Consider the following 56,592-nt stretch of genomic DNA (forward strand, 5'->3'; position numbering starts at 1 on the left):
GGCGGGAGCAGGAACTCCTGATCCCGCACGACTGGGCGATACGAACGAGCCATGCCCAAGTATTTCGCCCCAGCCGCAAAAACGGGCCGATCTCGCCCGGCGATTTGCAACAGCCACCTGCTTGAACCGGAACACCACACAGTGGGCGTACCCGGTCTGGAGCGGAACCAGCAGGGCCCTCGCGATCTGCGGCGCCGGCCGGGCCGAGCCGTGGGAACCTCGCGGGGTGCCGGCACGTCGCAAGGTCGTGAGTGGGACGTACGGCGCTCGGCCGGCCGGCAGTGGACGCCGTACGTCGGCGACGCCGGCGTCGGCCGTCCTCGCCCTGCTGGTCGCCTCGGTGCTCGCCGGTTGCGCGGGCCCCGAGCCGGGGACCGGCCCGGACCCCGACGGGCCAGCGCCCGACCCTGCCCCTGCTGCCTCTGCCCCTGCCGCCGCTGCCCCTCTCGATCCGGCACCCGCCGACGATGACGACCAGTCGGGCGGGATGGGCGTGCCCCAGCTCTCCGCCCCGGACGCCCCGGACGCCCCGGACGCCCCGCACCGGCCCCGACCCCTGACCGTCCGCCTGCAGGTGTCGGACCGCGGTTGCTTCCTGGGCACCGTCCCGGCGACGTCGGACCCGCTGCTGGTCGTCTGGCCCGAGGGCACGGCGATCGGCGCCTCCGGAGACGAGTACGTGCTGCCCTCGGGTGCCACCGCGACCGACGGGAGCCGCCTGTCTGCGCGCGGCGCCCTGATGCCCGTGCGCTCGCTGCCGTCGTACGCCGAGGACGGGTACTGGGCGATGGCCGTCGACTTCTGCACGCCCGACGCCGCCCGGGTGCTGTTCCTCACCGAGGTGCGGGTGCGATGAGCGAGACCCTTGCCGCCAGACTGGGGTCGTGGAGATCTGGGTGAACCCGGCCTGCTCGAAGTGCCGGGCCGCCACGGCGGCTCTGGACGAGGCGGGCGTGGCGTACACGGTCCGGCGCTACCTCGAGGAGCCGCCGACCCGCGGCGAGCTCGTGGCGGTGCTCGAGCGGCTGGGTCTGGAGCCCTGGGACGTCACCCGCACCGGGGAGCCCTCGGCCGCGAGAGTGGCCGACCTGCCCCGCACCCCCGAGGCTCGCGAGGACTGGCTCGCCGCCCTGGTCGCCGACCCGCGGCTGCTCCAGCGGCCGATCATCACCGCCGACGACGGTACGACGGTGGTCGGGCGCGATCCCGAGTCCCTGGCCCGGGTGCTCCCGCCGGGCTGACCCGGCCGGACCGGTGGCCGCACGAGGCCGGTCAGCCGACGTACCGGATGCCGATCATCAGCAGGGGCGTGTCGTCGCCGACCTCGCGGCCCTCCGAGGCCCAGAACCTGCGGTGCCCCTCGCGCCAGTGCTCGAGGTCGCGGTGTCCCTCCCCCTCCGACCGCGCGAACTCCCACGGCACCTCGCCGAAGGTCGTCCGCTCCACCGACGTCACCTCGACGACTCCGGCCGGGGTGCCGTCGTCGTGCAGCAGCACCAGTCGCTCGCCGACGTGCTCGAAGGCCTCGCCCTCCTGCTCATACTCCTCCACGAGCCCGGCCGTCGCCCGCTTGCGACCCTCGATCACCAGGCCGTTGAGGCGTGCCCGCATCTCCCCGGGGGAGCCGAGCTCGAGCGACCTCAGTCCGTCGACGCGGGGCCAGGTCACGACGACACCCCTACCCGGACGCCGAGCCCCACCAGCACGGCCACGACGAAGGCGATCAGCATCTCCACGACCTCATGGTCGGCACCGCGGCAGGGTCACGCCAGTCCTTTTGCCGAGGCGAAGGCTAGGCGTCTCCGGCCGGGCGCACGACGTGGAAGGGATCCATGTCGGCCGTCAAGACCCTCGAGGCGTGGCGGTAGGCGCCGGCAGGTCCAAGACGCGCGAGTGGCGCAGGCGCCAGACGAGGTACGCCGTGCCAAGGCGCGTGCGGCCGTAGCCCTCGAACGGGTCGAACCCGAGAGTCGCGTTCACGGTCTCAAGGCGCGACTGCATCGTGCTGTGGTGCACGCCGGCTTCGCGAGCGGCCTGCCGCAACGAGTGCGACCGGACCACCGAGGACAAGGTCTCCGCGCCCCACGGGTAGGCCATCACTGCGTCGACCAGCGCGACGTCGGGCTGGAAGGAGCCGTCCGGCGCGTCGGCGAGCAGCCCGATCAGTCCGCCGAAGTCGTCGGCCAGAACCGACCCGACCGCCGGCGGATCGCACAGCCGCAGCGCGACGAGAGCTGTGCGGAAGGAGTGGTGGAGGTCCTCCACCTCGGTGGCGACGCCGACCCCGCTGGGTACAGCGGCCACCTCGTGGGCACTGGCCGGAAGGACCAGCGCGTGGATGGCACCGAAACGCGTTGCAACGACGTCCTCGGGGCCCTGGGGGTGCTCGGGCCACACGGCGAAGAGGGGCGCACAGACCACTCGGTAGCGCGTCCCCGGACGCAGTCCGAGGGTGATCGCAGAAACGCAGCGTGCCTGCACGTCCACCTCGGCATCGAGCAGCAGGCTCAGGTCGCGCCGGTGGTCGCTCTCACGCCCGCGGCCGTGCCGCATGCGAACCGCCAGGGCGAGTCGCTCCAGCACGATGGCGTCGTTGGGCTGCCGCTCCCCGTTCCGCTCCAACCACACTGTCAGTCCGTCGCTCGCATCCTGCTGGAACGCCGGGTCCACCTCCGGTCGTACGTCGGCCGCGTGATGGCCGCGGGGATCGATGCGCACGGTCTTTGCCGGCGTCTCGGAGTGGAAGCCGGCGACGCAGCCAGCGAGCGATGCGGCAGCGGCAAGCAGCGCGCGCGTGTTGACGTTGCCGACCATGAGTTCGTCGAAGCAGGCGATGACGCGCAGCCCGAGGCTCGCGCTCGGGTCGAGCCGGGCAATGCGGCCGAGCAGCTCCTGCACGACGACCTCCTTCTGCGAGCGAGCGTAGTCCGGTGCTCAGTCGGCGATGATCCGCTCGACCCAGTCGTTCCTGGCCCGGATCATGGCGCGGCCGACGGAGGTATGGGCGGCAAAGATGTCGCATGCGTGGAAGGCCCCCGACCACACGTGCAGCTCCGCGTCACCGCCCGCACGCCAGATCCCGTCCGCGTAGGCGATCGCCTCGTCGCGAAAGATCTCGGCGGCACCCACGTCGATGAATGCCGGAGGCAGGCCCGAGAGGTCCCTTGCGCGGGCGGGGGCGGCGTACTCTGACACCGCCTCGGTGCCGCGGGCGTCGCCGAGCAGAGCAGTCCAGCCGGTCTCGTTGCTGACGCGGTCCCACACGCCGATGCCGTCGAACTGATGGGTCGAGGCCGTGGTGCCGCGGTCGTCGAGCATCGGGTAGTCGAGCACCTGACCCCGTAGCACCGGTCCGTCTCGGTCGCGGGCTGCGAGCGCGAGGCCTGCTGCGAGCCCACCTCCGGCGCTCGCTCCCGCGACCACGAGGCGGTCACGCCGCAAGCCCCAATCCCCTGCACGCGAGGCAGCGGCCTCGAGCGCGGCGTACATGTCGTCGAAGGGGTACGGGTGCGGGTGCTCAGGTGCCAGCCGATACTCCACCGTCACGAGGACCGCGCCGAAGTCGGACACCCAGTCGAGAACCAGGTCGATCCCGCTGAAGCGGTCGCCGAACATCAGCCCGCCCGAGTGCGCGTACACCACCCCCGGGCGCTCACCAGGCGCATCCTTGGGACGCAGCACCGACACGGCGACCTCGTGTCCGTCCGGAGCGACGACCACGTCGTCGGTGCAGACGATGCCCTTGGCGACGAGGAGGTCCTCGATGGGCGGGGCGGCGTACGACACGCGCATGAAGTCGATGAGGTCGGGCGTGATCGTCGGCGGGAACATGCCGCCGACCACCGCCAGGCCGGCCCGCAGCTCGGCGTCGAACGGCGGGCGCGCGACCGGCTGCACCTCGGCTGTCACAGGTCTCTCCACATCTTGCCCAATCAGGGAATCGCAGTTCGGGCGCCTCAGTAGATCGGCGGAATGGCCAGCCTGCCACCGCCATGTGGCGGTCGTCACTCCACCGACTCAGACGTCTTGTCGGTTCCCACTCGCCACGGGTTGCAAGACGGTGGTCGGCAGCCGGACGGAGGAACCGTCCCCGCACTCTGAGGAGCAGCCATGGCCACACACATCGACGGGTCCGGGATCGACCGCGTGCTTGCCGACGCCGTGTCGGACGGCGCAGTGCCGCACGTCGCCGCGATCGTCGCCGATCGCGACGGCGTCCTCTACGAGGGCGGGGCCGGGATCCGCATAGCCGGAGAGTCTGATGACCCGGTCGGCACCTCCACCCACTTCCGCATCATGTCGATGACCAAGATGGTCTGCACCGTCGCTGCGCTGCAGCAGAAGGAACGCGGCGAACTCGACTTCGACGCTCCGGTGGAGGAGTACGTCCCGGACTTCGCCGACGTCAAGGTGCTCGAGGGGTTCGACGGGGACGAGCCCATCCTGGTCGAGCCGCGCACGAAGGCGACGGTTCACCACCTCGTGACGCACACCTCTGGCCTGGGGTACTGGTTCTGGAACGACCAGCTCGTGAAGTACGAAGCGGCGACTGGCGTCCCGAACGTCGTACCCGGATCGATGGGCGCCTTCGGTGCACCCATGACGGCGCACCCCGGGGAGAAGTACGTGTACGGCATCAACACCGACTGGCTCGGCCGCGTCGTGGAGGCCGTCGCCGGCAAGAAGCTGGACGCAGTCATCGACGAGGGCATCGCGGGCCCGCTCGGCATGAGCAGCACCACGTTCCACCCGGACCAGACGCAGATGGACAACGCCGTCACCGTCCACGTGAAGGGCGAGGACGGCACATGGGCGTCGGCCGGCAACATCCTCAACCCCGAACCCGACTGGTGGGCGGGCGGCCATGGCCTCTTCTCCACCCCCCGCGACTACATCCGCTTCGAGCAGGCGCTCCTGCGAGGAGGCGAGCTCAACGGCGTGCGCATCCTGGACGAAGCCACGGTCGACGCCGCCTTCACCAACCAGATCGGCGACCTCGACTTCCCCGCCGAGATCCCCACCGCGGACCCGCCGATCACCGACACGATGTATGCCGGACCCGGCAACAAGTGGGGCTACGGACTCCTGCTCAACAGCCACGACATCCCTGGCCGCCGCCGCGCCGGCACCGGGTCGTGGGCGGGGCTCTTCAACACCCACTTCTTCATCGACCGCACGACCGGCATCTGCGCCTCGATCTACACCAACTCGCTGCCCTTCATCACGCGTCACGAGGCCTGGAAGCTCTACGGAGACTTTGAGGAAGCGGTGTACGCCGCGCTCTGATCGGGACGGTCAGGTGGCCGACCACGATCGATTCCAGCGCCCACCGCAGCCCGCGACGCGAGAGCTTGGCCCGCGGCTCGGCCGCCTTCGAGGTGGCCCTCGGCATCACGGAGGCGTCGCGGCGGATCCGGTAGACGGATCGACGAGGGTCAGCCCGGCTGCCCGCCCTCCTCCCGCTCGCGGCGGCGCTTCTCCTCGGCCTCGTACCTCGCGCGCGCCCGCTGCTCCTCGGCGCGTGCCCGGACCTGACGCAGGAACTCGGCGTCCTTGGCCGGGTCGGAGGCAATCATCCGGCCGGGCCGCTCGTACTCGGCGTACGGCGAGGACGCCGGAGGCACGGGCTTGGGGCGACCGACGAAGAGGTAGACCAGCGAGCCGACCAGCGGGAAGAGCAGGATCATCACGATCCACGCCCACTTCGGCAGGTTCCGCGGCTCGCGGGTGCCGATCACGTCGACCAGGCAGAAGACGGCCAGGGCGAAGGCCACGACGGCGGGCAGGTAGCGGATCACCTGCGCAGTCTCCCCGGCCCGGGCCGACCTGTCACGCGGTCGGGTGGCACCTGACATGCTGACCGCCGTGGACGAACGTGCCGACGAGGGCTACGAGCTGACCCGGCTGGCCAGTGCCGACAACTTCCGCGACGTGGCCGGCCCGGGCTACCTCACCGTCGACGGCGTCAGGTTGCGCCGCGGCGTGCTCTTCCGCTCCAACGAGCTCCAGCTGAGCGCCGTCGACGCCGGGGCGCTGCGCGACCTCGGGATCCGCGACGTGCTGGACCTGCGCGACCACCCGGAGGTGGAGGCGCACCCCGATGCCGAGGTGCCCGGGGCGGCCTGGACGCACGTGCGGGTCCCCGGCATCCCGATGGACGACGTCGCCACCCTGACCTCGCGCGAGGAGGGCCTGGCCACCATGAAGCGGGTCTACCGCGTCTTCGTCGAGGACGACGGCGCACGGGCCGCGTTCGGCGAGCTGCTCACCGTGCTCGCCGACGCCGAGCACCCCCAGCTCTTCCACTGCACCGCCGGCAAGGACCGCACGGGCTGGGCGAGCGCGCTGCTGCTGCGTGCCTGCGGGGTGCCGGAGGAGACCGTCGTCGAGGACTACCTGCTGACCAACCGCTTCGACGGCACCCGCGCGAAGTACCTCGCGATGGTCCGCGAGCACCTCGGCGAGGACAAGGTCGCGGTCTACGAGACGGTCATGGTCGCCGACACCGCCTACCTTGCCGAGGCCGACGCCGCCGTCGCCGAGCACTTCGGCGACCTCGAGGGCTACCTGTACGACGGCCTGCGGATCACCCGCGGCACCGTCGAGTCCCTGCGCGCCCGGCTGCGGGGCTGAGCCCGCAGCCCCGGGCGGCCCGGGCGTCCAGGAGGCCCGTCAGGGGGTGCGCCCGTGCGGGGCGTCGTGCGGGGTCTCGCGCGGATCCTCACGCGGAGTCTCGCGCGCGGGCCGCGGCTCGTCGGCCTCCCCGGTCCCGACACCGGCCTCCGCGCCGTCGACGTCCGAGGCCCGCAGCACCGTGGTGGGCGGCTGCTTGCGCAGCTCCTCCAGCCGCGGCGCCGGTTCCACGGCCGCCGCGTCGGTGTCGGTGAAGTGGACGTCGATGACCTCGTTGACCTTGTGACGCTGCGCGCGCACGTAGTAGGTGTACGCGCGGCGGTCGGCGGCGGTGAGTTCGACCTTGTCGGTGAACAGCGTCATCAGCGCGCGGGGGTAGAGCCGGCGCGCCAGCACGACGTTGATCTCCATCCCGATCACGCCCATCACCGCGGCGATGTAGAGCAGCCCCATGAGGCCGAGGACCAGCGCGAACGTGCCGTTCATGCCGCTGGTGCCACTCAGCACCGCGGTGACGTAGAGCGTCCCGACGAACTGCAGCGCCTGCAGCATGAGCGCGACGGAGAAGGCACCGGGCGCGGCCTGCATGAAGCGGAGCCGACGAGCCGCGGCCAGCCGGAACAGGTAGGTCAGCACCAGGCCCACGAGCGCGACCGAGACCAGTCGGATCAGCCAGCGCAGGTTGCCGCTCATGTCGCCGCCGAGGGCGTCGGTCTCCGAGCCGACCGCCGAGAGGATCGAGAGGCCGAGGATCGCCAGGCCGGCCGAGCCGAGGAGCACCAGGCTCTTGAAGCGCAGCACGATCGGGTTGGGCCGGGAGTTGCGCGGCACGGCCCAGGCGATGTTCTGCGCGTTCTGCAGCGCCTGGCCCAGGCCGAGGGAGCCGTAGAGCGCCGTCAGACCACCGACGACCACGGCCGTCGTGGAGCCGGTCAGGCCTTCGGGCCGGCCCAGCTCCTCGCCGATGATCGGGAACTGGCCCAGCGCGGAGCTGAGGACCGCCTCCTGCAGCTGCGGGTCGCCCTGCAGCAGGAAGCCGAGGATCGAGGTGGCCAGCAGCAGGAGCGGGAAGATCGCGATGAACCCGTAGTAGGTGATGATCGCGGCGAGGTAGGGACCCTGGTCGTCGACGTACTTGTAGAAGACCGCGATCGGCACCGACAGCACGCGACGGCGCCGCTGCACACCGTCGAGCGTCGTCGCGATCCGTCCCACGGGGGACGACGGTATCGGTAGGGACCCGGCTCAGGGCTCAGCGATACCCGGTTACCCGGGTGTCCGTGCACATACCGGCCACTGCAACACCACCGAAGGGCGGCGAGACCCGGGTACCGGGGTATCGCCGCACCCCCCAGCAGCCTCAGTAGGACTTGGGCAGCCCGAGGGAGTGCATCGAGACGAAGTTGAGGACCATCTCGCGGCTGACCGGGGCGATGCGACCGACCCGGGCTGCGACGAGGAGGGCGGCCATGCCGTACTCCTGCGAGATGCCGAAGCCGCCGTGCGTCTGCACCGCGCGGTCCGCGGTGTCGCACGCTGCCTCCGCAGCGGCGTACTTAGCCATGTTCGCGGCCTCGCCGGCGGCGAACTCGTCCCCCGCGTCGTAGAGCGCGGCGGCCTTCTGGGTCATGAGGCGTGCCATCTCGATCTCGATGTGGCTCTGCGCCAGGGGGTGCGCGATCGCCTGGTGACCGCCGATCGGGCCGTTGAAGACCTCACGCTCCTTGGCGTAGGCCACGGCTCGCTCCAGGGCGTAGCGAGCCAGGCCGGTGCTGAACGAGGCACCCATGATCCGCTCGGGGTTGAGGCCGGCGAACAGCTGGGCGAGCCCGCCGTTCTCGTCGCCCACCAAGGCATCCGCAGGCAGCCGGACGTCGTCGATGAAGACCTGGAACTGGCTCTCCGGGCTGACGATCTCCATCGGGATCGCGGTGTACTCGAAGCCGGGAGCGTCCGTTGGAACGACGAACAGGACCGGCTTGATCTTGCCGGTCTTGGCGTCCTCGGTGCGTGCGACGATCAGGACGTTGTCGGCCTCGTCGACCCCGGAGATCCAGATCTTGCGGCCGTTGAGGACCCACCCGTCGCCGTCCTTGCGGGCGGTGGTGGCGATGTTGTGGGTGTTGGTGCCGGCGTCGGGCTCGGTGATGGCGAAGACCATCGTGCTCGTGCCGTCGCAGATGCCGGGCAACCACTTCTGCTTCTGCGCCTCGGTGCCGTACCGGCTGATCACCGTCCCGCAGATGGCCGGCGAGACGACCATGAGCAGCAGGGGACAGCCGGCGGCTGCGAGCTCCTCGCACACAGCAGCCAGGTCGCCGATACCCCCACCCCCGCCGCCGTACTCTTCGGGGACGTTGATGCCGAGATAACCGGCCTTCCCGATTTCCAGCCACAGGTCCGTGGTCTTCTGGCCGGCACGCGCCTGACCGGTGAAGTAGTCGTGTCCGTACTTGCTCGCCAGACGCGCGACCTGCTTGCGCAGCTCCTGGCGCTCCTCGGACTCGGTGAACGTGCTCATGCCTGCTCCTCTGCTGCTTCGACCACTGCCATGACTTCTCCCGCGGCGACCTGCTGACCGGTCGTCACGCCGAGCTGGGTGACCACGCCGTCGGTCGGTGCGCTCACGGTGTGCTGCATCTTCATCGCCTCCAGCACGAGCACCGGGTCGCCCGCGGCGACCTGCTGCCCCTGCTCGACAAGGACCTTGACCACGCTGCCCGGCATCGGCGCCAGCAGCGAGCCGCTCGCGACCTGGTCGGCCGGGTCCACGAACCGCGGCACCCTGGTCAGGCGGACGTGCCCGCCCGGTCCGTCGACGTCGACGACCTCGCGCCCGGGCAGGCCGGTGACCGTGCAGGCGTACGTCGTCGCGACGCCGTCCCGCTCGAGCGTGACCGTCTCCGGGGCCGCGGCCAGGACGCGCACGTCCTCGGCCGTGTAGCCGTCGCGACCGCCCCACCACTCCGCGGTGACCTCGGTGTCACCGACCGTGAACGTGGTGCGCTGCGGCTGGCTCGGCACGTTGCGGAACCCGACCGGGATCCGCTGCTGGACCGCGCGCGCGACCCGGTGGGCCTCGGCGATCGCCAGCGCGGCCGCGAGCGGCGCGTCCCGGTCGGCCTCCCGAGCCGGCGGCGCCCAGTCGGTGAGGAACGCGGTGCTCACCTCGCCGCGCAGGAACGCGGGGTCGGTGAGGATCGCGACGAGCTGGTCGCGGTTGGTGGTCAGCCCGTGGATCCGGCTGCGGCGCAGGACGCCGGCGAGCTGGCGCGCGGCCTGCTCGCGGCTCGGTGCGTGCACCACGACCTTGGCCAGCATCGCGTCGTAGAAGGTCGAGACCTCGCTGCCGGAGACGAACCCGCGGTCCACCCGCACGCCCGGCTCGGAGCCGTCCGCGCCGGGGATCTCGAAGGTGGTGAGGAGGCCGGACTGCGGCTGGTAGTCCGCGGCCGGGTCCTCGGCGTAGAGCCGGACCTCGATCGCGTGCCCCTGCACGGGTCCGGCAGCCGAGGCCGGTGCGCCCTCGGCCGCCGCCAGCTGCTGGGCGACCAGGTCCACCGCGTGCACGAGCTCGGTGACCGGGTGCTCGACCTGCAGCCGGGTGTTCATCTCCAAGAAGAAGAACCGCTCCGTCTCCTCGTCGTAGAGGAACTCCACTGTGCCGGCGCCGCGGTAGTCGATCGCCTCGGCGGCCGCCCGGGCCGCCTCGTGCATGGCGGTGCGCACGTGGTCGGGCAGACCCGGGGCGGGCGCCTCCTCGACGACCTTCTGGTGCCGGCGCTGGATCGAGCAGTCGCGGTCGCCGTAGACGACCGAGCCGACGACCTGCACCTCGACGTGGCGGCCGCGCTCGACGTACGGCTCGACGAACACGGTGCCGTCACCGAAGGCGGAGGCCGCCTCCTCGCGTGCCTTCGCGATCTCCGTCTCGAGGTCGGCCAGCGACCGCACGACGCGCATGCCGCGGCCGCCGCCACCGGCGGAGGCCTTGACCAGCAGCGGCAGGTCGGCCTCGGTCGGCTGCTCGGGTGCCTCCAGGACGGGCACACCGGCGGCCTTCATCAGCTCCTTTGCGCCGATCTTGGAGCCCATCGCGGTGATCGAGGCCGGGTCGGGCCCGACCCAGGTCAGGCCGGCGTCGACGACGGCCTGGGCGAACTCCGCGTTCTCGGACAGGAAGCCGTAGCCGGGGTGGATCGCGTCGGCGCCGGCGCGGCGGGCCGCGTCGAGGACGCGGTCGACCCGCAGGTAGGTCTCGGCCGGCGTGCTGCCGGGCAGGCGTACGGCGACGTCGGCCTCGGCCACGTAGGGCAGGGCCGCGTCGGCGTCGGAGTGGATCGCCACCGTCTCGATGCCGAGGCTGCGGCAGGTCCGGAAGACCCGGCTGGCGATCTCGGCACGGTTGGCGACGAGCAGTCGCGAGATCTGTCGCTTCATGGGCGGAACACCCCGAATCGGTCGGTGCCGGCGATCGGCTTGTTGCGGATGACGGACAGGCAGATGCCCAGGACCGTTCGGGTGTCGCGCGGGTCGATGACGCCATCGTCGTACAGCATCCCGGAGAGGAAGTGCGGCAACGACTGCTCCTCGATCTGGGCCTCCACGACTTCCTTGATCGCCCTGAATCCCTCGGCGTCGAAGACCTCACCCTTGGACTCGGCTGACTGGCGGGCGACGATCTCGAGCACGCCGGCCAGCTGCGCCGGACCCATGACCGCCGACTTCGCCGAAGGCCAGGTGAAGAGGAAGCGTGGATCGTAGGCGCGGCCGTTCATGCCGTAGTTTCCGGCACCGTAGGAGGCACCCATGATCACCGTCAGGTGCGGCACGGTGGAGTTGGAGATCGCGTTGATCATCATCGCGCCGTGCTTGATGATCCCGCCCTGCTCGTACTCCTTGCCGACCATGTAGCCGGTGGTGTTGTGCAGGAACAGCAGCGGGGTGTCGGACTGGTTGGCCAGCTGCACGAACTGCGTGGCCTTCTGCGCCTCCTCGCTGAACAGCACGCCCTGGGCGTTGGCGAGGATGCCGACCGGCTGGCCGTGGATCGAGGCCCACCCGGTCACCAGCGAGGTGCCATAGAGCGGCTTGAACTCGTCGAAGGCCACGGCGTTGGTCGGGCTGACCCCGTCGACGATCCGCGCGATCACCTCGCGCGGGTCGAACGGCTCCTTGAGGTCGCTGGGGATCAGGTCGAGCAGCTCCTCGGGGTCGAGGTCGGGCTCGGCGTACGACGGGGCCGGGTCCTTGCGGGCCCGGTCGAGCCGCGCCACGATGCGCCGCCCGATCCGGATCGCGTCGAGCTCATCCTCGGCGAGGTAGTCAGCCAGTCCGGACGTCCGCGCGTGCATCTCGGCACCGCCGAGGCTCTCGTCGTCGGACTCCTCGCCCGTGGCCATCTTCACCAGCGGCGGACCGCCGAGGAAGACCTTGGCCCGCTCCTTGACCATCACCGTGTAGTCGCTCATGCCCGGCACGTAGGCACCGCCGGCGGTGGAGTTGCCGAAGACCAGCGCGACCGTCGGCTCCTTGCGCGCGCTGGCGCGCGTCAGGTCGCGGAACATGCGCCCACCCGGGATGAAGATCTCCTTCTGCGACGGCAGGTCCGCTCCGCCGGACTCGACCAGCGAGATCGTCGGCAGACCGTTCTCCTGGGCGATCTGGGAGGCCCGGAAGATCTTCTTCACCGTGATCGGGTTCGACGCACCCCCCTTCACCGAGGGGTCGTTGGCGCTGATCAGGCACTCGACCCCCTCGACGACACCGATGCCGGTGACCACGCTCGCGCCGACGGGGAAGTCCGTCCCCCAGGCTGCCAGGGGCGAGAGCTCGAGGAACGCCGAGCCCTCGTCGATCAGCAGCTCAATCCGTTCGCGGGGCAGCAGCTTGCCGCGCTTGTGGTGGCGGGCGACGCTGCGCTCACCGCCGCCGGCGACGGCCTTGGCCTGCTCGGCGTGGAGCGCCTCGATCTTGGCCAGCATGGCTTCGCGGCGCGTGGGCGTCTCAGCCACGGGTGCGTCGGTCACTTCTCGAGCACCGCCTTCATCTTCTCCATCGTGGTGCGCATACCCTTCTCGTTGGTCTTCCCGCGCGACCAGCCCAGCAGCAGCCAGTAGATCTTCATCGGGAGCTTGGTCTCGAGCCGGAAGTACTCGGTGACCTTCGAGCCGCCCGAGCCGTCGGGGGCGATCCGGTAGCCCCAGTTGTTGATGGTCACCTCGGGGGTCCCGACGGAGAACTCGAACACGCCCTCGGACGTGTCGGTCGGCGGCTCGCAGCGCGTGACCCTGCAGGCCGACCAGTACGTCGGGCCGACGCCGTTGCGCTTGACGTGGCCCTTGAACGTCGCGCCGACCTCGGGGCCGGTGCTGCCGCGGGTCCAGCGGGCCTCGAAGGTCTCGGGGGAGAACTCCCCGATCCGGGTCACGTCGCTGACCAGGTCCCACACCTCCTGCGGTGCGGCGGCGATGTCGACAGTGACCTGGCCGGTGGGGTGTCCGATGCTCATCGTGCCTCCTCCAGGGGTGACCGGCTCTGCCAACCGATCGGGGCCGGCGATCCTCACTGTTCGACCCTCTTGCGTGGGCTGTAACCGAACAGCTTCGCTGCGAGGTCGGCCAAGACCTCGCTGGCACCGCCGCCGATGGGCAGGATGCGGGAGTCGCGCGCATGTCGCTCGACCTCGGTGCCGTGCATGTAACCGGTGCCTCCGTGCAGCTGGACCGCCTCGTATGTGACCTTGGTGGCAGCATCGACCGCCGTCTGCTTGGCCAGGCAGGCCTGAGCCACGACGTTCTCGCCGGCGATGTGGCGACCGGCGACATCGCGCGCGTAGGCGCGTGCCACCTCGACCTCGCGTCGCATCTCGACCAGCTTGTGCCGGACCACCTGGTTGGCCACCAGCGGACGGCCGAAGGTGTGCCGGTCGTGGGCGTAGGCGACGGTGAGATCCAGCGCGCGAGCCGCGATCCCGTAGGCGTGCACGGCGAGCCCGATCCGCTCGACCACGAACTGCTCGGCGATCTGGTAGAACCCGGTGTTCTCGCGACCGACGAGGTTCTCGACGGGGACCCGCACGTCGACGTAGGCCAGCTCGGCGGTGTCCGAGCAGTGCCAGCCAGTCTTGCGAAGTGCCCGGTCAACGGTGAATCCGGGCGTGTCCTTCTCCACGACGAGCAGTGAGACCCCCGCATGCCCGGGGCCACCGGTACGCACCGCAGTCGTTACGAAGTCGGCCCTCACCCCGGAGGTGATGAAGGTCTTGGCGCCGTTGACCACGTAGTGGTCGCCGTCGCGCACGGCTGTGGTCCGGATTCCCGCGACATCGGACCCGCCGCCCGGCTCGGTCACCGCGAGGGAGCCGATCATCCGCCCCTCGAGTGTGGGTCGGACATACCGCTCCACCAAGCCCGCCCAGTCCGCACCCTCCTCCCGCTGCGCTGCCGCGACCATGTGTGGCAACGCGATCCCGTGGGTGAACAGCGACGCCAGCACGCCGCTGGAGCCGCCGGCGGTCAGCAGCCCCTCCTGGCAGTCGTTGGTGTCTTGCAGATCGCCCCCGGAACCGCCGAACTCCTCGGGGAATCCCACGCCAAGGATCCCTTGCTGGGCGGCACTGCGGTGGAGGTCGCGTGGCAGCATGCCCTCCTCCTCCCACGCATCGAGATGCGGGGCGATCTCTCGTCGAGTGAACTCCGCCCCGAGGGCGAAGACAGGCGAGTCGTTGACGATGGACGGGTTCACAGCAGCTCCTCCTGCACGTGCACGCTCCGGGCGCGCATCCACTCACCGAGGCCCTTGGCCTGCGGGTCGAACCGGGTTGAGGCCGCGACACCGTCGCCGAGCAGCCCCTTGATCACGATGTTCACGGCGCCGAGGTTCGGCAGCATGTGGACCTCGACGGCGTCCTCGCCCAGCGCCGCCGCCTCGGGCACGAGCTCGCGGACCTTGCGCGGGCTCATCAGCTTGGCCAGCCAGGTCACGCGGGCGTCGTACGACGGCGAGCCGTCATGGGCGACCCACAGCCCGACGTTGGCGTCGCCGCCCTTGTCGCCGGAGCGCGCGTGCACGAAGGTCCCGAGTGGCATCCGCCGCGTGAGGGTGTCGGCGGGCGCCGGGAACGGCGTGGGACGCAGCCCGGCGGTGTGGACGGCCTCGGCCGTCACCTCGGGGTCGGGCACGACCTCGCGGGTGCCGTCGGGCAGGACCACGACGTGCTCGACGGCGCTGCGCTCGACGTACGCCGGTCGGTAGACGCCGTACGGCGTGGGCTGGCTGGGCGGGGTGGTCATGGTGAAGCCGGGGTAGGACGCCAGGGCGTTCTCCACCAGCGGGCCGGTGAACCCCTTGCCGCACGGGCCGGGCTCGGGGTCCTTCACCGTGCAGCGCAGCAGCGTGGAGGCGGCCTCCTCGGTGTCGGCGTCGGCCTCGGGGAGGGTCACGCGGCTCCACTCGACGCTCTGCGCGGTGAGGCGCGGCGAGACCTGCTCGCGCACCCAGTCGGCCTTGGCCTCGACGTCGAGACCGGTGAGCACCAGCTCCATGGAGTTGCGCCAGCCGCCGAGCTCGTTGACGCAAACCTTGAGCTTCTCCGGCGGCGGCGACCCGACCGTGCCGGAGATGCCGACGCGGTCGGTGCCGAGCTGCTCGAGCCGGACGGTGTCGAGGTGGGTGGTGACGTCGGGGTTGAGGTAGCGCGTGGACTGGATCTCGTAGACCAGCTGCGCGGTGACGGTGTCGACGGTGACCGCGCCGCCGGTGCCCGCCTGCTTGGTGATGACGCTCGAGCCGTCGGCGTGCAGCTCCGCGACGGGGAAGCCGAGCGGCTTCGTGGGGTCCATGCCGGCCTTCATCAGCGCGCGGAAGCCGCTGAAGTTGCCGCCGGTGGCCTGGGTGCCGCACTCGATGACGTGCCCGGCGACGACCGCGCCCGCGAGGGCGTCGTGGTCGGCCGGGGTCCAGCCGAAGTGGGACGCGCCCGCGCCCACGACGAGCGCGGCGTCGGTGACCCGGCCGGTGACGACGACCTGGGCGCCGGTGTCGAGCGCGCGGGCGATGCCGAAGCCGCCGAGGTAGGCGTTGGCGGTCAGGGCGCCCGGGAATCCCAGCTCCTGCGCGCGGGCACGCAGGTCGTCACCCTCGACGTGGGCGACCGCGACATCGAGCCCGAGACCCTGTGCGAGCTCGCGGACCTTGTCGGCCAGGCCGGCGGGGTTGAGGCCGCCGGCGTTGGTGACGATCCGGATGCCCTTCTCGACCGCGTCGCCGAGGCAGTCCTCGAGCTGGCGCAGGTGGGTCCGGGCGTAGCCCAGGCCCGGGTCCTTCATCGTGTCCTTGCCGAGGATCAGCATGGTCAGCTCGGCGAGGTAGTCGCCGGTGATGACGTCGATCGGGCGGCCGTCCTCGAGGGCGCCGTCGACCAGCTCGCGCATGGCCGAGAGGCGATCGCCGTAGAAGCCGGAGCAGTTGCCGACGAGCAAGCTGCGGGCGGTTTCGGCGCTCATGCCTGCTTCTCCCGTCCGCCGCCGGCCGGGCCGGCGAAGGCCTGCGCGATGGTGAGCCAGTGCTCGGCGTCCTCGCCCATGGCGACCAGGTCGGTGTCGTCGCGGTGCACGCGCTGGGTGACCAGGCAGCAGAAGTCGTACGCCGAGCCGCTGACCCGCTGCCGGGCGTCCTCGGGGCCCCAGGTCCACACCGCGCCGCTGGGCGCGGTGAGCTCCACGCGGAACTCCTCGGCCGGCGGGGTCTGCTCGTGGACGGAGTAGGCGAAGTCGCGGGTGCGGATGCCCAGGTGCGCGACGTGCTTGATCCGGTCGGTCGGCAGCGGGCGGCCGCCCTCGGCCGCGGGGTTCGCGACCGCGTCGTAGACGTCGAGGGCGTGCGCCCACGTCTCCATGTAGCGCGCGGTGGCCATGCTGGCCGGCGACATCGGCGGGCCGAACCACGGCATCTTCGCGCCGGCCGGCACCGCCCGGAGGGCCTCGCCCAGCGCCGTACGGCCCTGGTCCCAGCGGGCCAGCAGCTCCGCGGTCGGCATTGCGGCCAGCTCCTCGGCGCCCGCGTCGACGAAGCCGTCGACGTCGGCCAGGGCGGCGGTGACGATCGCGTCCCACACTTGCTTGCCGTCGGGCCAGCGCTCGGGGTCGGTGGTGCGGGCGGCGGCGACGGCCTGCTCGTCGGTCCACGCCAGGTGCGCGACCTGGTGGGCGACGGTCCACCCGGGCGCGGGCGTGGGGGTGGACCAGGCGTCGGGCTCCAGCCCGGTCACCACGGCGCGCAGGGCGTCGCCCTCGGCGGTGAGGTCGGCCAGCAGGTCGTCGAGCAGGCTCATCAGGTCGTCTCCCTGGGGGTGGCGGGCGTGGCATGGGCGGAGGTGGCGCGGGTGGCTCGTGCGTCGGTCGCGTCGGAGGTCGGCCCGGGGGCGGCGTCGAGGGCCTGGTCGATCACCTGGGCCCAGCGGTCGAGGATCCGCTCGCGGCGGCGGCGGTCGTCGGTGATGGTGGTGGCCAGACCGAGGCCGCGGACCAGGTCGAGGGTGGCCTGCACCAGCTCGCGGACGCCGGGCACCGACTCGTCGGCGCCGAGCAGCTCGACGGTGAGGCGGTGCACCTCGCGGCCGACCTTCTGCTCCAGCGGCGCCACGGCCTCCATCAGGGCCGGGTCGGTGCGCGCGGCGACCCACAGCTCCAGCGCGGCGGTGAAGACCGGCGAGGTGAAGTGGTCGCCGAGCAGGGTCAGCACCGCCCGGGTCCCGCCACCGCTGGGCAGCGCCGCGGCGGCCGCCTCGAGCTCCGCACCGCGCACGGCGGTCAGGTGCTCGACCGCGGCCACGACCAGGTCGTTCTTGGTCGGGAAGTGGTGCAGCTGCGCTCCGCGGCTCACCCCCGCACGCTCGCTGACCAGCGTCGTGCTGGTGCCCGCGAACCCGCGCTCGACGAGCAGCTCGACCGTCGCCTCCAGGAGCCGGGCGCGCATGGCCCGGGAGCGCTCCTCCTGGGGCACCCGGGTCGTCGCTGCGGTCACCACGCGCTCATCCTGGGGGTCGGACTAACAAACAGTCAACCCTGTCTTTTTGTGCTGACGTGCGCGTTCAGTCGAGCCGGGCGGTCAGCGGCAGCCGGGACCGGGCCGTGAGGCCCACGAGGACGGCGGTGAGCAGAGGCAGCCCGACGACGACGCCGAGGACGAGCAGCCACGGCACGTCGAGGTAGTGGCTCGGTCCTGCCGGCGTGCCGGCCCCGAGGTCGACGGGACCGGTCAGCGGGTAGGTGATGGCCACCCCCGGCACGGCGCCGACCAGCGCCCCGAGCACCGCGCCGACCAGACCCACCACCAGGGCGTACGCCGCCGCCACCCCGCGCCGGGTGCGCGGTGCGGCCCCGACGGCCGACAGCGTGGCGAGGTCGGGGCGGGCGTCGGAGAGCGCGAGGAACGTGGCGGTCAGGGTGCCGCCGAGCATCAGGACGGCACCGAGGGAACCGAGGACCAGCTGCACGACCACCGTCTCGGCGCCCGGCTCGTAACCACGCTCGACGTAGGTGCTGGACCGCTGGCCGGCCATCCCCTGCACCACCTCGGAGACGTCCTGCTCGACGGCGCGCGACACCGGGCCCGCCAGCACCAGGCCGGCGTCGTGGACCGGGGCGGAGAGCCGCTCGGCGGTGCGGGTGGACAGCACGCCCTGGATCGGCGCGTAGTCGCCCTCGACCGGCACGAAGAACGTCGGCACCTCCACCACGCGGCGGGAGCCCTCCGGCCCCCGCACCCGCAGCACGACCGCCCCGCGACCCACTCCCTCCCTGACACTGTCGGCGCCGTCCCCGACGTCGGGCCCGAGGCCGTTGCCGGCTCCGAAGAAGGCCAGCGCGCCGCCCTCGCTGAGCACCTCGTCGGCCGCGGCGCGCTGCTCCTGGTCCAGACCCACGAGTACGTCGGGCACCTCGTCGGCCACGAGCACGCTGGCGTCCAGGGCGCCGCCCCACGAGGAGAGCACGACCTCCCCCGGTCGGTCGCCCGCGCCGGAGCCTGCTGAGCGGAACGAGACCTCCGTGTAGCGCCCGTGCTCGGGGTCGACCCCGACCAGACGCTGCGTGGCCAGGTCGGGCGCGACGTCGGCCAGGGCGGCTTCGATCTGCTCGTAGTCGGGGTTCCTGCGGTAGTCGACGACCAGGCCCGTGCCCTCGGGCAGGGTCGCGGTGTAGCTCTCGCGGTTCTCCGCCTCGTCGCTGCTGATCGCCACGCCCAGCGCTACGACCCCGGCGACGGTGGCGGCGACCGCGGCCACCGCCGGGACGGTGCGGGTGCGGTGCCGGGCGGCGTCGCGGGCCGCCAGCCGCAGGGAGAGCGGCAGGTGGCGGGAGGCCCGGGCGACCGCCGAAACCACTGCCGGGACGAGCAGGATCATCCCCAGCACGCAGACGATCGCCGAGGCAGCGATCGGGATCTCGCCGCCGCCCGCGGTGCCGCGCGAGGCGCCGTACGCCGCCCCGGCGACACCGAGGCCGAGCAGCGCGAGGCCGAGCAGGGGCGAGCGTCGCGAGGGCGCCGCATCCCCTCGCCGGCCGGCGAGCACCGCGACGACGTCCTGGCGGGAGGCCAGCCAGGCCGGGACCGCGGCGGCCAGCAGGGCGCTCAGCAGGCCGAAGGCGGCCACGCCGAGCAGGTGCCAGGGCTGGACGTCGAAGGGGCCGAAGCGCTGGTCGGTGATCCGTTCGGCGAACGGTACGGCGGCGGCGCCACCGAGCACGCCGAGCACCAGCCCGAGCAGGGCGGCCAGCATCCCGAGCACCACGCCCGAGGCGAGGACCACGCGTCGAGCCTGTCGCGGCGTGCCCCCTGCGGCCGCGACCAGCGCGAGCGTCCGGGACTGGCGGCGTGCGCCGACGGCGAAGGCCGGACCGGCCAGGAGCACCACCTCGAGCAGCACCATCACCACGACCAGCACGAGGCTGGCCACGAGCGGCCCGTCGAGCAGGTCCTGCCCGTAGCGGACCTCCGGCGCGAGCGCGGACTCCGGCGGGGGGTCGGCCAGCACGGCGCGCGAGGTCACGACGCCGCCGAGGTCGTTGAGGTCACGGACGTCGGCCCACGCGACCGGGTCGCCGCCGACCAGCCAGCTGGAGGGTTCACCCAGGTCGAAGGCCCCCGGGAGGCCGTAGGCCCGGGCGCGGCCCGTGGTCGAGCCGCTCTCGGCGGTGCCGACGATCTCCAGGCTGATCCCGCGGGAGAGCTCGAGCTGCTCGCCCGGCTCGCGTCCCAGGAGGTACCCGTTGACGACCACCTCGTCGGTGCTGGTCGGCCAGCGACCGCTCGTGAGCTCGACGAGGCCCGCGGTGAGCGGGTCGTCGAGGGAGGTCTCCAGCACCTCCGCGTCGCCGCTGCCCAGGGCCGTCGTGTAGCGGACCGAGCCCTCGGAGATCGGAGCAACCGGCCGCTGGCCGAGCAGGTCCTCGACCTCGGCCAGGGTCAGCGGCTCACCACCCCGACCCCCGCCCCAGCCCATGCCGTTCTCGGGGTCGGGCAGCTGGAAGACGACGGCGTCGCCGCTGGCGTCCGCGGCGTCGACCCGCGCCTCGGCCGCCCCGAGCCGCCGCTCCACCACCTCGAGGCCGGACACCTCCGCGGTGGCGTAGACGGTGTCGGCGATCGAGACCGCGGTGACCGGCAGGGCGATCATCACGAGCGTCAGCAGGCTGCGCCCGCGTGCGCGTCGGGCTTCGCGGGCGGCCAGGCGCAGCGCGAGCCGCCACCCGACCACCGCTGCCGAGAAGCGCCCGCTCATCCGAGCCGTCCGGCACCGAGCAGGTCCTCGACCGGCGCACTGCCGGACTCGTCGACGACCACGCCGTCGCGCAGGAAGACGACCCGGTCGGCCCAGGCCGCGTGCCGGGCCTCGTGGGTGACCAGGACGCCGGCGGCGCCTGCGTCGCACCGGGCGCGCAGCAGCCGCAGGATCTCCTCGCCGGTCTCGCTGTCGAGCGCCCCGGTCGGTTCGTCGGCCAGGACCAGCCGGCGCTCGCCCACGACGGCCCGCGCGATCGCGACGCGCTGCTGCTGACCGCCGGACATGTCGTCGGGGAAGCGGTCGGCCAGCGCGGCGATGCCGACCTCCTCCAGCGCCTGCATCGCCTCGCGCCTGGCACGCGAGGCACGGACGCCGTCGAGCTCCCGGGGCAGCGCGACGTTCTCAACCGCGGTGAGGGCCGGGATGAGGTTGAAGCCCTGGAAGACGTAGCCCACCGACGTACGCCGCATGCGCGCCCGCTCGGAGCGGTCCAGCGCGGTCAGGTCGACGCCCTCGACCTCGACGACGCCCGAGCTCGGCTCGTCGAGGCCGCCGGCGATGGTGAGCAGGGTGGACTTGCCCGAGCCCGAGGGGCCCATGACCGCGACGAGCTCGCCGGGGTGAGCGGCGAAGGTGACGCCGCGCAGGGCGTGCACCTGGGCCTCGCCCTCGCCGTGCACGCGGTGGACGTCGAGCAGCCGCAGGGCGGCGGTGCCGAGGTCGGCGCTCATCGGCCGGCCTCCTCGTCCGTGCTGCGGCGCGGCCGGCGGGCCAGCGCGGTCGGGGCGGGTCGGCGCAGCGGGCGGGTGCGGTCGCGCAGCCGCTCCGCGGAGTGCCGCAGCCAGCGGTCCTCGCTGCGGGTCAGCTGGGCGACGAGGGCCACGGGCAGGGCGCGGGGTCTCATCGGCGTGCTCCCTTCCGGCGGTCGACCGACGCGGAGGCCGGGGCCATCTCGGAGGTCGGAGCGGAGCGCGCGGCAGTGGTCGTCCCGGCGTCCTGCACGGCAGCGCGGCGCAGTCGGGTCTCGCAGTGGTCCAGCCAGCGGATCTCGGCCTCGGCGGCGAAGACCAGCGAGTCGAGCACCAGGCCCCAGGCCAGGTCGGCGCGCGCGGGGCTCGTCTCGGCACCGGCCTGGCGCTTGAGCCGGGTGTAGTCCTGCAGCGCGGTCATCGAGGCGCTGCGCTGGCGCTGGATCAGGGTGCCGACGTCGACGCCGGGCACGGTGACCGCGAGCGCCAGCTTGATCGCCAGCTCGTCGCGCGGCGGCTGGGTGCGGGCGACCGGCGTCGTGAACCAGGTCGCGACCTCCTCGTGACCGCTCTCGGTGAGCCGCCAGCGCTCGTGGCCGTCCTCGTCCTCGCCGGCGGCCTCGACCAGCCCGTCGCGCTCGAGCCGGGTCAGGGTCGTGTAGACCTGCCCGACGTTGAGCGGCCAGGTGCCGCCGGTACGGCTCTCGAACTCCTGCCGCAGCTGGTAGCCGTACATCGGCTCCTGCTCCAGCAGGGACAGCAGCGCGTGCTTGACCGACACGGTCGGCTCCTCCCGAGGTGCCGGGAGCACGGCGCCCATCGCAGTGCCTACCCGGTATGTACCGACCGTAGCCCCCTGCCTACCCGGTATGCAACCGCCACCGCCGAACCGTCAGTTCCGCACCGCCGAACCGTCAGTTCCGAACCCTTGAGACGTCAGTTCCGAACGCTCGCCTCCCGATGTCGTACGCCGCAGCGAGACTGTCCCCATGACCACGACCCTGATCACCGGCGCCAGCTCCGGCCTGGGCGCCGAGATGGCCCGCCAGCTCGCCGCCCGCGGCGAGGACCTCGCCCTCTGCGCCCGGCGCACCGATCGGCTGGAGGAGCTGCGCGCAGAGATCCTCGCCGCGCACCCCGAGCGCCGCGTCGCGGTGACCGCCCTCGACGTGACCGACCACGAGGCCGTGCACACGGTGGTGCACGCCCTGCGCGAGGAGCTCGGCGGCCTCGACCGCGTCGTCGTCAACGCCGGTCTCGGCAAGGGCGCGGCGATCGGCACCGGCCGCGCCGACGCCAACCGCGAGACCGCCGTCACCAACTTCCTCGGGGCCCTGGCGCAGACCGAGGCCGCGATGGAGGTCTTCCGCGCGCAGGGCCACGGGCACCTGGTGATGATCTCGTCGATGTCGGCGATGCGCGGGATGCCCAAGTCGCTGACGACGTACGCCGCCACGAAGGCCGGCGTCGCCCACCTCGCCGAGGGCATCCGCACCGAGCTGCACGGCACCCCGCTGCAGAAGAAGATCAAGGTGACGGTGCTCTACCCGGGCTACATCGCCTCGGAGATGAACGAGAAGGTCCAGCAGTCGACCCCCCTCATGGTCCCCACCGACAAGGGGGTGCGGGCGATGGTGTCCGCGATCGAGAAGCAGGTCGACGACGCGTGCGTGCCTGCGCTGCCGTGGGCGCCGCTGTCGGTGGTCATGAAGCACGCCCCGCTGGGGATCTTGAAGAAGCTCGTCTGAGGGACCGCCCCTCCACCTCCAGGCGCAGCCCGGCCACCGTGTGCGAGAGCCCGCGGTGGTCGGGGACCGTCGTCGCCACGACGGTGAGGACGAGGTAGGCCGCCAGCAGCCACTCGCGGCCGGGGACCTGCGGCGGCACCATGACCAGCAGGTAGACCGGGCCGACCCCGGCGGCGAGCTTGAGCAGCCGCGCCGGGGCGGTCCAGCCACGGCGGTCGGTGCGCGTGGTGACCGCCACGACCAGCTCGCCGAACGTGCGTCCGCGACCGAGCACGAGGACCGCCTCGATCGCGAACGGGACCGTCCACTGGAGTACCCACTGGACGTCGCGGTGCGGGCTGGTGTCCAGAACGAACAGCATGAGCCCGCGCCACAACCCGGCGACCAGCCCGCCGACCAGGAGCACGAAGAGGCCGTCGCACACCATCCCGACCATCCGGCGCCCCCAGGTGATCCGGGTGGGCAGCGGCCTGGGCTGGTCGCGCTGCTCCCGCAGCGGGAGCGCGAGCAGCGCCCCGACGAGCGCGCCGAGGGTGTTGACGAGCAGGTCGTCGACGTCGAACTTGCGGTAGGCGCAGCCGAAGAACCCCCAGACACCGGTGCGCTGGGTCAGCTCGATCAACAGCGACACCGAGAAGCCCGCGACGGTCGAGGCGAGCACGCCGCGCTGCAGGACCAGCCGGACGAGCACGCCGAACGGCACGAAGAGCAGCACGTTGAGCAGCACCTGCTGCAGGACCGGGTCGCGCAGGAGCACCTGCAGCCCGTCCGCCGGACCGCCGATGTCCTCGATCGTGCCGAACAGCTCGGTCTGGGGCACCCGGCAGCGGAAGGACCCGCGGTCGGGCAGCGGCAGCAGGGTGTAGGTCCACAGCGCCACGCTGTAGACGGCCGCGGAGACTAGGACCGTGAGGTCACGAGGGCTCAGCTCGCCGTCGCGGCGGTACTGGTAGGCCGCCACCGGGACGAACAGCAGCACGGACACGACCGTCCCGAGGCCGATCGCGACGACGGCGTTGAAGAGCTGGGCCGGCATGCTCGCGACGCTATCGGCGCCCGGTCCGGCCGCACGGATCGAGGGGCCCGACCGGCCACGCGCTACGGGAGGCAGGCTCCGCGCTGCCCGCGCGAGCTCAGCGGTAGGTCAGCAGCTCCCCGGCCAGGTGCTCGTGCTCGTTGAAGGTCAGCAGCCGGGTGCCGCGGGGGCCGACGAGGACCCGGGTGACCCCGGAGTTGACCGCGACCGTGTTGAGCCGCTGCCAGGTGTCGGGCAGGGCGGCGCCGGAGACCCCGAGCAGGCCGGCGGCCACCAGGCCGACGACACCTCCGGACGTCACCACGACGACCGTCTGCCCGCTGCCGCTGCGCGCGACCGCGTCGGCCAGCGCGGCGGAGGTGCGGGCTCCGAAGTCGTGCCAGGACTCGTCGTACCCCTCCCCGCCGGAGGTCCACAGCTCGGTGGCCCGCTCGAAGAGCGCCTGGAACTCCTTGCGGTCCAGGGAGAACGGGTCGGCAGGGAGGTCGGGGAAGCGGGCGACGACGCCGAGGTGGTCGAACTCGTCCCAGCGGGCGTCCTCCTCCACGGCAGGACCGGCGGGCGCGGCCCAGCCGGCCCCCTCGAGCATCGCCTCGAGGGTCTCGCGGTGGCGCCGCATCCCGCCGCGCAGCAGCACGGTGGGGCGTACGCCGGCAGCCGCGAGGTGCGCGCCGAGCCGGCGGCCCTGCTCCCAGCCGGTCTCCGACAGCACGTCGTAGTCCTCGGCCCCGAAGGAGGCCTGGCCGTGCCGGACCAGCAGCAGCTGCCCCATCAGGCCCCACTGCCGGTGCTGGCCTCGGTCACCAGCCGCCGGCAGCGCTGCTCGAGGTAGGACACGACCTGCCCGAGCAGGGCGTAGGACTCGTTGGTGGTCTGCTTGTTCACGTAGCGGTACCAGATCTGCTGGGCGATGACCGCGAGCCGGAACAACCCGAAGACCTCGTAGAAGACCAGGTCCCGCTCGCTGGGGGCGTGGCCGGTGCGCGCGCAGTAGCGGTCGACCCACTCGCGGCGCGTCCACATGCCCGGCGCGTTGGAGGGCTGCCGGCGGAAGAGCTGGAACAGGTCGTCGTCGTCGGCCTCGACCCAGTAGGCGATCATCGAGGACAGGTCCATCAGCGGGTCGCCGACGGTCGCGAGCTCCCAGTCGAGCACGGCGCGCACCTGGAGGTCCTCGTCGAGCACGAGGTTGTCGAGCCGGTAGTCGTTGTGGATCAGCACCTGGCCGACGTCGGCCGGCTGGTGCTCCTCGATCCAGGCCAGCACGTCGGACCAGTCGCCCGTGTCCTCGGTGCGCGAGCCGTCGAGGCGACGGATCCAGCTGCGGACCTGGCGCCCGACGTACCCCTCGCCCCTGCCGAGCGCCGCCAGCTCGGGCACCGACGCGACGTCGACGGAGTGCAGGGCGACCAGCACGTCGAGGACCCGACCGCACAGCGCGTCGGCCTCCTCGGGAGCGAGCGGCTCGGGGAGGTCCTGGCGCAGGATCAGCCCGGGGACCTTCTCCATCACGTAGAACTCCGAGCCCAGCACGGACTCGTCGGGCTCGTGGCCGATCATCGTGGCGACGTACGGGAAGACGGGCTCGAGCGCGGCCTGGATGCCGTGCTCGCGACCCATGTCGTGGGCGCCCGCGGCCTTCTTGCCCGACGGCGGCCGGCGCAGGATGAGGTCCTTCGCCTCCGTCCGCACGAGGTAGGTCAGGTTCGACGCGCCGCCGCGGAACTGCTGGACCTCGGTGACCGGGCCCTCGCCGCGCTCGGCGAGCCACGCGGTGAGCGCGTCGACGTCGAACGCGTCCTCGTCGCGCACGGGGCGCGCGGTGTTCTCGGCGCTGCTCACGCCTGTCCTCCTGCCAGCTTGTCGAGACTGCGGGCCTGCGCCCGCATGACGGCGTCGTACGACGCCCGGTCGGTGCGCTTGAGCTCGACCGCACCGCGGGCCGGCTCGTCGGGCACGATCAGCTCCTCGCCGGCGTCCAGGCCCGCGAGCACCGCGGCCGCGATGTCCTGCGCGGAGATCGGCGACTCGGTGACCAGGCGCCCGACGACGTGCCCGAGGGCCTTGTCCGCGCCGCGCATCGAGTCCAGCAGGTTGGTGCGGAAGAACCCCGGGCAGACCGCGTGCGCGCTGATGCCGTGCGAGGCCAGCTCGTGGCCGGCGGTCTCGGTGAGCGCGACGACGGCGGCCTTGACCGCGTTGTAGGAGGCCATGCCGGCGGGGTGCACGAGCCCCGCGAGGCTGGCGACGTTGACGAACCGGCCGCTGCCCTGGGCCTTCATCAGCGGCGTGAACGCGCGGATGCCGCGCACCATCCCGAAGAGGTTGATGTCGAAGATCCACTGCCACTCCTCGAGCGTGGCGACGTCGAGCCGCCCCCCGCCCGCGACGCCGGCGTTGTTGACCAGCACGTCCAGGCCGCCCCAGGTCTGCTCGACGTGGGCCAGGGCCGCGGCCCAGTCCTCGTCCTTCGTGATGTCGAGCTGGAAGCCGTCGCCGTCCCCTGCGTAGGAGACGTCGGTGCGCAGGACCCGGTCGCCCCGGGCCTCGAAGGCCTCGGCCAGCGCGGCGCCGAGGCCGGACGCGGCGCCGGTGACCAGGACGCGGAGCGGTCCGTCCTGCTCGCTCATCGGCGGGCGCCGTACTTGCCGAGCTCGAGGCGGGCGACGACGCCCTGGTGCACCTCGTCGGGGCCGTCGGCCAGGCGGAGCGCGCGGGCGCCGGTCCAGGCGCCGGCCAGCGGGTGGTCGTCGGACATGCCGCCGCCGCCGTGGATCTGCATGGCGAAGTCGATGACCTGCAGGGCCATCCGCGGCACCGCGACCTTGATCTGGGAGACCTCGGAGAGCGCGTTGAGCGGGCCGCCGACGTCGAGCTTCCAGGCAGCGTTGAGCACCAGCAGGCGGGCCTGCTCGATCGCGATCCGGGCGTCGGCGATCCGCTCACGGTTACCGCCGAGGTTGGCCAGCGGCTTGCCGAAGGCGACCCGGTCCAGGCCGCGGCGGCAGGCGCGCTCGAGCGCCATCTCGGCCAGGCCGATGAGGCGCATGCAGTGGTGGATGCGGCCGGGGCCGAGCCGGCCCTGGGCGATCGCGAACGCCTCGCCGGGGCCGAGCAGCAGGTTGGAGACCGGCACCCGCACGTCGGTGAAGGAGACCTCGCCGTGGCCGATCGGCTCGTCGTACATCCCCATCGTCGGCAGCAGCCGCTCAATCTTCACGCCGGGCGCGTCCAGCGGCACGAGCACCATCGTGTGGCGGTGGTGGCGGTCGATGCCGGGCTCGTTCTCGAGGTTCTCCGGGGTGTCGCGCAGGCCCATGAAGACCGCGACCTTGCAGTCGGGGTGGCCCACGCCCGTCGACCACCACTTGCGGCCGTTGATGACGACCTCGTCGCCGTGCACGACGGCGGTCGCGGCCATGTTGGTGGCGTCGCTGCTCGCGACGTCGGGCTCGGTCATCGCGAACGCCGAGCGGATCTCGCCGGCCAGCAGCGGCTCGAGCCACTGCTTGCGCTGCTCCTCGGTGCCGTACTTCAGCAGCACCTCCATGTTGCCGGTGTCCGGCGCGTTGCAGTTCATCACCAGCGGCGCGAGGTGGCTGCCGCCCGTGGCCTCGGCGACCGGGGCGTAGTCGACGTTCGTGAGCCCCTCGCCCCCGTCGACGCCGAACCTCGCGGCGTACTCCCCCGCGTGGTCCTTCGGGATCCACAGGTTCCACAACCCGCGCGCCTTCGCCTCGGCCTTGAGCTCCTCGATGACCGGCAGCGGCTGCCACGGGTCACCGGTACGCCGCTGCTCGGCCAGGTCGGCGAGGTACTGCTCCTCGGCCGGGGCGACGACCTCGGCGATGAACGCGCGGGTCCGCTCGGTGAGGTCGGCGGCCCGGGGAGAGGGTGCGAAGTCCATGGGCGCGAACCTACCGGGCGCTCGGTCTGGTGCGAGGGCTGCGTCACATCTCGGGTCGCGGCGGCCGAGGTCGAGCCGACGGCTGGTGCCGCGCCTGCCGCCGAGGTCGAGCCGGCGGTTGAGGAGGTTGCGCAGCAACCGTCTCGAAGCCCCGGCTCAACGGGACGCCCGGTCGGTCGAGGTGTCCTCGGCGATGTGGAGGTCCTGCACCGAAGCAGGTTCAGGCCAGGACCTCCAGATCGGGCAGTCGACCGGCGTGCCCGGGTCGCCTGCCTGAGAAGAGCACGTCTCACCGGGAGCATCCGTCCTACGCCGCGGCCTCCGATCTGACCACGCAGGCGTCGGAGCGGCACGGCACCGGCGTACCCGCCCATCCGCGCGCCTGCAGGACGCGCCCGACCACCGAGGCCAGGCGACAGCGGTCGAGGACCTGCTGCCACCCGGCGCGGAGGCTCATGTCCCCGTTGACCGCTGCGTCGAGGTCACGCTGGAGGTCGTCCCACCGGTCCAGCGCGGCGGTGTGTCCGAGCCGGCCGTCGAGCTCCATGAGCACGCGCTGGCCGCGATACCTCACGTCGCGCACCACCCACCGCAGGACCTCGCCCTCGACAACGCGCGCGACCTCGCGCACCTGGCGCTCGCCCCGCGGCAGCCCGTGCGCGCGCTCCACGTCGCGCAGGTAGCGGCGCTCCAGCGGGGACTGTGCCCCCGCGGCCACGTCGGCCAGCACCTCGCGGAGCAGCGCGCGACGCGGCAGCCTGGGATGGGCGGCCAGGGCACCGAGCAGTCGGTCCGTCGTGGTGGCTCCCTCACGGACCACGTCGGCGATGGCTGCCACCGCTGCGTCCTCCCCGGCCGCGGTAGACGCGACCAGCAGGGCGGCGTGCTCGACCCGCAGCCGGGGCGGCGAGGCCTCGAGCAGCGCTGCCGACTCGAAGCAGCGCAGCTGCGTCACCGCGATCCCCGGGGTCCGCGCGACACGGCGCCCGTGCTGCACCGCCAGGTCGACGCGCCGTGGGCGGCCATCAACCTGCAGCCCTGCCGCGGACAGGGCGGCCTGAGCGGAGAGCACCGAACCCGGGTAGCGGAGCAGCGCAGCCCACTCGCGCTGCCGCTGCGACAGCGGGCCGGTGTGGTCGACGTAGACACCGTCGTGCACCCGCACCCACTCCCGCCGGCGCAGCATCCGCTCCACGAAGACGGCATCGAGTCCGGCTGACAGGGCCTGGCCGCGCGACACGACGCCCGCCTGCCGGCGCTGGAGTCGCAGGAGGGAGTCCACGGACCCAGCCTGTCCTCGCAGACAGCTCCGCGGCGCGCCGCACGTCCCGGGTGTGCACCCCTCAGCCACAGGGCTGGGCTGTGGACGGTCCAGGGGCCGCCCGCAGTGACCCGATGTGGAGGTCCTGCACCGAACCTGGTTCAGGCCAGGACCTCCAGATCGGGTCAGCTCGACCACCCCCGACCTCGCCGCGCCTCAGGCGGCGGTGGTCACGACCACCCGGGCCCGCTCGGTGGGGGTGGTCCAGCGGGTGTGCGCGCGGGCGAGCCGGAGGCCGGACCAGCAGAGGAAGGGCACGGCCACGAGCACGGCGGCGAGGGGGTCGTCGAGGCGGGCGAGGGCCGAGAACACCAGCCCGGTGAGGGTGGTGGAGAGCGCGAGGCGGCTGGAGTAGCCGACCATCATCAGCGGCGGGGCGGGGGTGGCGCGGGCGGAGCGGAGGTCGACGGCGTACGGGTGGGCGAGCGACCAGCGCATGGCGGCCGCGACCACCTGGACGGTGACGACGGCCAGCATGGCGACGAGGGCGGTGACCTCGGAGGCAGTGGGTACGCCGGCGCGCAGTGCCCCCAGGACGACGGTCACCAGCGAGGCGACGAGCAGGAACTCTGCCAGCACCCAGGCGCGCGCGGCGAAGACCGTGCCGGGGCCGACCGGCAGGCTCTCGCGCCACAGCCCGCCCCGGCCGTCGAGGCACCACGCGTTGACCCCGAAGAGCAGCGCGCCGCCGGAGGCCACCAGCCCGGGCAGGATGATCAGCTGCGCCCACGGCAGGGCACCGAGCAGCGCGATGACACCGGGGCCGACGGCGAGCACCGCGAGGCCGCGGCGCATCGGGACGGCACGCCAGACCGAGGCGCGGTCGGTGCGCACGAGCACGGCGAGGTCGGTGCGGGGCAGCCGGCGGGCGCGGTAGGAGCCGGACTCCACGCGCAGCTCGTCGTGCGGCACCCGCCGGGTGGCGAGGTGGGCCGGGACCGCCCCGAGCACGACGGCGGCCAGGGCCAGGCCGGCCAGGGTCCCGACCAACCCGGCCCAGGCCCAGGACGGCCCGCCGACGGAGGTGGCGACGACCCGCACGGTCGGCACCTGGTCCAGCAGCGGCACCAGGTCGCCCCGCAGCTGGAGGACCAGCACGGCTGCCACCGAGGCGACGGTCGCGACCCGCAGCGCCACCTCGCCGAACCGCAGCCGCCGCAGCCCCTCCAGCGTCCACGCGACGACCTGACCCAGGGCGGTGGCCAGCACCAGCCACAGGAGCATCGCGACCTGCATGGCGAGCAGCGCCCAGCCCCACCCGGTGCCGTACGCCGCCGCGCCGAGCAGCGACCAGGACTGCAGCAGCCACGCGACGTTGAGCGGGGCGAGGACCAGCGCGCCGAGGTGGTCGGTCGTGGGGCTGACCGGGTGGATCGAGGCGGGGTCGCGCGCGAGCAGCTCGCGCCCGCCCCCGGAAGCGACCGCCGCCACGACCGAGACCAGCACCAGGGCGGCCAGGGCGGTCGGCAGCACGATGAGCACGTCGCGGGCGCGATCGCCCTCCCCCGCGCCCGGCACGAGCGACGGGACCATCGCCACCGCGAGCGAGCCCAGCGCGAAGAGGACCAGGCCGGCGCGGAAGGCGCGTGGCCGGCGTACGTGCGCGGCGCGGAAGCGGACCAGCGTGCCGACGTCGGCGACCGCCCGCACCGCCTCGGTGACGGGGTGGTGCCGGTGGGGGCGGGGCTCAGTCGAGGAGCGAGCGGTAGGCACGCGCGCCCTCCTCGCCGGCCATCTCCTCCGCGGTGAGCTCGGCGACCTGCGATCCGCCGCGCAGCACCGAGACCGTCGAGCAGGCGGCGATGGCGAGCTCGCGCAGGTGGGTGGAGACCAGCACCGCGGCACCGCGGGCCCGGGCGTCGGCGACCACGTCGAGGGTGGCCTCGACACCGATCGGGTCGACCCCGTCGAAGGGTTCGTCGAGCAGCAGCACCTCGGGCTCGTGCAGGGCGGCCAGCACCACCGAGAGCCGTCGGCCCATGCCGTGGCTGAAGCCCGCGGTGACGCGGTGCGCCACGTCGCCGAGCTCGAAGCGCTCGAGCAGGTCGCGCCCGCGCTCCTCCCAACCGGACGGCAACCGGCGCAGCCGGGCCGCGAGCTGCAGGTGCTCCCACGGCGTCGCGCGCGGCACGAGACCGCCGACGTCGGGGCAGTAGCCCACCGCGCGCTTGGCCGCCAGCGGGTGGCGGTGCACGTCGTGACCGGCGACCAGCACGGTCCCGGACGTCGGCGGCACCACCCCGGCAAGCACCCGCATCGTCGTCGACTTGCCCGCCCCGTTGCGGCCGAGGAGCGCCGTCGCCCGGCCGGCGTACGCCGTCAGGTGGACGCCTGCGACGGCCTCGACCTCCCCGAAGCGGACGTGCAGGTCCCGCACCTCGACCAGCGCCCGCTCCCCGCCTGTCCCGTCCACGGACCCATGGTGACCGCTCCCCTCGCGCTGCGGGCGTCAACCGGTGTTTCCGGCGACACCCCCGAGGGCAGGAGGCGCGCATGACGACGCGGGGCGACTACAGCTCGCTGCCAGGCACGGTCGAGGAGTTGGCGGCCGAGGCGGAGCGCGCTCTGCTGGAGCAGGGTGGCAGCGACCATCCGGACGCCCCCGAGACCCCGCAGCGGCCCGGCGGACGACCGCCGCACATCTCCCGTCCCGGCGTGACCCCGTGGTGAAGCGCGCCTCTCGGCGCGCCCCCGCCGCCCTCCGCACTCTCGCGCTCCCCGCTCTCGCGTCCCTGGTCCTGCTCGGTGGCTGCTCCGGACAGGAGGGCGAGGACCCCGGTACCGCCCCCGGCAGCGCGAACGGCAGCGTGGCGCCCGTGCTCGGCGAGGTCTCGTGGAGCTGGCGCGACTCGGGCCTGGACGTGATCGAGCGCCTGTCGGTGTCGGAGCAGGCGGTGGTGGCCTTCGGCACCCGCGGGACGACGGCCGTGCTGAGCGCGACCTCGCGCGACGGCGAGCAGCTGTGGGAGCACGACGAGGACTGGTTCGAGCGGGAGACGGGGGGCGTCTGGAGTCAGGGGTCGTCGCCGGCACCGGGACCGACGCCGCGGCGGCGCTGCGCGTCAGCAACGGCATCATCCTGGGGCTCGACGTGGCGGACGGCTCCCGAGCCTGGACCTGGGAGAGCCGGCGGCAGCTCCACACCACGGTGGTGGGCGCGGCCGACGACACGCTGCTCGTGCGCGAGGACCCACGCTTCACGTGCCAGAGCGGGCGCAGCCGCATCGTGGCCCTCGACCTCGTGGACGGCAGCGAGCTCTGGGACGCGACCGCGGCGTGCGACCTGTCCATCCGCGACGAGCGGATCGTCCTGGGTGGCGACGTCGTGGACCCCCGCACCGGTGAGGTCCTGGTCTCCCGGGCCGGCGTCGTCTGCGGCGTGGCGGGCGACGTGGCCGTCTGGCTGGCGGAGTGCCCGGCTCCGTTCGGGCCGGGTTTCGAGGTCACCGGCACCCCCGTCCTGGCCTCCCTCGAGGACTCCTCCGTCGCAGACCTGCCGTCCTTCCCGCGCGGCGAGGTGCTCCAGGTCCGCAGCGGGCCTGGCGTCCTGGCCGTGACGTACCTGCTCGAGGGGCCTGCGGCCGAGACCCGCAGCTGGGTGGGCAACGGGACCGTCCTCACCACCGAGGGGCGCCCCGACGGTGCGCTCGTGGCCTCCGACGGCTCGTTCTTCGAGCTCTCCGTCGAGCAGGACGAGCTGGTCGTGCGCGACCCCTCCGGCGCGGTGGCCCAGCGGGTCGGACTCCCGGCGCAGGACCTGCCCGCCGACGGCTTCGTCCAGGTGGAGGGCGTCGCCGACGACTATGTCCTGGTGACACCGGCTCGAGCCGGGACCGGGCACCTCCTGCTCGACCTGTCGACCTCCTGAACAGTCCTCCGCACCAGCCGGAACGGCTCGAGCCGCCGCCCCGGAGGGCGACGGCTCGAGCACGGTGCTGCGGGGACCTGATCAGGCGGGGAAGGACTCGCCCTTCGCCGCGAGGTCGCGGAGGTACTGCGTGGGGCGGAACCGCTCCCCGTACTTGTCGGCCAGGTCGTCGGCGCGCTTCACGAACGCCGCGAGGCCGATCTCACCGGCCGCGACGGTGCCCTCGGGGCCCTCGTAGCCGGTCATGAACTGGGCGGCACCACCGGTCATCGGCGGGAAGCCGATGCCCATGATCGAGCCGATGTTGGCGGCGGCCGCCGACTCGATGACGCCCTCCTCGAAGCACTTGGCCGTCTCGACGGCCTCGGCGAAGAGCATCCGCTCCTTCATGTCGACGAACGGGATCTGCTGCTCGGCGACCGGGTAGACCTCGGCCAGTCCGGGCCAGATCGAGCCGCGCTTGCCCTCGACGTAGTCGAAGAAGCCCGCGCCCTTGAGCCGCGAGGGGCGCTCGAGCTCGATCATCTTCTCCACGACCAGCGAGCCCGGGTGCGGCTCGTAGGTGCCGCCGTCGCGCTCGGCCGCGTCCTTGGTCGCCTTGGCGATCTTGGACATCAGCTCCATGTTGAGCTCGTCGGTCAGCTGCAGCGGGCCGACGGGGTAGCCGGCCTGGGTCGCGGCGCGCTCGATGGAGTACGGCGCAGCGCCCTCGGCCAGCATCGCCAGACCCTCGTTGACCATCGTGCCGATGACCCGCGAGGTGTAGAAGCCGCGGCTGTCGTTGACCACGATCGGGGTCTTCTTGATCTGCTGGACCACGTCGTAGGCCTTGGCCAGCGCCTCGTCGGAGGTCGCCTTGCCCTTGATGATCTCGACCAGCGGCATCTTGTCCACGGGGGAGAAGAAGTGCAGGCCGATGAAGTCGGCGGGGCGGTCCACGCCCTCGGCGAGCTCGGTGATCGGCAGCGTCGAGGTGTTGGAGCACAGCAGCGCGTCGGGGTTGACGTGCTTGGCGGCCTCGGCGAAGACCTGGTGCTTCAGGGACGGGTCCTCGAAGACGGCCTCGATGACCAGGTCGCAGCCGGCCAGGTCGGCGTAGTCGTCGGTCGGGGTGATCCGGCCGAGCAGCTCGTCGGACTTCTCCTGCGTGAGCTTGCCGCGCGAGACGGCCTTCTCGTTGATCTTCTCCGAGTAGGCCTTGCCGCGGGCGGCGGCCTCGGCGGAGACGTCCTTCAGCACGACCTCCATGCCGGCGCGGGCGCAGGAGTAGGCGATGCCCGCACCCATCATCCCGGCGCCGAGGACGGCGACCTTCGTGGCCTTCCAGGGCTCGATGCCCTGGGGGCGCAGCTTGCCGGCGTTGATCGCCTGCAGGTCGAAGAAGAACGCCTGGATCATGTTCTTCGAGCCCTGGTTGACGATCAGGTTCGTCAGGTAGCGCGACTCGATCCGCGAGGCGGTGTCGAAGTCACGACTGGCGCCCTCGACCGCGGCCGAGAGGATCGCCCGTGCGGCGGGGTAGACCGCGCCCTTGGTCTGCTTGCGCAGCAGCGCGGGGAACGCGGGCAGGAAGCCGGCCAGGGCCGGGGACTTCGGCGAGCCACCGGGCATCTTGTAGCCGGGGGCGTCCCAGGGGTTCTGGTGCTTGTCGGGGTTCTCGAGGATCCACTTCTTGGCGGCCGGCACGAGCTCCTCGCGGGTGGCGACCAGCTCGTCGACCAGGCCCTTCTCCAGCGCCTGCTGGGGGCTGAACTGCTTGCCCTCGAGCAGCACGCTCATCAGGCCGTCCTGCAGCCCGAACATCCGCACGATGCGGGTGACGCCGCCGCCGCCGGGCAGCAGGCCCAGGCTGACCTCGGGGAGGCCGAGCTTGACCGAGCGGTCGTCGACGCAGACGCGGCGGTTGCAGGCCAGGGTGATCTCGAGGCCGCCACCGAGCGCGGCGCCGTTGATCGCGGCCACGACGGGCTTGGGCAGCTTCTCCAGGCGGCGCAGGCCGGCCTTGACGTCCTCGGCCATCCGGAAGACGTCCTCGGCGTCGGCCGGGCCGGCCTGGACCATGCCCTTGAGGTTGCCGCCGGCGAAGAAGGTCTTCTTCGCCGAGGCGATCACGACGCCCAAGACCTGTGACTCGTCGGCGGCCAGCTCGTCGTAGAGGCGGTCGATCGCGGCGTTGATCGACTCGCGGTAGAGGTCGTTCATGGTGTTGGCCGACGCGGTGGGGTCGTCCAGGGTGAGGGTGACGATGCCGTCGGCGTCCTTCTCGTAGTGGACGGCGGTCTGGGTCTCGGTGGCGCTCATGTGTTCTGTGGGTTCCTGTCTCAGGTCTGAAGATCGTCTTGGGGTACGGCGCGGCCGTGGTTGCCGTCGGCGCGTACGTCACGGGGTCTCGACACGCGGGTCGCGACTTCGTTCCTCAGTCGCGCCGCTCGCTCGACCACCATCATTGCCACGATCGAGTCGTGGTCTGGCGGCTCCGCCGCTCAGACCACTTCCACGATCGTGGCAATACCCATGCCGCCGCCGACGCAGAGCGTGGCCAGGCCGCGCTTGAGGTCGCGGCGCTGCAGCTCGTCGATGAGCGTGCCGAGGATCATCGCGCCGGTGGCGCCGAGGGGGTGGCCCATGGCGATGGCGCCGCCGTTGACGTTGGTGATCTCGTCGGAGATGCCCATGTCGCGCATGAAGCGCATGGCGACCGCGGCGAACGCCTCGTTGATCTCGAACAGGTCGATGTCCTTGGTCTCGAGGCCGGCCTTGGCCAGCGCCTTGCGGGCGGCCGGGGCGGGACCGGTGAGCATGATCGTCGGGTCGGCGCCCGAGACGGCCATGGAGACGATCCGCGCGCGCGGGGTCAGGCCGAGGTCCTTGCCGACCTGCTCGGTGCCGATGGCCATGAGGGCCGCACCGTCGACGATGCCGGAGGAGTTGCCGGCGTGGTGGACGTGGTTGATCTTCTCGATCCAGTGGTACTTCTCCAGCGCCACGTCGTCGAAGCCGGCGTCGGCGCCGATCTGGGCGAAGGAGGGCTTGAGGCCGGCCAGGCCCTCGACGCTCGTGTCGGGGCGGATCAGCTCGTCGTGGTCGAGGACCGTGACGCCGTTGATGTCCTTGACCGGGATGACGGAGTCGGCGAAGTAGCCGTTGGCCCACGCCTTGGCGGCGCGGTGATTGGACTCGGCGGCGAAGGCGTCGACGTCCTCGCGGCTCCAGCCCTCGATGGTGGCGATCAGGTCGGCACCGATGCCCTGCGGGACGAACCCGGCCTTGAGCGCGGTGGCGGGGTCCTGGGCCCAGGCGCCGCCGTCGGAGCCCATCGGCACGTTGGACATCGACTCCACGCCACCGGCGAAGATCAGGTCCTCCATGCCGCCGCGGATGCGACCGGCGGCCTGGTTGACGGCCTCGAGGCCGGAGGCGCAGAAGCGGTTCAGCTGCACGCCGGCGACGGTGTCGGGGTAGCCGGCGGCCAGCGCGGCGGTCTTGGCGATGTCGCCACCCTGCTCGCCGACCGGGGTCACGACGCCCAGCACGATGTCGTCGACGCGGGCCGGGTCCAGCCCGGGGTTGCGCACCTTGATCTCGTCGAGCAGGCCGACCACCAGGTCGACCGGCTTGACCTCGTGCAGCGAGCCCGCCGCCTTGCCCTTGCCGCGCGGCGTGCGGATGTGGTCGTACACGAATGCTTCAGCCATGACCGTCCTCGGGGGTTGCAGTACGTTGTGCGTCGATTGTGACACCGATACTGTCACCGTCGTCAAGGAGCGGACCGGACAGGAGGTGTGATGGCGGACACATCGGAGCGGCCTGCGGCCAAGCCCGAGGAGCTGCTGACCCTCGAGGACCTCACGACCCGGGTCGGCATGAGCGTGCGCAACGTGCGCTTCTACACGACCAAGGGCCTGGTGCCGCCGCCGATCCGGCGCGGTCGCTCGGGCTACTACACCCCCGACCACGTCTCCCGGCTCGAGCTGGTCCGCGAGCTGCAGAGCCACGGCTTCACGCTGTCGGCGATCGAGAAGTACCTCGCCGCCGTGCCCGAGGACGCCACCCCCGAGCAGATCGCCCTGCACCGCACGATGCTCGCGCCGTGGCAGGCCGAGGCCACCGTCGAGATGACCACCGCCGAGCTGGTCGCGCGCGCCGGTCGCGACCTGGACGCCGACGCCCTGCGCCTGCTGCAGGCGCTGCGCATCATCCGCCCCGCCGAGGGGCGGCGCGGCGCCTGGTCGGTGACCCCGACCCAGCTGGCCGTGGGGGTCGGGCTGCTCGAGCTCGGCTTCCCCACCGAGGCCGCCGTGGCCGCGGCCGAGGTCTACTCCCGCCACGGCCGCCAGGTGGCCGAGGAGCTGAACGAGCTGTTCCTGACGCAGGTGTGGCCGGCGTACAAGGAGGCCGGCGCCTCGGCCGAGACGATCCGCGAGGTCGTGGAGCGGATCAAGCCGCTCTCCATCGCCAGCCTGGTCGCGGCGTACGAGCAGGCGATGGACGAGACGCGGCGCGAGCAGATCCGCGCGCGTGCCGAGCGCGGCCGTCCGGACCCGGGCAAGCAGGCATCGGCACCCTAGGACGGGTGTGTCGTACGCCGGCGCCGACTCCCTAGTCTGGACGCATGAGCCTCACCGTCCTGGTCACCGGTGCCACCGGCTTCATCGGTCGCCGCCTCGTGCCCGCACTGATCGAGGCTGGCCACGACGTGCGCGCCATGACCCGGCGCCCGGAGTCGTACGACGGCCCCGGTACCCCCGTCGGCGGCGACGTCTTCGACCCCGGCTCGCTGGCCGAGCCGCTGGAGGGCGTCGACGTCGCGATCTACCTCGTCCACTCCCTCGACGACAACGACTTCGAGCGCAAGGACGCCGAGGCGGCGAAGGCCTTCGGGGCGGCCGCGGCTGCCCAGGGCGCGGGGCAGATCGTCTACCTCGGCGGCTTGGGCAAGGACGGGGAGGACCTCTCGCCGCACCTGCGCTCACGCCGCGAGGTCGAGAAGCTGCTCGGCGAGGCCGGGGTCCCCGTCACGGTGCTGCGCGCCGCGATCGTCGTCGGCTCGGGCGGCATCTCGTGGGAGATGACCCGTGAGCTGGTCAAGAACCTGCCCGTCATGGTCGTGCCCCGCTGGGCCGGCACCCGCACCCAGCCGATCGCCGTGGACGACGTGATCCGCTACCTCGTCGGCGTCACCGGCAACGACGACGCCAAGGACCGGGTCTTCGAGATCGGCGGCGCGGACCAGCTCTCCTACAAGGGGATGCTGCAGGGCGCGGCCGAGGTCATGCACGGGCGCCGGGTCCCGATCCTGCAGGTGCCGATCGGCACCCCGATGCTCTCGGAGTGGTGGATCAAGCTGGTCACGGGCGTCGACGCCACCACCGCCGGGAACCTGATCGAGTCGATGGGCACCGAGGTGGTGCAGACCGACTTCTCCATCCGCGACGTGGTGCCGGGTGAGCCGATGACCTACGCGCAGGCCGTGCGCCAGGCGATCGCCGAGGACTGAGCTTGGTCGGGGTCGGCCGAGTCGGCACCGCAGTAGGTGGGGCACCCGGGAGGAGCGGTCGGGACACTGCCCCTTCGTCGGAACCAGTCCTCCCGCTCGTCCCTCACGGGTGGACGGCCAGGCCCATCCACCCTCCTCCGGGGCAGTGTCCCGACCCCTCCTCCCGTGCGCCCCGTCGGCGGCGCCGACCCGGCCTCGGTGGTGGGTGCGGTGCGGGTCGATGTCAGAGGAAGATCAGCGGCAGGATCACGAGCATCGACAGCGACCAGGTCAGGTGCGTGATGATCGGCGCGAGGATGCCGCCGGAGGCCCGGCGCTCCAGGCCGACCACGAGCCCGAGGAGCACGGCGGCGAAGCTCAGCATGATGTTGCCGGTGGCGGCGGTCGCCACGGCGTACGCGATGGTCGTGACGTAGACCGGGTGCTTGGTGACCGCGGCGTACGCACCGCCGCGGAAGAAGAGCTCCTCGGCGATGCCGTTGACGGCGGTGATGAGGCCGAGCACCCACAGGTTGCTCTCGCTGGTGTAGGCGAGGACGTCGCGGATCTGGGCGGTGAGCGGGTCCAGGAAGGACAGCGAGCGCACGAGCAGGCCGCCCGCGGTGAAGACGCCGACCAGGACCGCCCCCACCACGAACGGGGTGAGGACGGGCCTGACGTAGTCGTCGCGCAGGGCGATGCGGCCCAGGTGCAGGGGGCCGGAGACGAAGGCGCCGACGGTCCACAGCCCGGCCATGGCCAGGGTGAAGACGTAGAACTGGGTCGAGCCGGGCTCGGTGCGCAGGGAGAACCCGAGCACCACGGCCCCGACCAGCACGAAGCCGAGGACGACGAGCTGGCGCCGTCGCAGTGCCTCCTGGCTCTCGCGATGGTCGCGCGGAACCATGTCCCACAACGCCCGACGCACCTGCGACCTCATCAGCGGCTACCCCCTCAGCGGGCCTTGGAGCTGAACGACGCGGCGCTGTGGCGGGAGGACCCGGCCCCAGCGGCGGCGGGACGGCGACCGGAGCGGGCCCCGGCCGACGACTTCTGGGACGACCCGGACGACTTCTGACCCGGGCCCTGGCCCGACCCCTGCGACGGCTTGCCGCCCGAGCGCGAGGACGAGCCGCGGCTCGAGGCGCCCTGACCGCCACCACCCTTGCCGCCGCGGCGACGACGCGAGCCGCCGCCGTTGCCGCCGGAGCCGCCGCCGCGCTGCTGGCCCGAGGGCTGCGGCGCCGTGAGGGTCAGGCCGCCCGGGACCAGGGTGCGCTCGCCCGGGGCGAGCTCGGTGAGGACCGGGTGACCCGGGCCGTCGAGGACGGTGATGCGGGGCTTGATGCCGGCCGCACGAGCCAGGTCCCGCACGTCGCGGTCCTGGTCGGGAGTGCTCAGGGTGACGACCGTGCCGGCGGAACCGGCACGGGCGGTACGGCCCGAGCGGTGGAGGTAGGCCTTGTGCTCGGCCGGCGGGTCGGCGTGCACCACGAGGGCGACGTCGTCGACGTGGATGCCGCGGGCCGCGATGTCGGTGGCCACCAGGGTGCTGGCGGCACCGGAGTGGAAGGCCTCCATGTTGCGGGTGCGGGCACCCTGGCCGAGGTTGCCGTGCAGCTCCACGGCGGGCACGCCCGCGCTGTTGAGCTGGCGGGTCAGCGCCTTGGCGCCGTGCTTGGTGCGGGTGAACACGACCGTGCGCCCCGGGGCGCTGGTCAGGTCGACCAGCGTGGGCAGGCGGTGCTCGCGGGCCAGGCGCAGGACGTGGTGGTCCATCTGCTTGACCGGCGACTGCGGGGAGTCGGCCTCGTGGGTGACGGGCTGGTCGAGGAACTGGCGCACCAGCACGTCGACGGCCTTGTCGAGGGTGGCGGAGAAGAGCAGTCGCTGGCCGCCCTTGGGGGTGGCGGTCAGCAGGCGGCGCACGGCCGGCAGGAACCCGAGGTCGGCCATGTGGTCGGCCTCGTCGAGGATCGCGATCTCGATCCGGTCCAGGCGGCAGTGGCCCTGCTTGATGAGGTCCTCGAGCCGGCCGGGGCAGGCGATGAGGACGTCGACGCCCTGGCGCAGCGACTGCACCTGGGGGCCCTGGCCGACACCGCCGAAGACGGTGCGGGAGGTGAGGCCCGCGGCCTTGGCCAGCGGGGCCAGGGACTCCTGGACCTGCTGTGCCAGCTCACGGGTGGGCACCAGGACGAGCGCGCGCGGGCGGCTCGAGGCTGCCGGCGTACCACCGGAGAGGCGGGCGACGAGGGGCAGGAGGAAGGCGAAGGTCTTGCCCGAGCCGGTGCGACCGCGGCCGAGGACGTCGCGTCCGGCCAGCGAGTCGGGCAGCGTCGCTGCCTGGATCGGGGTGGGGGTGGTGATGTCGAGGTCCGCGAGGACGCGGACGAGGTCTGCGGGCACGCCGAGGTCGGCGAACGATGCGTTGGTCAAGGGATCTCTTACTGCAGGGTGTCCCACCAGTGCGTCCGCCATCGATCTGGGGCGGACGTGCCTCCCATGTGGGAGGGGAGCGGCACGGCGGCCGACTCGTGAGCCCGGGGCGAGACCGGAACGGGCTGCTCCCCAATGTACGGGGAGCAGCCCGGTGGTCCTATTCGCCATGAGGTGACGTGGTCGACGTCACGTCAGGACGTGAGGCCGTCCTTGAGCTTCTTGCCGGCGTCCTTCACGTCCTCGACGGCGCCCTTGACCTTGCCCGAGGCCTGGTCGGCCTTGCCCTCGGCCTTCAGGTCGTCGTTGCCGGTGGCGTCACCGACGGACTCCTTGCCCTGGCCCTTGAGCTCTTCGGTCTTGTTCGAGATCTTGTCACCGAGTCCCATGCGTGCACCTCCGTGCGTCTGGTGTGTGTTCGGTCCACCTGACCCTTCCCGGGGCCACGTCGGGTTATCTCACCCGCGCGGGTGCCCGGAGGTGCGGGCACTCACACGAGCTCGAGCACCCCGTCCTCGAGGGGGGCGCGGCGGATGCTGCGGACGTCGACCAGGTAGTTCTGCTTGAGCAGCCACGGCGCCCGGTCGCCCTGGACGGGCAGGTCGTCGAGCGCACGCAGGACGTAGCCGGACTGGAAGTCCATGAACGGCCGCTCACCCACGCTCTCGTCGCGCCGCGGCACGAAGACCTTGCGGCCCGTCCTGTCGAGGTGCTCGAGCATCCGGCAGACGTAGTCGGCCACCAGGTCGGCCTTGAGCGTCCAGGAGGCGTTGGTGTAGCCGATGGTGAAGACGAAGTTCGGCACGTCGGAGAGCATCAGCGCCTTGTAGGCCATCGTGTCGTGCAGCTTGACCTCGGCGCCGTCGACGGTCAGCGGCAGCCCGCCGAAGGGCTTCATCTTCAGCCCGGTGGCGGTGACGATGATGTCGGCGTCGAGGTGCTCGCCGGAGGTCAGCACGATGCCGGTCTCGTCGAAGGTCTCGATCGTGTCGGTGACGATGCTGGCCTGCCCGCGCCGGAGCGCCTTGAACAGGTCGGCGCTCGGCACGACGCACAGCCGCTGGTCCCACGGGTCGTAGGCCGGCTTGAAGTGCGTGTCGACGTCGACGCCCTCGGGCAGCAGCTTCTCCGTCTGGCTGCGGATGTAGCCCCGCGCCCAGCCCGGGAACTTCTGGAACGCCTGGTAGGAGCCGACCTGCATGAGGATGTTGGACCACCGCACGATCGGGTAGCGCACCGACTCCGGCAGCTTCGCCAGCTTGCGCGCGAGCGGGTCGCGCGCCGGCCGGTTCAGCACGTACGTCGGGGAGCGCTGGAGCATCGTGATGTGCTCGGTCTGGTCGGCCATCGCGGGGATCAGCGTGATCGCGGTGGCGCCCGAGCCGATGACCACGACCTTCTTGCCCGCGTAGTCGAGGTCCTCGGGCCAGAACTGCGGGTGCACGATCTCGCCGGCGAACCGCTCCTGGCCGGGGAAGTGCGGTGCGTGGCCGGTCTCGTAGTCGTAGTAGCCCGAGCAGCCCCAGAGCAGGCCGGTGGTGAGCTCCTTCGTGCCGTCCGGCGTCTCGACCGTGACGGTCCACTGCTGCGCCTGGCTGCTCCAGCTGGCCGCGGTGACCTTGTGCTCGTAGCGGATCAGCTCGTCCACGGCGTACTCCTCCGCGACGGTGCGGAGGTAGTCGAGGATCAGCTGGCCGTCGGCGAGGGAGGTGTCGCTGGGCCAGGGGCGCCAGCGGTAGCCGAAGGTGAACATGTCGGAGTCGCTGCGGATGCCGGGGTAGCGGAAGAGGTCCCAGGTGCCGCCGAGGCGCTCGCGCGCCTCGAGGACGGCGACCGTGCGGCCGGGGTGGCGGGTGCGCAGCTGGGCGGCGGCTCCGATGCCGGAGAGGCCGGCGCCGATGACGAGGACGTCGACGTGCTCGGGCTGGGTCTGGGTCATGGGCACGAAGGTAGCCGAGATCCGGCCCTATTGACAGATGTTCATTAGAGATCCGGACCGCCGGTGGTCGAGGTGCGAGGAGCACCGGCGAGCCGCAGCACCCGGTGGTCGAGCAGGCGAGCGCCAGCGAGCCGTCGTCGAGACCGCGTGAGCTGCCTGTGGTCGCCGACCCCGGACCGGTGCGGCGGTCTCGACGACGCTCGCTGGCGCTCGCTGCTCGACCAACCCCACCCGGCTCAGTCCCGCGCGAACAGCTCCACGAACCGCCGCAGGATCCGGGGCGGCTCGGTGACGGTGGCGGCGCGGGCGGCGTCGATCAGCACGTCGGCCCCGCCGGCCTCGAAGTAGCCGTGGTGCTCGTAGACCCGGATGCGGGTGACGAGCTGGTCGGCGTCCAGCTCGGGGTGGAACTGGGTGGCGTAGACCCGGCTGCCGAGGCGGAAGGCCTGCACGGGGCAGGTGGCCGAGGAGGCGAGCAGCACCGCGCCGCGGGGCAGCTCGCGCACGGCCTCCTTGTGGCCGAGGAAGGCGTCGAAGGTCGGCGGCAGGTCGCCGAGCAGCGGGTCGGCGCGACCCTCGTCGGTGAGGGTGACGGGCAGGGCGCCGATCGGCTCGCCGTACGTGCGGTCCACCACCCCGCCGAGCAAGCGGCCCAGGGTGCCGATGCCGTAGCAGCAGCCCAGGAACGGCACGTCGGCCTCGACGACCCGCTCGGCGAGGACCCGCAGCTCGGCCTCGGCCCGGCGTTGCTCGGGGGCCTTGGTGTCCTCGGGGTCGGAGACGTTGAACGGGCCGCCGCCGAGGATGATCCCGGACCAGGCGTCCAGGTCGAGCTCCTCCGCGGGAGCCCCCACGGCCTCGGTCAGCGTCTCGCGCTCGAGCCGCACCCGTCGTACGTCGCCGGGCGCGAGCCCGGAGAAGCGCAGGACTGCCTCCACCTCGCCGTCGGCGGCGAGGTCCTCGGCGCGGGTGCCGAGGAACAGGAAGGGCTTCACGGGGCCAGTCTGGTGCGCGGCGGCTCAGGCCTGGACCGCGGCCCCGCGCTCGATCAGCCCGTCGACGTCGGCGATGCCCCAGGCGGCGAGCGCCGCGCGGGTGTGGATGCCTGCCTTCTCCGAGGGCGGCAGGTCGAGGGTCGCCGGGGTGCGGGAGAAGCGGGGCGCCGGCTGCGGCTGGACGACGCCGTGGTGCTCGACGAAGACCTCACGAGCCTTCATGTGCGGGTGGTCCTTGGCCTCGCTCATCGGGATGATCCCCGCGACGCAGGCGTCGGTGCCCTCGAAGAGCTCGACCCACTCGGCCTGCGTGCGCTGGGCGAAGGTCTCGGCGAACAGGGCGCGCATCTCGTCGAAGCGGTCGAAGTCCATCTGACCCGGGCAGCGGTCCTCGACGCCGAGCAGCCGCACGAGCTCGGCGAAGAACTGCGGCTCCAGGGCACCCACGCTCATGTGCCGGCCGTCGGAGGTCTCGTAGACGTCGTAGAACGGGGCGCCGCCGTCGAGCAGGTTGCTCGCGCGCTGCTCGGTGAAGGTGCCGGAGTGCAGGAAGGCCGAGGTCATCGCGTTGAGGCTGGCCGTGCCGTCGACGATCGCGGCGTCCACGACCTGCCCCTGGCCGGAGGTCTTGGCCTCGAGCAGCGCGGCGAGGATGCCGATGACGAGGTACGTCGAGCCGCCGCCGAATTCGCCGACCAGGTTGGTCGGGAAGTGCGGGCGGCTCTTGTCCTGGCCCAGGCCGAAGAGCGTGCCGGTGATGGCGATGTAGTTCATGTCGTGCCCGGCCGCGGTGGCCAGCGGGCCGGTCTGGCCCCAGCCGGTCATCCGGCCGTAGACCAGGCGCGGGTTGCGCGCGTGGCACTGCTCGGGGCCGAAGCCGAGCCGCTCCGCGACACCGGGCCGCATGCCCTCGATCAGCACGTCGGCCTCGGCGACCAGGTCGAGCACGGTGGCGACCGCCTCGGGGTCCTTGAGGTTGAGCGCCACGCTGGGACGGCCGCGGTTGAGCAGGTCGTGGGAGCCGCCGGTCATGAGCTGCCCGCCGGGGCGGTCGACCCGGATGACGTCGGCGCCGAGGTCGGCGAGCAGCATGCATGCGTGCGGGCCCGGGCCGATGCCGGCGATCTCGACGACCTTGACGCCCTTGAGGGGGCCGGAACCCTGGCCCAGGACGATGTTCTGCTCGGCTGCCTCAGTCATGGGCGGCATCCTGACAGAACTACTGTCACGGTGCGAGGACCCGCTTGAGGAACGAACGGGTCCGCTCGTGGGTCGGGTCGCTGAACATCCGCGCCGGCGGGCCCTGCTCGAGGATCCGCCCACCCTCGAGGAAGCAGACGGTCGTCGCGACCTCGCGGGCGAAGGACATCTCGTGGGTGGCCAGCACCATCGTCGTCCCGCCCGCGGCCAGGTCGCGCACGATGTCGAGCACCTCGCCCACGAGCTCGGGGTCCAGCGCCGCGGTGATCTCGTCGAGGAGCAGCAGCTCGGGGCGTGTGCAGAGGGCTCGTACGACGGCAGCCCGCTGCTGCTGGCCGCCCGAGAGCCGGTCCGGGTGCTGGTCGGCGTGGCCGGCGAGGCCGAACCGCTCGAGCAGCCCGAGCGCCCGGTCGCGCGCCTCCCGCCGGCGTACGCCGTGGGCGTGGCGAGGGGCGAGGGTGCAGTTCTCCAGCACCGTGAGGTGGGGGAAGAGGTTGTAGGCCTGGAAGACCATCCCGATCCGCCGGCGCACCGCCCGCTCGTCGACCGCGGGGTCGGTGATCTCGACGCCGTCGAGGTGGATGGTGCCGTCGTCGACCGGCTCGAGCAGGTCCAGGCAGCGCAGGAGGGTCGACTTGCCCGATCCGGAGGAGCCGATCAGGCAGACGACGTCGCCCGCGTGCACGTCGAGGTCGACGTCGTCGAGGACCAGCCGCTCGCCGTAGGCCTTGCGCAGGCCGCGCACCCGCAGCACCGGCTCGCGGTCCCGGGTCGACTCCCCGCCCGCGTCCGGGGCGCTCATGCCACCCCTCCTGCCCGCTCGCGCTCGACCACCCGGCGCTGCAGCCAGTCGGTGAGGCGGGCGAGAGGCACGGTCATCACGACGAAGAAGGCCGAGACGACCACGAGCGGGGTGAAGTTGAAGTTGTAGAGGCCGTAGTCCTGCGCGGTGAAGACCGCGTCGAAGACGCCGACCGCCGAGACCAGGGCGGTGTCCTTCTGCAGCGAGACGAAGTCGTTGAGCAGCGGCGGCACGATCCGCCGCACCGCCTGCGGGACGACCACGTGGCGCAGCGTCCGCACGTGGCCCAGACCGAGCGCCCGGGCACTGGCGATCTGCGAGGGGTGCACCGACTCGATGCCTGCGCGGAAGACCTCCGCGACGTACGCCGAGTAGGACAGCACCAGCGCGACGCCGGCCCACACGTAGCGGTCGTTGGTCAGGCCCTGCAGCTCCAGGGCCGGCATGCCGAAGCCCAGCAGCAGCACGAGCAGCAGGGTGGGGATGCCGCGGAGCACGTCGGTGAAGACCACCGCGAGCAGCCGCAGCGGCGCCATCCAGGGCGAGTGCGTGCCACGGGCGAGCGCGACCAGCAGGCCGAGCACGAGGATCGCCGGCTGGCACAGCACGAAGAGCTTCACGTTGAGCCAGAAGCCGTCGACGATCGCGGGGAAGGACTCCCGCGCGTGGTAGGGGCTGAAGAAGGTCTCGCGCACGCGCGGCCAGCCGGGCGAGGTCACGACCACCGCCACGAGGGCTCCCAGGACGACGAGTGTGCTCAGGCTCGCCAACAGGAGCCGGCGGCGCCCCTGGCGGCGGCGGGCCGCGCGGCGCTCGAGCTCGCGCGGGCTGGGCCGCCAGGCGCCGGCGGCCGCTGCCGTCGTACCGGACCCGGAGGGTCCCACTACTGCAGCTCGGGCACGTCGACGACGTCGGAGAGCCACTCGGTCTCGATGTCCTCGAGCGTGCCGTCCTCGCGCATCGCCGCGAGCGCGGCGTCGACGCAGGCGACCAGCGGGGAGCCCTTCTCGAAGAGCATCCCGAACTCCTCCTGCTCGCCGGTGGCGGGCTGGAACTGCCCGACGATTACGCTGTCCTCGATCTCGACGGCCGAGATGTAGAAGGCGGTCGGGAGGTCGGCCAGGATCGCGTCGACCTGGTCGTTGACCAGGGCCTGCTTGGCGGCGTTGGTGTTCTGGAAGACCGCCGGGTCCTCCTCAGGCTGGATCACGTCGCGGATCGCGGTGAGCGACGTGGTGCCGGTCTGGGCACCCAGCCGCAGCCCGGCCAGGTCCTCCAGGCTGGTGGCCTCGGCGCCGGCGGTGCCCTCGAGCGCGATGACGGCCTGCGCGGCCTGGTAGTAGCCCTCGGAGAAGTCCACGACCTCCGCGCGCTGCGGGGTGATCGAGATCTGGTTGATGTCGAGGTCGAAGTCCTTCTGCCCGGGCGCGAAGGAGGTGTTGAACGGCACCGTCACCCAGGTGACCTGGTCCTCGGAGAAGCCGAGGCGGTCGGCGACCTCGTAGGCCACCGCGCTCTCGTAGCCCTCGCCGTTGGTGGGGTCGTTGTCGACGAACCACGGCTCGTACGCCGGGGAGTCGGTGCCCACCGTCAGCACGCCGGACTCCAGGAGCATGTCGTCGGTGACGCACTCGGCCGGGTCCTGGGCGGCTGCGTCCTCGGTCGCGCTCGGCGAGCTGCCCGGGTCGGAGGCGGTGGGCTCCTCGTCGACGGGGGCGCAGGCGGTGAGGGCGGTGAGCGTCCCGAGCGCGAGGACGGCGGCGGAGGCAAGGGTGCGGCGCATGGGCAGATCGTAGGGTCTCGACCCCACCGCGGCCCGGACGTCGCGCGAGCGCGAGACCGGCGCCACACCGCCTCCCCTTGCAACTCGTTGCATAGGTCGGTCATGATCTCCCGCATGGCCCTCGAGCACGCCCTGCTGGTCGCGCTGTGCGAGCAGCCGGCCTCGGGGCTAGAGCTGACCAAGCGGTTCAGCCGCTCGATCGGCTACTTCTGGTCCGCCACGCACCAGCAGATCTACCGCGTGCTGGGCCGGATGGACGGCGACGGCTGGGTCTCGGTCGCCGAGGTCGCCCAGGAGGGCCGTCCCGACAAGAAGGTGTACGCCGTGACCGAGCTCGGTCGCGCGGCGCTCGCCGACTGGCTGGCCCAGCCGACCGAGACCCAGTCCCTGCGCTCAGAGCTCGCGCTCAAGATGCGCGCCGCGACGTGGGGGGACCGGGGAGCGGTCCTCGACGTCGTACGCACCAACTTGGCCGACCACCACGCCCGGCTCGAGCGCTACGAGCAGCTCGTGGCGCGCGACTACCCCGATCCCTCGATCCTCACGGGTCTCGAGCTCGACCAGTACCTCGTCCTGCACGGCGGGGTGCTGATGGAGCGGACCTGGATCACCTGGCTCACCGAGTACCTGGAGGCACACGCATGACCGCACCGGCCGAGAACCCCTACCCGCACCTGCTGTCGCCCCTCACGCTGGCGGGGCTGACCCTGCGCAACCGCGTGGTCATGGGCTCGATGCACACCGGGCTCGAGGACGCGCCCTGGGACGTCCCCAAGCTGGCGGCGTACGTCGGGGAGCGGGCCAAGGGCGGCGTCGGCCTGATCGTGACCGGCGGCTACGCGCCGACCCGGCGCGGCTGGCTGAAGCCCTTCGCCTCCGAGCTGCGCACCCGGCTGCAGGCCGAGCGGCACAAGCAGGTCACCGGCGCGGTGCACGAGCACGGCGGCGCGATCGCCCTGCAGGTGCTGCACGCCGGGCGCTACGGCTACACCCCGATCTCGGTGTCGGCCTCGAACCGCAAGAGCCCGATCACGCCGTTCAAGCCCACCGCCCTCTCGTCGAAGGGCGTCGACAGGACGGCGTCCGCCTTCGCGCGCACCGCCGCCCTGGCGCAGCGCGCGGGATACGACGCCGTCGAGATCATGGGCTCCGAGGGCTACCTGATCAACCAGTTCCTCGCCGAGCGGACCAACGACCGCACCGACGCCTGGGGCGGCACCGCCGAGAAGCGGATGCGCTTCCCGGTCGAGGTCGTGCGCCGCACCCGCGAGCTGGTCGGGCCGGACCTGCCGATCATGTACCGCATCTCGCTGCTCGACCTGGTCGAGGGCGGCCAGACCTGGGACGAGGTCGCCGAGCTTGCGCACCGGATCGTGGAGGCCGGCGCGACCGTGCTCAACACCGGCATCGGCTGGCACGAGGCCCGGGTGCCCACGATCATCACGCAGGTCCCGCGCGGGGCCTGGCTGTCGGCGACCGCGCGGCTCAAGGCCGAGGTGTCGGTGCCGGTCTGCGCGTCGAACCGGATCAACACCCCCGAGCTCGCCGAGCAGGTGCTGGCCGAGGGCACCGCGGACCTGGTCTCCATGGCGCGCCCGCTGCTGGCCGACCCCGTCTTCGTCGCCAAGGCCGCCGAGGGTCGCGCCGACGAGATCAACACCTGCATCGCGTGCAACCAGGCCTGCCTGGACCATGTCTTCCAGAACAAGAAGGCGTCCTGCCTGGTCAACCCGCGCGCCTGCCGCGAGACCACGCTGGTCCTCTCCCCCACCCGTCGAGCCCGCCGGGTCGCGGTCGTCGGCGCCGGCCCGGCCGGGCTGTCGGCCGCGGTCTCGGCCGCCGAGCGCGGGCACGCCGTCACGCTGTTCGAGGCCTCCTCCGAGCTGGGCGGGCAGTTCCGCCTGGCGATGGCGGTGCCGGGCAAGGAGGAGTTCGCCGAGACGCTGCGCTACTTCACCCGCCGGCTCGAGGTGCTGGGCGTCGACGTGCGCCTGTCGACGTACGCCGCGGCCGCCGACCTCGCCGACTTCGACGACGTCGTGGTCGCCACCGGTGTCGAGCCGCGTGAGCTGGACCTGCCCGGCGCCGACCACGAGCGCGTGGTGTCGTACGCCGACGTGCTGGCCGGCCGGGTCGTGCCCGGCCGCCGGGTCGCCGTCATCGGCGCCGGCGGCATCGGCGTCGACGTGTCGCACTGGCTGACCCATGACGAGCACGACGACTTCATGGAGGTCTGGGGCGTCGGCGACCCGTCCGTGCACCCCGGCGGGCTCGCCGAGGCCAAGCCGCGCACCGCTGCCCGTGAGGTCACGCTGTTGCAGCGCAAGACCTCGATGATCGGCAAGCACCTGGGCAAGACCTCCGGCTGGGCGCACCGCGCGGTGCTGAAGCAGGTCGGCGTCACGCAGGTCTCCGGCGCGACGTACACCGCCGTGCAGGGCCACCCCGACGGCGTGGAGCTGCTCTACTCCGTCGACGGCGAGGCTCGCTCGTTGGTCGTGGACCACGTCGTGGTCTGCGCGGGCCAGGAGTCGGTGCGCTCGGTCTTCGACGGGCTCGACCACCCCTCGGCGCACCTGATCGGGGGCGCTGACGTCGCCGCCGAGCTGGACGCCAAGCGCGCCATCGAGCAGGGCACGGTGGTCGCGGCCGGGCTCTGAGCCGTCGCTCGGCTCACGCTGAGCGACGTTCCGTACGCCGACAGGCTCGATCTGCGTCGCGAACGTCGCTCAGCGACCGGGCCGCGCCTCCTCTCTGGGACCACCTCGCTGCACCACCGTCAGCGTCGGTCGCCACCACGGCGGCGGCTCGAGGGTCCAGCGACGATCCTCGGGAGGCACCCGGGCCGCCCTGGCGAAGGCGGAGTCGAGCCGCCGCTGCAGCCGCCCGCTGCCCAGGTCACCCGCGACGATCGTGAACGGCGTCAACCCGTGGTCGAGCAGCCGCTGCTCGCGCTCCAGGTCGACCCGGCGCTGCCCGCGGTCGAGGTGGTGGTCGCCGTCGTACTCACCGCACGGACCGATGAGGTCCAGCAGGTCCGGAGTGCCGAGGAGGTCGCCGTCGAGGTCGAAGACCGGCCGGTTGGCGAGCGGGCGCCGTCCGGTGTGCCGCTCCCAGGCGAGGCGGGCCCGGGTCTCCTGGGGTGACCAGGAGTTCTCGTCGGCGAGCCGGAGCGCCTCCCTGGCCTGCCGGATGCCCACGAGGCCCGGGCGGGCGACCAGCCAGGCCGAGACCTGCTCCGGTGTCACGAGGTCCGCGCGGTAGGTCATGTCGAGCGCCTCGACTGCGCTGTCGAGGTCGACCGCGTGCCGCATCACGAAGACGACGGCAGCGACGGCGCTCATGACGAGCAGCCCGTCCAGCTCCACCACGTCCTCGGGATCGAAGCGTTCGCGGTGGACCCGGACGCCTGCCTGGTCGCGGAGGCACTGCGTCACAGCCGCGACGTCGATGGGGACGGCGCTGCCGTCGGCGCGGGTCCCCGTGTGCCACCGGGCCCGCCGCCAGCACAGCGCCGCCCAGCCCGTCACCGCGACGCCGGCCGGTAGCAGAGCCCCTGCCTCGGCGACCCGCTGCAGGGGCGTCGGCTCGACGTCGGCGGGAACGTAGAGGCCGCGGCTCGTACGCCGCCAGCCCGGACCGCGCGCCTGCCGCTGGGTCGGGCCGTGCCGGCCCGTGGGGTCGGTGCGCACCGGCGTCGTGGTGCCGCGCGCGAGGCCGATGAAGGTCATGGCCCGATCGTGGCCGCGCCGATGTTCATCGTCACCGGCAGCGGCGACGGCTGTGCACGCGCCCATGCTCAGCGACGTTGTGGACGCCGATCGGCTCCATTTTGGTACGGAACGTCGCTCAGAGCGCCCTAAGGTCGAGCCATGTCTCGGGTTCGCACGGTGGTGGCGTGGGCGCTGGTCGTCGTCTGGCTGGTGGCGACGGTCCTGGGGGTGCGCAACGCAGTCGTGGAGTCGACGTACGCCGACCTGCGGGCCGGGCTCGACTCCGGCGAGATCACGGAGGTCGTGGTCGTCGGTGACGTCAGCCCGCCGGGGCGGGGCACGGTCGAGGTGCAGTGGGACGGGTTCCCGGCCGACCACTACGCCAGCGTCCGTGCCGTGGGACGTCGCGACGACGTGCGGGCGATGAGGCAGTGGGGTCCGGTCCTGCAGGCACCGGTCGTCGAGACGCTGCGCGAGGAGTACCCCGACCTGGTCGTCACCACCTCCGACCGCTTCGCCCTCGACCGCGTGGGTTTCTGGCAACCCGCGCTGGCGATCGGCGCGGCGCTGTGGACGGTGCTGCTCGTGATCACGACCCCGGGCCCGCTGCGGGCAACCCGGTGGGCGTGGTTCTGGATCATTGGCATCCTTCCTCCGGTCGGGCCGATCGCCTTCCTGCTGCTCGGCGGGCCGACCGGGCTGGTCAAGGAGAAACCCGGCACCCAGCCGATGACGGGCGGCTGGGCGTTCCTGATCGCGGCAGTCATCAACAGCGCCCTGGGCACGCTCTTCGGGTTCGCGCTCGCGGGCACGCTGCAGGTCAACCTCTGACATCCGGGCGCCTGCCGCCGGTCGAGGTGCGAGCGACCCCCACCGCCGGTCGATGATCGAGCGACCCGACCGCCGGCCGAGGCGCGAGCGCAGCGAGCCGCGAGACCCCCACCGCTAGCCTCGGCGCCATGAGCGAGCCGTGCGTGTTCTGCAGCATCGTCGCGGGCGACCTGCCCTCCCGGAAGGTCCACGAGGACGAGCGGGTGCTGGCCTTCATGGACATCAACCCGATCTCCGACGGCCACCTGCTGGTGATCCCGAAGGCGCACGCGCGCGACCTGCACGACGTGCCGGCCGACGACCTCGCCGCCTGCGCGTTGGTCGCCCAGCAGCTCGCGACCCGCGCGGTCGAGCGGCTCGGTGCCGACGGCGTCAACCTGCTGCAGTGCTCGGGCGAGGCGGCCTTCCAGACGGTGTTCCACGTGCACCTGCACGTGATCCCGCGCTACGCCGGGGACCCAGCTCGCGACCGCCTCGGCCAGCAGTGGACGCCCGTCCACACCCCCGGCGACCCGGACCGGATCGCCGAGGTGGCCGCCCGGCTGGCCTGAGCACGCGACCCGGCCGTCCAGGTGGCTGCAGCGCCCGACGTACGGCGGGTCCGGAGACCCTTCCGCCTGCCGTCCGTCGGGCGCGGGTGGGACCGGGCGACATGGGCGCGCGACGGCTAGGTTCGGTCCGGTGATCCGCGACTACACCGATGCCGAGGCCAGGGCCGCGCTGCCGCTCAAGTGGGGGCACGTCCCCGAGGGGACGATCCCGGCGTGGGTGGCGGAGATGGACTACGCCCCGGCGCCCGCCGTCGCGGCTGCGGTGCAGGCCGGGGTGGCCAGGGGGATGCTCGGCTACCCGCCGTTCGCCGACCACCCGGTCGTGACGGGGCTGGAGGAGGCTTTCCGCGGGTTCGCCGAGCGGCACTGGTCGTGGGAGGTGCCCGCGGGCACGAGCACGGTGACCGCCGACGTGGTGACCGGGCTGCGGCTGGTGCTGGAGACGCTGTGCCCGCCGGGGCCGGTGGTGATCCCGCTGCCGTGCTACCCGCCGTTCCGGACGGTCGTGGCGCTGGCCGGTCGCGAGGCGGCGTACGTCGAGCTCGACCCGGACGCACCCGAGGCGACCCTCGACCTGGCGGCGGTGGAGCGGCACTTCGAGGCCGGCGCCCGGACGCTGCTGCTCTGCAGCCCGCACAACCCCACCGGCCGGGTCTGGACCCGGTCCGAGCTGGAGGCCGTGCGCGACCTGGCGGCCGCACACGGCGCGCGGGTCGTGGTCGACGAGATCCACGCCCCGCTGGTGCTGCCCGGCGCCACCTTCGTCCCCTACCTCGAGGTCGACCCCACGGCGGTGCTGGTCACCAGCCACTCCAAGTCCTTCAACACCCCCGGCCTGAAGTGCGCGCAGGTCGTGACCCCCGACCCGACCGACGCCGAGCGGTTCCGGGCGATCCCGTTCGAGGCCAACCACGGCCACACGAGCCTCGGGATGCTCGCCGGCGCCGCGGCCTGGCGCGACTCCGACCTGTGGCTGCACACCCTGCGCAACCGTCTCGACGTCCTGCGCGAGGACCTCGCCGAGCTGCTGGCCGCGCACCTGCCGCGCGCCCGGATGCGGCCGCTGGAGGCGACGTACCTCGCCTGGCTCGACCTCCGCGCGTACGACGTCGCCGACCCGGCCGCTGCCGGCCTGGCCCACGGGGTGATGGTGGCGCCCGGGCACGACTACCACCCCGGCCTCGAGGGCCACGTGCGACTCAACATGGCGACCAGCGCGACGCGGCTGGAGCAGGTCGTCGTCCGACTGGCCGCGGCGCTGGGCTGAGGCCCACGCTGCCGGTGCGCGGGGACGTGGTCGGCCGGGGGGCGCCCTCGGAGGAGCGTGGCTGGGTCTGGCGGGCTTCTCGTGAGGGACGAGCGAGGAGCCTGGTAGCGACGAAGGGGGCGCCCCCGGCCGACCGCGTCGCCGCGCGCCCCACCAGTAGAACCAGTGCCGAGTCACGCTAGAACCAGCGCCGAGTCAGCGACCCCGGGGTCAGATCTCGTCGACCTTGACCCGGCGCACGAGGGGCCGCTCGGCCCGGGGCAGCCAGGTGCGGGTGACGTGGTCGACGACGTGCACCCCGGGGGGCGCCTCGATCCGGTGCAGGCCGGGGACCTCCTCGCCGCGGCCCTCCTTCAGCGCGGAGTAGACCTGCCACTCGCGGCGCTTGCGGGGGGCGCGGGAGGCGTCGAAGTCCATGTGCGACCAGTGGGAGAACTCGTCCTGGTCGAGCCACTTCAGCTCCACGCACAGGCCCTCGGTGGCGATGATCCGCTGGGAGGTCTCGGGGAACTCCCGCACCTCCCACTCGAAGGCCTTCACGAACGTGAACTCCGGACCCATGGGGTAGACCCACGGCTCCAGGAACTTCATCCCCAGGTCGATCCACGCGACCGACTCGCTCTCGATCGACAGCGGGTGGCGCGGGATGGAGACGACCGCCCCGGAGTCCTGCAGCTGCCAGGCGAGGTCGCGCAGGACCGCGATGCCCTCCTGGGTCAGCACCATGTCGCCGTCCCACTTCATCGAGTAAGCGGTGCGGACGTGCGAGAAGGACCAGTTGTAGAAGTGGGTCAGCGAGTGCACGGAGTCGTGCCGGGTGGCGAGGTGCTCGGTGCCGGCGCGCGAGACCCGGTGCGGGTAGGAGTGCACCTCGAGCCGGTCGGACGCGCCGATCGAGGCCGCGGTCGCGCGGGCGACGTCGGGGGTGCCGTCGTCGGAGAGGTTGTCGACCAGGACGACGTGCTGCACGGCCTCGAGCATCGGCGGCAGGACCCACGGCAGGTTGCGGGCCTCGTTCTTCACGCGGAAGACGCAGGTCAGCCCGGGCGGCAGCGGCCCGTCGCGCCACGGCCAGCGGACGTCGTACGCCAGGTCGCCCTCGAGGCAGGGAATGTCGGCGCCCCGCACCGGGCTCATCGCGCGGTCACCGGGCGCGGCCCAGGGCCTTGCGGGCACCGCGGCGCAGGAAGCCGGGCACCAGGGCGCGGACCCAGTGCGGGATGCGCTCGGCGCCGCTCTTCTGGGTGGAGCGCACGCCCTCGCCGAAGCCCTCGCGGCGGGCAGCCATCGCGGTCGACTGGCTGAGGGCGGCGGCCTCCTCGTAGAGCTCGGAGTACGCCGCACGCAGCTGGTCGAGGGTCTCGCGCACCTGCGGGGTGTCGCCCCCCTCGTCGGGCAGCTGGTCGAGGGCCTCCCAGGTCTCCTGGGCGATCTCGCGCAGCCGCCTGGGCACCTCGAGCTCGTCCCAGGTGATCCGGACCCGCCGCAGCGAGGGGTCGACGAACTGGTGCACGCGCCGGATGTCGTTGGCCGCTGCGGACTTCACGGCGTCGAGGTCGAACTGCTGGCCCAGGCCGAAGACCGGGACGGTCCAGTCGTCGAGGAGGTCGTGGTAGCGGACGAAGGCGCGCGCGGACTCTCGGGTCGAGCGCTCGCAGTGCAGCATCATGTTGACCCAGGCGGCGGTGCGGTTGACCTCGCCGGCCTTGGCGTCGTAGTAGCGCTGCTTGGAGCCCACGACCTCGGTGACCGGGCGCAGCATGGTGACGTAGCCGGCCTGTGCGTCGCAGCGCATCGCGGCCCCGCGCCACAGACCGAGGAACCAGGCCAGCCGCGGGTCCTTGACGACCAGCTCGGGGCCGCCCTCGACGAACTGCTGCTCCAGCCACTCGTGCATCCGGCGGCGCAGCGGGTCGACGTGGGTGAGCTTGCCGGTCTCGAACCAGGCCGAGGGCCTGGCGTCGGAGACCGCGACGTTGGCGCGGCGCAGCAGCTCGTCGTGGAGGTCCACGACCCACTGCGGCTCGCCGAAGCCCTTGGGGTTGGTCTCGTCGGCCACGACCTCCGGCTGCGGGACGTGCATCCCGAGGGCCTGGAGCGAGCCGGAGAGGGTGCTGGTGCCGCTGCGGCCCGAGCCGACCACGAACACGATGCGCCGCCCCCGGGACGTGTCGAGCAGCTGGGCCGGGTCCGCGTCGAGGCGGGGGGCATCCAGGGGGGCGTCGACCATGCCGCACAGACTAACGACGGCGGGGGCCGGCGGGTCTCGTGGCTCGATCAGCAGGTGGGGGCGGCGCTCCTCGCACCTCCGCCCGCGGGGGTCAGCGGGGCTCAGCCCACGGAACGGGTCTGGGCGGCGATGAGGCCGGCGAGCCAGTGGTAGGACGCCTTCGGGGTGCGCTCGAGGGTGTCGGGGTCGACGTGGACCAGCCCGAAGCGCTGGCCGAAGCCCTCGGTCCACTCCAGGGTGTCCAGCAGCGACCAGACGTAGAGCCCGCGGACGTCGACCCCGCGCCGGCACGCGGCCGCCACCGCCTCGAGGTGGGCG

The 56,592-nt window shown here is 72.6% G+C and carries 54 protein-coding genes (1 of these 54 only partly in view); 14 read left to right on the forward strand and 40 right to left on the reverse strand.

Annotated features, from left to right (window positions below):
• Positions 1-226: 226 nt before the first annotated feature.
• Together Q1V71_RS12240 and Q1V71_RS12245 are read left to right on the forward strand one after the other, a co-directional pair.
• Positions 227-856, forward strand: a complete 630-nt coding sequence (locus tag Q1V71_RS12240; protein WP_300644099.1) for a hypothetical protein — start codon at positions 227-229, stop codon at positions 854-856.
• Positions 857-884: 28 nt separating this feature from the next.
• On the forward strand, positions 885-1,241 hold the full coding sequence (locus tag Q1V71_RS12245) for an ArsC/Spx/MgsR family protein (RefSeq protein ID WP_300644100.1): 357 nt from the start codon (positions 885-887) through the stop codon (positions 1,239-1,241).
• 31 nt (positions 1,242-1,272) lie between these two features.
• On the opposite strand, the gene Q1V71_RS12250 is transcribed toward Q1V71_RS12245, so the two are convergent.
• From Q1V71_RS12250 to Q1V71_RS12260, 3 genes are all read right to left on the reverse strand, one after another.
• Positions 1,273-1,668 (reverse strand): ASCH domain-containing protein, encoded by a 396-nt coding sequence (locus Q1V71_RS12250; protein ID WP_300644101.1) that lies wholly within the window; start codon positions 1,666-1,668, stop codon positions 1,273-1,275.
• A gap of 174 nt (positions 1,669-1,842) precedes the next feature.
• On the reverse strand, positions 1,843-2,898 hold the full coding sequence (locus tag Q1V71_RS12255) for a helix-turn-helix domain-containing protein (protein WP_300644102.1): 1,056 nt from the start codon (positions 2,896-2,898) through the stop codon (positions 1,843-1,845).
• Between the two features lie 36 nt (positions 2,899-2,934).
• A complete protein-coding gene (locus tag Q1V71_RS12260) occupies positions 2,935-4,008 on the reverse strand; it encodes an alpha/beta hydrolase (RefSeq protein ID WP_300644103.1) in 1,074 nt (357 codons plus the stop codon).
• Between the two features lie 102 nt (positions 4,009-4,110).
• On the opposite strand from Q1V71_RS12260, the gene Q1V71_RS12265 reads away from it, so the two are divergent.
• Positions 4,111-5,286 (forward strand): serine hydrolase, encoded by a 1,176-nt coding sequence (locus tag Q1V71_RS12265; RefSeq protein ID WP_300644104.1) that lies wholly within the window; start codon positions 4,111-4,113, stop codon positions 5,284-5,286.
• Between the two features lie 149 nt (positions 5,287-5,435).
• Here Q1V71_RS12265 and Q1V71_RS12270 read toward each other — a convergent pair whose 3' ends face one another.
• Positions 5,436-5,798 carry a PLD nuclease N-terminal domain-containing protein gene (locus Q1V71_RS12270; RefSeq protein WP_300644105.1) on the reverse strand — a complete coding sequence of 121 codons (363 nt, stop codon included), beginning with the start codon at positions 5,796-5,798 and terminating at the stop codon, positions 5,436-5,438.
• 67 nt (positions 5,799-5,865) lie between these two features.
• On the opposite strand from Q1V71_RS12270, the gene Q1V71_RS12275 reads away from it, so the two are divergent.
• Complete coding sequence (locus Q1V71_RS12275; RefSeq protein ID WP_300644106.1) at positions 5,866-6,633, forward strand: tyrosine-protein phosphatase; 768 nt, start codon at positions 5,866-5,868, stop codon at positions 6,631-6,633.
• Positions 6,634-6,672: 39 nt separating this feature from the next.
• Here the strand turns inward: Q1V71_RS12275 and Q1V71_RS12280 are convergent, their stop codons facing one another.
• From Q1V71_RS12280 to Q1V71_RS12340, 13 genes are all read right to left on the reverse strand, one after another.
• The gene (locus tag Q1V71_RS12280) at positions 6,673-7,848 is read right to left on the reverse strand and encodes a YihY/virulence factor BrkB family protein (protein WP_300644107.1); all 1,176 of its coding nucleotides are present in this window, start codon (positions 7,846-7,848) and stop codon (positions 6,673-6,675) included.
• 145 nt (positions 7,849-7,993) lie between these two features.
• A complete protein-coding gene (locus Q1V71_RS12285; protein WP_300644108.1) occupies positions 7,994-9,154 on the reverse strand; it encodes an acyl-CoA dehydrogenase family protein in 1,161 nt (386 codons plus the stop codon).
• Positions 9,151-11,073, reverse strand: coding sequence for a biotin carboxylase N-terminal domain-containing protein (locus Q1V71_RS12290; protein ID WP_300644109.1), 1,923 nt, complete (start codon positions 11,071-11,073; stop codon positions 9,151-9,153). The genes Q1V71_RS12285 and Q1V71_RS12290 overlap by 4 nt, the downstream gene beginning before the upstream one ends.
• Positions 11,070-12,617, reverse strand: coding sequence for an acyl-CoA carboxylase subunit beta (locus tag Q1V71_RS12295; protein WP_300644154.1), 1,548 nt, complete (start codon positions 12,615-12,617; stop codon positions 11,070-11,072). The genes Q1V71_RS12290 and Q1V71_RS12295 overlap by 4 nt, the downstream gene beginning before the upstream one ends.
• 41 nt (positions 12,618-12,658) lie before the next feature.
• Entirely contained in the window at positions 12,659-13,144 is a 486-nt protein-coding gene (locus Q1V71_RS12300) for an SRPBCC family protein (protein WP_300644110.1), read from the reverse strand.
• A gap of 53 nt (positions 13,145-13,197) precedes the next feature.
• Positions 13,198-14,379: an acyl-CoA dehydrogenase family protein gene (locus Q1V71_RS12305; RefSeq protein ID WP_300644111.1), complete on the reverse strand. Its 1,182-nt coding sequence runs from the start codon at positions 14,377-14,379 to the stop codon at positions 13,198-13,200.
• Positions 14,376-16,139, reverse strand: coding sequence for an acyclic terpene utilization AtuA family protein (locus Q1V71_RS12310; protein WP_300644112.1), 1,764 nt, complete (start codon positions 16,137-16,139; stop codon positions 14,376-14,378). Before Q1V71_RS12310 ends, Q1V71_RS12305 begins: the two co-directional genes overlap by 4 nt.
• A complete protein-coding gene (locus Q1V71_RS12315; RefSeq protein ID WP_300644113.1) occupies positions 16,136-16,966 on the reverse strand; it encodes a TIGR03084 family metal-binding protein in 831 nt (276 codons plus the stop codon). Before Q1V71_RS12315 ends, Q1V71_RS12310 begins: the two co-directional genes overlap by 4 nt.
• The gene (locus Q1V71_RS12320) at positions 16,966-17,661 is read right to left on the reverse strand and encodes a TetR/AcrR family transcriptional regulator (protein ID WP_300644114.1); all 696 of its coding nucleotides are present in this window, start codon (positions 17,659-17,661) and stop codon (positions 16,966-16,968) included. Before Q1V71_RS12320 ends, Q1V71_RS12315 begins: the two co-directional genes overlap by 1 nt.
• A 64-nt stretch (positions 17,662-17,725) precedes the next feature.
• Positions 17,726-20,416: an FtsX-like permease family protein gene (locus Q1V71_RS12325; protein ID WP_300644115.1), complete on the reverse strand. Its 2,691-nt coding sequence runs from the start codon at positions 20,414-20,416 to the stop codon at positions 17,726-17,728.
• Positions 20,413-21,150: an ABC transporter ATP-binding protein gene (locus tag Q1V71_RS12330; RefSeq protein ID WP_300644116.1), complete on the reverse strand. Its 738-nt coding sequence runs from the start codon at positions 21,148-21,150 to the stop codon at positions 20,413-20,415. The genes Q1V71_RS12325 and Q1V71_RS12330 overlap by 4 nt, the downstream gene beginning before the upstream one ends.
• Positions 21,147-21,323 carry a hypothetical protein gene (locus Q1V71_RS12335; RefSeq protein ID WP_300644117.1) on the reverse strand — a complete coding sequence of 59 codons (177 nt, stop codon included), beginning with the start codon at positions 21,321-21,323 and terminating at the stop codon, positions 21,147-21,149. Before Q1V71_RS12335 ends, Q1V71_RS12330 begins: the two co-directional genes overlap by 4 nt.
• Positions 21,320-21,949 (reverse strand): PadR family transcriptional regulator, encoded by a 630-nt coding sequence (locus Q1V71_RS12340; protein WP_300644118.1) that lies wholly within the window; start codon positions 21,947-21,949, stop codon positions 21,320-21,322. The genes Q1V71_RS12335 and Q1V71_RS12340 overlap by 4 nt, the downstream gene beginning before the upstream one ends.
• Before the next feature lie 208 nt (positions 21,950-22,157).
• On the opposite strand from Q1V71_RS12340, the gene Q1V71_RS12345 reads away from it, so the two are divergent.
• On the forward strand, positions 22,158-22,916 hold the full coding sequence (locus Q1V71_RS12345) for an SDR family oxidoreductase (RefSeq protein WP_300644119.1): 759 nt from the start codon (positions 22,158-22,160) through the stop codon (positions 22,914-22,916).
• Here Q1V71_RS12345 and Q1V71_RS12350 read toward each other — a convergent pair.
• The 8 genes from Q1V71_RS12350 to Q1V71_RS12385 form a co-directional block, all read right to left on the reverse strand.
• The gene (locus tag Q1V71_RS12350) at positions 22,873-23,952 is read right to left on the reverse strand and encodes a VanZ family protein (protein ID WP_300644120.1); all 1,080 of its coding nucleotides are present in this window, start codon (positions 23,950-23,952) and stop codon (positions 22,873-22,875) included. The two genes, Q1V71_RS12345 and Q1V71_RS12350, sit on opposite strands and share 44 nt — an antisense overlap.
• Positions 23,953-24,049: 97 nt before the next feature.
• The gene (locus Q1V71_RS12355; RefSeq protein ID WP_300644121.1) at positions 24,050-24,724 is read right to left on the reverse strand and encodes a phosphoglycerate mutase family protein; all 675 of its coding nucleotides are present in this window, start codon (positions 24,722-24,724) and stop codon (positions 24,050-24,052) included.
• Complete coding sequence (locus Q1V71_RS12360; protein ID WP_300644122.1) at positions 24,724-25,794, reverse strand: phosphotransferase family protein; 1,071 nt, start codon at positions 25,792-25,794, stop codon at positions 24,724-24,726. Before Q1V71_RS12360 ends, Q1V71_RS12355 begins: the two co-directional genes overlap by 1 nt.
• On the reverse strand, positions 25,791-26,582 hold the full coding sequence (locus Q1V71_RS12365; protein WP_300644123.1) for an SDR family NAD(P)-dependent oxidoreductase: 792 nt from the start codon (positions 26,580-26,582) through the stop codon (positions 25,791-25,793). The genes Q1V71_RS12360 and Q1V71_RS12365 overlap by 4 nt, the downstream gene beginning before the upstream one ends.
• Positions 26,579-27,859, reverse strand: coding sequence for an acyl-CoA dehydrogenase family protein (locus Q1V71_RS12370; RefSeq protein ID WP_300644124.1), 1,281 nt, complete (start codon positions 27,857-27,859; stop codon positions 26,579-26,581). The genes Q1V71_RS12365 and Q1V71_RS12370 overlap by 4 nt, the downstream gene beginning before the upstream one ends.
• Before the next feature lie 307 nt (positions 27,860-28,166).
• Positions 28,167-29,141, reverse strand: coding sequence for a type IV toxin-antitoxin system AbiEi family antitoxin domain-containing protein (locus tag Q1V71_RS12375; RefSeq protein ID WP_300644125.1), 975 nt, complete (start codon positions 29,139-29,141; stop codon positions 28,167-28,169).
• Between the two features lie 195 nt (positions 29,142-29,336).
• Positions 29,337-30,893, reverse strand: coding sequence for a hypothetical protein (locus Q1V71_RS12380; RefSeq protein WP_300644126.1), 1,557 nt, complete (start codon positions 30,891-30,893; stop codon positions 29,337-29,339).
• Complete coding sequence (locus Q1V71_RS12385) at positions 30,868-31,593, reverse strand: ABC transporter ATP-binding protein (RefSeq protein WP_300644127.1); 726 nt, start codon at positions 31,591-31,593, stop codon at positions 30,868-30,870. Before Q1V71_RS12385 ends, Q1V71_RS12380 begins: the two co-directional genes overlap by 26 nt.
• 80 nt (positions 31,594-31,673) lie before the next feature.
• Here Q1V71_RS12385 and Q1V71_RS12390 point away from each other — a divergent pair, with 80 nt between their 5' ends.
• A complete protein-coding gene (locus tag Q1V71_RS12390) occupies positions 31,674-31,850 on the forward strand; it encodes a hypothetical protein (protein WP_300644128.1) in 177 nt (58 codons plus the stop codon).
• A gap of 292 nt (positions 31,851-32,142) precedes the next feature.
• Entirely contained in the window at positions 32,143-33,048 is a 906-nt protein-coding gene (locus tag Q1V71_RS12395; protein WP_300644129.1) for a hypothetical protein, read from the forward strand.
• 81 nt (positions 33,049-33,129) lie between these two features.
• On the opposite strand, the gene Q1V71_RS12400 is transcribed toward Q1V71_RS12395, so the two are convergent.
• Positions 33,130-35,349 carry a 3-hydroxyacyl-CoA dehydrogenase NAD-binding domain-containing protein gene (locus Q1V71_RS12400; RefSeq protein ID WP_300644130.1) on the reverse strand — a complete coding sequence of 740 codons (2,220 nt, stop codon included), beginning with the start codon at positions 35,347-35,349 and terminating at the stop codon, positions 33,130-33,132.
• Between the two features lie 182 nt (positions 35,350-35,531).
• Positions 35,532-36,743: an acetyl-CoA C-acetyltransferase gene (locus Q1V71_RS12405; RefSeq protein ID WP_300644131.1), complete on the reverse strand. Its 1,212-nt coding sequence runs from the start codon at positions 36,741-36,743 to the stop codon at positions 35,532-35,534.
• A gap of 90 nt (positions 36,744-36,833) precedes the next feature.
• On the opposite strand from Q1V71_RS12405, the gene Q1V71_RS12410 reads away from it, so the two are divergent.
• The gene (locus Q1V71_RS12410; RefSeq protein ID WP_300644132.1) at positions 36,834-37,616 is read left to right on the forward strand and encodes a MerR family transcriptional regulator; all 783 of its coding nucleotides are present in this window, start codon (positions 36,834-36,836) and stop codon (positions 37,614-37,616) included.
• 44 nt (positions 37,617-37,660) lie between these two features.
• On the forward strand, positions 37,661-38,545 hold the full coding sequence (locus Q1V71_RS12415) for an NAD(P)H-binding protein (RefSeq protein WP_300644133.1): 885 nt from the start codon (positions 37,661-37,663) through the stop codon (positions 38,543-38,545).
• A 223-nt stretch (positions 38,546-38,768) separates the two neighbouring features.
• Here Q1V71_RS12415 and Q1V71_RS12420 read toward each other — a convergent pair whose 3' ends face one another.
• From Q1V71_RS12420 to Q1V71_RS12460, 9 genes are all read right to left on the reverse strand, one after another.
• On the reverse strand, positions 38,769-39,464 hold the full coding sequence (locus tag Q1V71_RS12420) for a CPBP family intramembrane glutamic endopeptidase (RefSeq protein WP_300644134.1): 696 nt from the start codon (positions 39,462-39,464) through the stop codon (positions 38,769-38,771).
• A 14-nt stretch (positions 39,465-39,478) separates the two neighbouring features.
• Positions 39,479-40,963 (reverse strand): DEAD/DEAH box helicase, encoded by a 1,485-nt coding sequence (locus tag Q1V71_RS12425; protein WP_367280143.1) that lies wholly within the window; start codon positions 40,961-40,963, stop codon positions 39,479-39,481.
• 194 nt (positions 40,964-41,157) lie between these two features.
• Complete coding sequence (locus Q1V71_RS12430) at positions 41,158-41,352, reverse strand: CsbD family protein (RefSeq protein ID WP_300644136.1); 195 nt, start codon at positions 41,350-41,352, stop codon at positions 41,158-41,160.
• A 101-nt stretch (positions 41,353-41,453) separates the two neighbouring features.
• Positions 41,454-42,902, reverse strand: coding sequence for an NAD(P)/FAD-dependent oxidoreductase (locus Q1V71_RS12435; protein WP_300644137.1), 1,449 nt, complete (start codon positions 42,900-42,902; stop codon positions 41,454-41,456).
• Positions 42,903-43,138: 236 nt separating this feature from the next.
• Positions 43,139-43,897, reverse strand: coding sequence for a glutamine amidotransferase (locus Q1V71_RS12440; RefSeq protein ID WP_300644138.1), 759 nt, complete (start codon positions 43,895-43,897; stop codon positions 43,139-43,141).
• Between the two features lie 24 nt (positions 43,898-43,921).
• A complete protein-coding gene (locus Q1V71_RS12445) occupies positions 43,922-45,097 on the reverse strand; it encodes a CaiB/BaiF CoA-transferase family protein (protein WP_300644139.1) in 1,176 nt (391 codons plus the stop codon).
• Between the two features lie 25 nt (positions 45,098-45,122).
• Positions 45,123-45,899 carry an amino acid ABC transporter ATP-binding protein gene (locus Q1V71_RS12450; protein ID WP_300644140.1) on the reverse strand — a complete coding sequence of 259 codons (777 nt, stop codon included), beginning with the start codon at positions 45,897-45,899 and terminating at the stop codon, positions 45,123-45,125.
• Positions 45,896-46,783 carry an amino acid ABC transporter permease gene (locus tag Q1V71_RS12455; protein WP_300644141.1) on the reverse strand — a complete coding sequence of 296 codons (888 nt, stop codon included), beginning with the start codon at positions 46,781-46,783 and terminating at the stop codon, positions 45,896-45,898. The genes Q1V71_RS12450 and Q1V71_RS12455 overlap by 4 nt, the downstream gene beginning before the upstream one ends.
• The gene (locus tag Q1V71_RS12460) at positions 46,783-47,682 is read right to left on the reverse strand and encodes an ABC transporter substrate-binding protein (RefSeq protein WP_300644142.1); all 900 of its coding nucleotides are present in this window, start codon (positions 47,680-47,682) and stop codon (positions 46,783-46,785) included. Before Q1V71_RS12460 ends, Q1V71_RS12455 begins: the two co-directional genes overlap by 1 nt.
• Positions 47,683-47,796: 114 nt before the next feature.
• Between Q1V71_RS12460 and Q1V71_RS12465 the strand changes: the two genes are divergently transcribed.
• On the forward strand, positions 47,797-48,327 hold the full coding sequence (locus Q1V71_RS12465) for a PadR family transcriptional regulator (RefSeq protein ID WP_300644143.1): 531 nt from the start codon (positions 47,797-47,799) through the stop codon (positions 48,325-48,327).
• Positions 48,324-50,342, forward strand: coding sequence for an FAD-dependent oxidoreductase (locus tag Q1V71_RS12470; RefSeq protein WP_300644144.1), 2,019 nt, complete (start codon positions 48,324-48,326; stop codon positions 50,340-50,342). The genes Q1V71_RS12465 and Q1V71_RS12470 overlap by 4 nt, the downstream gene beginning before the upstream one ends.
• 69 nt (positions 50,343-50,411) lie before the next feature.
• Here Q1V71_RS12470 and Q1V71_RS12475 read toward each other — a convergent pair whose 3' ends face one another.
• Positions 50,412-51,413 (reverse strand): hypothetical protein, encoded by a 1,002-nt coding sequence (locus Q1V71_RS12475; protein WP_300644145.1) that lies wholly within the window; start codon positions 51,411-51,413, stop codon positions 50,412-50,414.
• Between the two features lie 141 nt (positions 51,414-51,554).
• On the opposite strand from Q1V71_RS12475, the gene Q1V71_RS12480 reads away from it, so the two are divergent.
• The 3 genes from Q1V71_RS12480 (at position 51,555) to Q1V71_RS12490 (ending at position 54,044) form a co-directional block, all read left to right on the forward strand.
• Positions 51,555-52,226: a hypothetical protein gene (locus tag Q1V71_RS12480; RefSeq protein ID WP_300644146.1), complete on the forward strand. Its 672-nt coding sequence runs from the start codon at positions 51,555-51,557 to the stop codon at positions 52,224-52,226.
• A gap of 128 nt (positions 52,227-52,354) precedes the next feature.
• Positions 52,355-52,777: an HIT family protein gene (locus Q1V71_RS12485; protein WP_300644147.1), complete on the forward strand. Its 423-nt coding sequence runs from the start codon at positions 52,355-52,357 to the stop codon at positions 52,775-52,777.
• Between the two features lie 130 nt (positions 52,778-52,907).
• Complete coding sequence (locus Q1V71_RS12490; RefSeq protein ID WP_300644148.1) at positions 52,908-54,044, forward strand: aminotransferase class I/II-fold pyridoxal phosphate-dependent enzyme; 1,137 nt, start codon at positions 52,908-52,910, stop codon at positions 54,042-54,044.
• A 210-nt stretch (positions 54,045-54,254) separates the two neighbouring features.
• Here the strand turns inward: Q1V71_RS12490 and Q1V71_RS12495 are convergent, their stop codons facing one another.
• The 3 genes from Q1V71_RS12495 to Q1V71_RS12505 all read right to left on the reverse strand — a co-directional run.
• Complete coding sequence (locus tag Q1V71_RS12495) at positions 54,255-55,220, reverse strand: hypothetical protein (RefSeq protein WP_300644149.1); 966 nt, start codon at positions 55,218-55,220, stop codon at positions 54,255-54,257.
• Positions 55,189-56,274 carry a sulfotransferase family protein gene (locus tag Q1V71_RS12500; RefSeq protein WP_300644150.1) on the reverse strand — a complete coding sequence of 362 codons (1,086 nt, stop codon included), beginning with the start codon at positions 56,272-56,274 and terminating at the stop codon, positions 55,189-55,191. The genes Q1V71_RS12495 and Q1V71_RS12500 overlap by 32 nt, the downstream gene beginning before the upstream one ends.
• Positions 56,275-56,375: 101 nt before the next feature.
• Positions 56,376-56,592, reverse strand: partial view of a GH1 family beta-glucosidase gene (locus Q1V71_RS12505; protein ID WP_300644151.1) — the 3' portion only. Its footprint extends 1,133 nt past the window's final position; only the last 217 of its 1,350 coding nucleotides appear in the window; the start codon falls outside the window, past its right edge — the gene reads right to left on this strand; it ends in the stop codon at positions 56,376-56,378.

It is taken from the genome of Nocardioides sp. (genome assembly GCF_030149505.1).
Lineage (GTDB): Bacteria > Actinomycetota > Actinomycetes > Propionibacteriales > Nocardioidaceae > Nocardioides.

Coding starts and splice junctions, on each gene's coding strand:
- Q1V71_RS12265 (WP_300644104.1), top strand. CDS start 4,111: ATGGCCACACACATCGACGGGTCCGGGATCGACCGCGTGCTTGCCGAC.
- Q1V71_RS12285 (WP_300644108.1), bottom strand. CDS start 9,154: ATGAGCACGTTCACCGAGTCCGAGGAGCGCCAGGAGCTGCGCAAGCAG.
- Q1V71_RS12290 (WP_300644109.1), bottom strand. CDS start 11,073: ATGAAGCGACAGATCTCGCGACTGCTCGTCGCCAACCGTGCCGAGATC.
- Q1V71_RS12295 (WP_300644154.1), bottom strand. CDS start 12,617: ATGCTGGCCAAGATCGAGGCGCTCCACGCCGAGCAGGCCAAGGCCGTC.
- Q1V71_RS12300 (WP_300644110.1), bottom strand. CDS start 13,144: ATGAGCATCGGACACCCCACCGGCCAGGTCACTGTCGACATCGCCGCC.
- Q1V71_RS12310 (WP_300644112.1), bottom strand. CDS start 16,139: ATGAGCGCCGAAACCGCCCGCAGCTTGCTCGTCGGCAACTGCTCCGGC.
- Q1V71_RS12315 (WP_300644113.1), bottom strand. CDS start 16,966: ATGAGCCTGCTCGACGACCTGCTGGCCGACCTCACCGCCGAGGGCGAC.
- Q1V71_RS12325 (WP_300644115.1), bottom strand. CDS start 20,416: ATGAGCGGGCGCTTCTCGGCAGCGGTGGTCGGGTGGCGGCTCGCGCTG.
- Q1V71_RS12330 (WP_300644116.1), bottom strand. CDS start 21,150: ATGAGCGCCGACCTCGGCACCGCCGCCCTGCGGCTGCTCGACGTCCAC.
- Q1V71_RS12335 (WP_300644117.1), bottom strand. CDS start 21,323: ATGAGACCCCGCGCCCTGCCCGTGGCCCTCGTCGCCCAGCTGACCCGC.
- Q1V71_RS12345 (WP_300644119.1), top strand. CDS start 22,158: ATGACCACGACCCTGATCACCGGCGCCAGCTCCGGCCTGGGCGCCGAG.
- Q1V71_RS12350 (WP_300644120.1), bottom strand. CDS start 23,952: ATGCCGGCCCAGCTCTTCAACGCCGTCGTCGCGATCGGCCTCGGGACG.
- Q1V71_RS12355 (WP_300644121.1), bottom strand. CDS start 24,724: ATGGGGCAGCTGCTGCTGGTCCGGCACGGCCAGGCCTCCTTCGGGGCC.
- Q1V71_RS12365 (WP_300644123.1), bottom strand. CDS start 26,582: ATGAGCGAGCAGGACGGACCGCTCCGCGTCCTGGTCACCGGCGCCGCG.
- Q1V71_RS12370 (WP_300644124.1), bottom strand. CDS start 27,859: ATGGACTTCGCACCCTCTCCCCGGGCCGCCGACCTCACCGAGCGGACC.
- Q1V71_RS12390 (WP_300644128.1), top strand. CDS start 31,674: ATGACGACGCGGGGCGACTACAGCTCGCTGCCAGGCACGGTCGAGGAG.
- Q1V71_RS12400 (WP_300644130.1), bottom strand. CDS start 35,349: ATGAGCGCCACCGAGACCCAGACCGCCGTCCACTACGAGAAGGACGCC.
- Q1V71_RS12405 (WP_300644131.1), bottom strand. CDS start 36,743: ATGGCTGAAGCATTCGTGTACGACCACATCCGCACGCCGCGCGGCAAG.
- Q1V71_RS12410 (WP_300644132.1), top strand. CDS start 36,834: ATGGCGGACACATCGGAGCGGCCTGCGGCCAAGCCCGAGGAGCTGCTG.
- Q1V71_RS12415 (WP_300644133.1), top strand. CDS start 37,661: ATGAGCCTCACCGTCCTGGTCACCGGTGCCACCGGCTTCATCGGTCGC.
- Q1V71_RS12420 (WP_300644134.1), bottom strand. CDS start 39,464: ATGAGGTCGCAGGTGCGTCGGGCGTTGTGGGACATGGTTCCGCGCGAC.
- Q1V71_RS12430 (WP_300644136.1), bottom strand. CDS start 41,352: ATGGGACTCGGTGACAAGATCTCGAACAAGACCGAAGAGCTCAAGGGC.
- Q1V71_RS12435 (WP_300644137.1), bottom strand. CDS start 42,902: ATGACCCAGACCCAGCCCGAGCACGTCGACGTCCTCGTCATCGGCGCC.
- Q1V71_RS12445 (WP_300644139.1), bottom strand. CDS start 45,097: ATGACTGAGGCAGCCGAGCAGAACATCGTCCTGGGCCAGGGTTCCGGC.
- Q1V71_RS12450 (WP_300644140.1), bottom strand. CDS start 45,899: ATGAGCGCCCCGGACGCGGGCGGGGAGTCGACCCGGGACCGCGAGCCG.
- Q1V71_RS12460 (WP_300644142.1), bottom strand. CDS start 47,682: ATGCGCCGCACCCTTGCCTCCGCCGCCGTCCTCGCGCTCGGGACGCTC.
- Q1V71_RS12465 (WP_300644143.1), top strand. CDS start 47,797: ATGGCCCTCGAGCACGCCCTGCTGGTCGCGCTGTGCGAGCAGCCGGCC.
- Q1V71_RS12470 (WP_300644144.1), top strand. CDS start 48,324: ATGACCGCACCGGCCGAGAACCCCTACCCGCACCTGCTGTCGCCCCTC.
- Q1V71_RS12475 (WP_300644145.1), bottom strand. CDS start 51,413: ATGACCTTCATCGGCCTCGCGCGCGGCACCACGACGCCGGTGCGCACC.
- Q1V71_RS12480 (WP_300644146.1), top strand. CDS start 51,555: ATGTCTCGGGTTCGCACGGTGGTGGCGTGGGCGCTGGTCGTCGTCTGG.
- Q1V71_RS12485 (WP_300644147.1), top strand. CDS start 52,355: ATGAGCGAGCCGTGCGTGTTCTGCAGCATCGTCGCGGGCGACCTGCCC.
- Q1V71_RS12500 (WP_300644150.1), bottom strand. CDS start 56,274: ATGGTCGACGCCCCCCTGGATGCCCCCCGCCTCGACGCGGACCCGGCC.